59 protein-coding genes and 1 tRNA gene are annotated in these 56,194 nt (G+C 55.0%); 45 read left to right on the forward strand and 15 right to left on the reverse strand.

The window, feature by feature from the left end:
* Positions 1-15: 15 nt before the first annotated feature.
* Positions 16-91 (forward strand) — tRNA-Gly (locus tag CHU32_RS23880).
* Between the two features lie 270 nt (positions 92-361).
* On the opposite strand, the gene queG is transcribed toward CHU32_RS23880, so the two are convergent.
* Complete coding sequence (gene queG / locus CHU32_RS23885) at positions 362-1,501, reverse strand: tRNA epoxyqueuosine(34) reductase QueG (RefSeq protein ID WP_103678503.1); 1,140 nt, start codon at positions 1,499-1,501, stop codon at positions 362-364.
* Between queG and nnr the strand changes: the two genes are divergently transcribed.
* The 25 genes from nnr to rlmB all read left to right on the forward strand — a co-directional run bounded on the left by nnr (position 1,500) and on the right by rlmB (position 28,309).
* Positions 1,500-3,026: a bifunctional ADP-dependent NAD(P)H-hydrate dehydratase/NAD(P)H-hydrate epimerase gene (nnr, locus tag CHU32_RS23890; protein ID WP_103678504.1), complete on the forward strand. Its 1,527-nt coding sequence runs from the start codon at positions 1,500-1,502 to the stop codon at positions 3,024-3,026. The two genes, queG and nnr, sit on opposite strands and share 2 nt — an antisense overlap.
* The gene (tsaE, locus tag CHU32_RS23895; protein WP_103678505.1) at positions 3,019-3,480 is read left to right on the forward strand and encodes a tRNA (adenosine(37)-N6)-threonylcarbamoyltransferase complex ATPase subunit type 1 TsaE; all 462 of its coding nucleotides are present in this window, start codon (positions 3,019-3,021) and stop codon (positions 3,478-3,480) included. The genes nnr and tsaE overlap by 8 nt, the downstream gene beginning before the upstream one ends.
* 16 nt (positions 3,481-3,496) lie before the next feature.
* Positions 3,497-4,834, forward strand: a complete 1,338-nt coding sequence (amiB, locus tag CHU32_RS23900) for an N-acetylmuramoyl-L-alanine amidase AmiB (RefSeq protein ID WP_103678506.1) — start codon at positions 3,497-3,499, stop codon at positions 4,832-4,834.
* 9 nt (positions 4,835-4,843) lie between these two features.
* Entirely contained in the window at positions 4,844-6,679 is a 1,836-nt protein-coding gene (gene mutL / locus CHU32_RS23905) for a DNA mismatch repair endonuclease MutL (protein ID WP_103678507.1), read from the forward strand.
* A gap of 37 nt (positions 6,680-6,716) precedes the next feature.
* Positions 6,717-7,622 (forward strand): tRNA (adenosine(37)-N6)-dimethylallyltransferase MiaA, encoded by a 906-nt coding sequence (miaA, locus tag CHU32_RS23910; RefSeq protein ID WP_425444910.1) that lies wholly within the window; start codon positions 6,717-6,719, stop codon positions 7,620-7,622.
* Positions 7,623-7,710: 88 nt separating this feature from the next.
* A complete protein-coding gene (gene hfq, locus CHU32_RS23915) occupies positions 7,711-8,022 on the forward strand; it encodes an RNA chaperone Hfq (protein WP_103678509.1) in 312 nt (103 codons plus the stop codon).
* A 73-nt stretch (positions 8,023-8,095) separates the two neighbouring features.
* On the forward strand, positions 8,096-9,376 hold the full coding sequence (hflX, locus tag CHU32_RS23920; protein ID WP_103678510.1) for a ribosome rescue GTPase HflX: 1,281 nt from the start codon (positions 8,096-8,098) through the stop codon (positions 9,374-9,376).
* Positions 9,377-9,473: 97 nt separating this feature from the next.
* Positions 9,474-10,727, forward strand: a complete 1,254-nt coding sequence (hflK, locus tag CHU32_RS23925) for an FtsH protease activity modulator HflK (protein WP_103678511.1) — start codon at positions 9,474-9,476, stop codon at positions 10,725-10,727.
* A 2-nt stretch (positions 10,728-10,729) separates the two neighbouring features.
* Complete coding sequence (gene hflC, locus CHU32_RS23930) at positions 10,730-11,734, forward strand: protease modulator HflC (protein ID WP_103678512.1); 1,005 nt, start codon at positions 10,730-10,732, stop codon at positions 11,732-11,734.
* A gap of 78 nt (positions 11,735-11,812) precedes the next feature.
* Positions 11,813-12,010 carry a DUF2065 domain-containing protein gene (locus CHU32_RS23935; protein ID WP_103678513.1) on the forward strand — a complete coding sequence of 66 codons (198 nt, stop codon included), beginning with the start codon at positions 11,813-11,815 and terminating at the stop codon, positions 12,008-12,010.
* Positions 12,011-12,110: 100 nt separating this feature from the next.
* Positions 12,111-13,409, forward strand: coding sequence for an adenylosuccinate synthase (locus tag CHU32_RS23940; protein ID WP_103678514.1), 1,299 nt, complete (start codon positions 12,111-12,113; stop codon positions 13,407-13,409).
* Positions 13,410-13,576: 167 nt separating this feature from the next.
* Positions 13,577-14,002, forward strand: coding sequence for a nitric oxide-sensing transcriptional repressor NsrR (gene nsrR, locus CHU32_RS23950; RefSeq protein ID WP_103678516.1), 426 nt, complete (start codon positions 13,577-13,579; stop codon positions 14,000-14,002).
* A 38-nt stretch (positions 14,003-14,040) separates the two neighbouring features.
* On the forward strand, positions 14,041-16,497 hold the full coding sequence (gene rnr / locus CHU32_RS23955; protein WP_103678517.1) for a ribonuclease R: 2,457 nt from the start codon (positions 14,041-14,043) through the stop codon (positions 16,495-16,497).
* A 240-nt stretch (positions 16,498-16,737) separates the two neighbouring features.
* The gene (cuyA, locus tag CHU32_RS23960) at positions 16,738-17,739 is read left to right on the forward strand and encodes a D-cysteate sulfo-lyase (protein WP_103678518.1); all 1,002 of its coding nucleotides are present in this window, start codon (positions 16,738-16,740) and stop codon (positions 17,737-17,739) included.
* Positions 17,736-18,461 carry a cysteate racemase gene (gene cuyB, locus CHU32_RS23965; protein WP_103678519.1) on the forward strand — a complete coding sequence of 242 codons (726 nt, stop codon included), beginning with the start codon at positions 17,736-17,738 and terminating at the stop codon, positions 18,459-18,461. Before cuyA ends, cuyB begins: the two co-directional genes overlap by 4 nt.
* Positions 18,462-18,486: 25 nt before the next feature.
* Positions 18,487-19,488 (forward strand): taurine ABC transporter substrate-binding protein, encoded by a 1,002-nt coding sequence (locus CHU32_RS23970; protein ID WP_103678520.1) that lies wholly within the window; start codon positions 18,487-18,489, stop codon positions 19,486-19,488.
* Positions 19,485-20,255, forward strand: a complete 771-nt coding sequence (locus CHU32_RS23975; protein WP_103678521.1) for an ABC transporter permease — start codon at positions 19,485-19,487, stop codon at positions 20,253-20,255. The genes CHU32_RS23970 and CHU32_RS23975 overlap by 4 nt, the downstream gene beginning before the upstream one ends.
* Entirely contained in the window at positions 20,255-21,034 is a 780-nt protein-coding gene (locus tag CHU32_RS23980) for an ABC transporter ATP-binding protein (RefSeq protein ID WP_103678522.1), read from the forward strand. Before CHU32_RS23975 ends, CHU32_RS23980 begins: the two co-directional genes overlap by 1 nt.
* A gap of 35 nt (positions 21,035-21,069) precedes the next feature.
* Positions 21,070-22,287, forward strand: coding sequence for a M20 family metallopeptidase (locus tag CHU32_RS23985; protein WP_103678523.1), 1,218 nt, complete (start codon positions 21,070-21,072; stop codon positions 22,285-22,287).
* 23 nt (positions 22,288-22,310) lie between these two features.
* Positions 22,311-23,873, forward strand: a complete 1,563-nt coding sequence (locus CHU32_RS23990; protein WP_103678524.1) for an ABC transporter substrate-binding protein — start codon at positions 22,311-22,313, stop codon at positions 23,871-23,873.
* Positions 23,874-23,885: 12 nt separating this feature from the next.
* Positions 23,886-24,842 carry an ABC transporter permease gene (locus CHU32_RS23995; RefSeq protein WP_103678525.1) on the forward strand — a complete coding sequence of 319 codons (957 nt, stop codon included), beginning with the start codon at positions 23,886-23,888 and terminating at the stop codon, positions 24,840-24,842.
* Positions 24,842-25,699, forward strand: coding sequence for an ABC transporter permease (locus CHU32_RS24000; RefSeq protein ID WP_103678526.1), 858 nt, complete (start codon positions 24,842-24,844; stop codon positions 25,697-25,699). The genes CHU32_RS23995 and CHU32_RS24000 overlap by 1 nt, the downstream gene beginning before the upstream one ends.
* The gene (locus CHU32_RS24005; protein WP_103678527.1) at positions 25,692-26,681 is read left to right on the forward strand and encodes an ABC transporter ATP-binding protein; all 990 of its coding nucleotides are present in this window, start codon (positions 25,692-25,694) and stop codon (positions 26,679-26,681) included. Before CHU32_RS24000 ends, CHU32_RS24005 begins: the two co-directional genes overlap by 8 nt.
* Positions 26,681-27,481, forward strand: a complete 801-nt coding sequence (locus CHU32_RS24010) for an ABC transporter ATP-binding protein (protein ID WP_103678528.1) — start codon at positions 26,681-26,683, stop codon at positions 27,479-27,481. Before CHU32_RS24005 ends, CHU32_RS24010 begins: the two co-directional genes overlap by 1 nt.
* A gap of 96 nt (positions 27,482-27,577) precedes the next feature.
* On the forward strand, positions 27,578-28,309 hold the full coding sequence (rlmB, locus tag CHU32_RS24015) for a 23S rRNA (guanosine(2251)-2'-O)-methyltransferase RlmB (protein ID WP_103678529.1): 732 nt from the start codon (positions 27,578-27,580) through the stop codon (positions 28,307-28,309).
* A 454-nt stretch (positions 28,310-28,763) separates the two neighbouring features.
* Here the strand turns inward: rlmB and CHU32_RS24020 are convergent, their stop codons facing one another.
* Complete coding sequence (locus tag CHU32_RS24020; protein ID WP_103678530.1) at positions 28,764-28,952, reverse strand: hypothetical protein; 189 nt, start codon at positions 28,950-28,952, stop codon at positions 28,764-28,766.
* Positions 28,953-28,987: 35 nt separating this feature from the next.
* On the opposite strand from CHU32_RS24020, the gene CHU32_RS24025 reads away from it, so the two are divergent.
* Entirely contained in the window at positions 28,988-30,610 is a 1,623-nt protein-coding gene (locus tag CHU32_RS24025) for an isovaleryl-CoA dehydrogenase (protein ID WP_103678531.1), read from the forward strand.
* On the opposite strand, the gene CHU32_RS24030 is transcribed toward CHU32_RS24025, so the two are convergent.
* The 3 genes from CHU32_RS24030 to bsmA all read right to left on the reverse strand — a co-directional run bounded on the left by CHU32_RS24030 (position 30,607) and on the right by bsmA (position 32,092).
* Positions 30,607-31,329: a glycoside hydrolase family 25 protein gene (locus CHU32_RS24030; RefSeq protein WP_218113799.1), complete on the reverse strand. Its 723-nt coding sequence runs from the start codon at positions 31,327-31,329 to the stop codon at positions 30,607-30,609. The genes CHU32_RS24025 and CHU32_RS24030 overlap by 4 nt on opposite strands.
* Before the next feature lie 49 nt (positions 31,330-31,378).
* Complete coding sequence (gene yjfN / locus CHU32_RS24035) at positions 31,379-31,642, reverse strand: DUF1471 family protease activator YjfN (protein ID WP_103678532.1); 264 nt, start codon at positions 31,640-31,642, stop codon at positions 31,379-31,381.
* A gap of 138 nt (positions 31,643-31,780) precedes the next feature.
* Positions 31,781-32,092: a biofilm peroxide resistance protein BsmA gene (bsmA, locus tag CHU32_RS24040; RefSeq protein WP_103678533.1), complete on the reverse strand. Its 312-nt coding sequence runs from the start codon at positions 32,090-32,092 to the stop codon at positions 31,781-31,783.
* Between the two features lie 207 nt (positions 32,093-32,299).
* Between bsmA and yjfP the strand changes: the two genes are divergently transcribed.
* Complete coding sequence (gene yjfP, locus CHU32_RS24045; protein WP_103678534.1) at positions 32,300-33,013, forward strand: esterase; 714 nt, start codon at positions 32,300-32,302, stop codon at positions 33,011-33,013.
* On the opposite strand, the gene ulaR is transcribed toward yjfP, so the two are convergent.
* Entirely contained in the window at positions 33,010-33,765 is a 756-nt protein-coding gene (ulaR, locus tag CHU32_RS24050; RefSeq protein WP_103678535.1) for an HTH-type transcriptional regulator UlaR, read from the reverse strand. The genes yjfP and ulaR overlap by 4 nt on opposite strands.
* A gap of 122 nt (positions 33,766-33,887) precedes the next feature.
* Positions 33,888-34,952 carry an L-ascorbate 6-phosphate lactonase gene (gene ulaG, locus CHU32_RS24055; RefSeq protein ID WP_103750942.1) on the reverse strand — a complete coding sequence of 355 codons (1,065 nt, stop codon included), beginning with the start codon at positions 34,950-34,952 and terminating at the stop codon, positions 33,888-33,890.
* Positions 34,953-35,309: 357 nt separating this feature from the next.
* On the opposite strand from ulaG, the gene ulaA reads away from it, so the two are divergent.
* The 12 genes from ulaA to CHU32_RS24115 all read left to right on the forward strand — a co-directional run bounded on the left by ulaA (position 35,310) and on the right by CHU32_RS24115 (position 42,514).
* Complete coding sequence (gene ulaA, locus CHU32_RS24060; protein ID WP_103678537.1) at positions 35,310-36,710, forward strand: PTS ascorbate-specific subunit IIBC; 1,401 nt, start codon at positions 35,310-35,312, stop codon at positions 36,708-36,710.
* Positions 36,711-36,721: 11 nt separating this feature from the next.
* Complete coding sequence (ulaB, locus tag CHU32_RS24065) at positions 36,722-37,027, forward strand: PTS ascorbate transporter subunit IIB (RefSeq protein ID WP_103678538.1); 306 nt, start codon at positions 36,722-36,724, stop codon at positions 37,025-37,027.
* Positions 37,028-37,036: 9 nt separating this feature from the next.
* A complete protein-coding gene (gene ulaC / locus CHU32_RS24070; protein ID WP_103678539.1) occupies positions 37,037-37,504 on the forward strand; it encodes a PTS ascorbate transporter subunit IIA in 468 nt (155 codons plus the stop codon).
* 12 nt (positions 37,505-37,516) lie between these two features.
* Positions 37,517-38,167 carry a 3-keto-L-gulonate-6-phosphate decarboxylase UlaD gene (ulaD, locus tag CHU32_RS24075; RefSeq protein ID WP_103678540.1) on the forward strand — a complete coding sequence of 217 codons (651 nt, stop codon included), beginning with the start codon at positions 37,517-37,519 and terminating at the stop codon, positions 38,165-38,167.
* A gap of 9 nt (positions 38,168-38,176) precedes the next feature.
* The gene (locus tag CHU32_RS24080; protein ID WP_103678541.1) at positions 38,177-39,031 is read left to right on the forward strand and encodes an L-ribulose-5-phosphate 3-epimerase; all 855 of its coding nucleotides are present in this window, start codon (positions 38,177-38,179) and stop codon (positions 39,029-39,031) included.
* The gene (locus CHU32_RS24085) at positions 39,031-39,717 is read left to right on the forward strand and encodes an L-ribulose-5-phosphate 4-epimerase (protein ID WP_103678542.1); all 687 of its coding nucleotides are present in this window, start codon (positions 39,031-39,033) and stop codon (positions 39,715-39,717) included. Before CHU32_RS24080 ends, CHU32_RS24085 begins: the two co-directional genes overlap by 1 nt.
* Before the next feature lie 130 nt (positions 39,718-39,847).
* The gene (locus CHU32_RS24090) at positions 39,848-40,210 is read left to right on the forward strand and encodes a hypothetical protein (protein WP_103678543.1); all 363 of its coding nucleotides are present in this window, start codon (positions 39,848-39,850) and stop codon (positions 40,208-40,210) included.
* A 266-nt stretch (positions 40,211-40,476) separates the two neighbouring features.
* Complete coding sequence (gene rpsF / locus CHU32_RS24095; RefSeq protein WP_049838973.1) at positions 40,477-40,872, forward strand: 30S ribosomal protein S6; 396 nt, start codon at positions 40,477-40,479, stop codon at positions 40,870-40,872.
* A 6-nt stretch (positions 40,873-40,878) separates the two neighbouring features.
* On the forward strand, positions 40,879-41,193 hold the full coding sequence (gene priB, locus CHU32_RS24100; protein ID WP_103678544.1) for a primosomal replication protein N: 315 nt from the start codon (positions 40,879-40,881) through the stop codon (positions 41,191-41,193).
* 4 nt (positions 41,194-41,197) lie between these two features.
* Complete coding sequence (rpsR, locus tag CHU32_RS24105) at positions 41,198-41,425, forward strand: 30S ribosomal protein S18 (RefSeq protein ID WP_000135199.1); 228 nt, start codon at positions 41,198-41,200, stop codon at positions 41,423-41,425.
* A gap of 41 nt (positions 41,426-41,466) precedes the next feature.
* Positions 41,467-41,916, forward strand: a complete 450-nt coding sequence (rplI, locus tag CHU32_RS24110; RefSeq protein WP_103678545.1) for a 50S ribosomal protein L9 — start codon at positions 41,467-41,469, stop codon at positions 41,914-41,916.
* Between the two features lie 79 nt (positions 41,917-41,995).
* Entirely contained in the window at positions 41,996-42,514 is a 519-nt protein-coding gene (locus CHU32_RS24115) for a hypothetical protein (RefSeq protein WP_103678546.1), read from the forward strand.
* 6 nt (positions 42,515-42,520) lie between these two features.
* Here the strand turns inward: CHU32_RS24115 and CHU32_RS24120 are convergent, their stop codons facing one another.
* The gene (locus CHU32_RS24120) at positions 42,521-43,153 is read right to left on the reverse strand and encodes an OapA family protein (protein ID WP_103678547.1); all 633 of its coding nucleotides are present in this window, start codon (positions 43,151-43,153) and stop codon (positions 42,521-42,523) included.
* Positions 43,154-43,381: 228 nt separating this feature from the next.
* Between CHU32_RS24120 and bamJ the strand changes: the two genes are divergently transcribed.
* Positions 43,382-44,002 (forward strand): BamJ family beta-barrel-assembly machinery protein, encoded by a 621-nt coding sequence (gene bamJ / locus CHU32_RS24125; protein WP_103678548.1) that lies wholly within the window; start codon positions 43,382-43,384, stop codon positions 44,000-44,002.
* A gap of 306 nt (positions 44,003-44,308) precedes the next feature.
* Entirely contained in the window at positions 44,309-45,721 is a 1,413-nt protein-coding gene (gene cycA, locus CHU32_RS24130; RefSeq protein WP_103678549.1) for a D-serine/D-alanine/glycine transporter, read from the forward strand.
* A gap of 264 nt (positions 45,722-45,985) precedes the next feature.
* On the opposite strand, the gene ytfE is transcribed toward cycA, so the two are convergent.
* The 4 genes from ytfE to CHU32_RS24150 form a co-directional block, all read right to left on the reverse strand.
* Entirely contained in the window at positions 45,986-46,648 is a 663-nt protein-coding gene (gene ytfE / locus CHU32_RS24135) for an iron-sulfur cluster repair protein YtfE (RefSeq protein WP_103678550.1), read from the reverse strand.
* A gap of 82 nt (positions 46,649-46,730) precedes the next feature.
* On the reverse strand, positions 46,731-47,702 hold the full coding sequence (locus CHU32_RS24140; protein ID WP_103678551.1) for a DMT family transporter: 972 nt from the start codon (positions 47,700-47,702) through the stop codon (positions 46,731-46,733).
* Between the two features lie 73 nt (positions 47,703-47,775).
* A complete protein-coding gene (locus CHU32_RS24145) occupies positions 47,776-48,600 on the reverse strand; it encodes an AraC family transcriptional regulator (RefSeq protein WP_103678552.1) in 825 nt (274 codons plus the stop codon).
* Between the two features lie 81 nt (positions 48,601-48,681).
* Positions 48,682-49,530, reverse strand: a complete 849-nt coding sequence (locus CHU32_RS24150; protein WP_103678553.1) for an SDR family oxidoreductase — start codon at positions 49,528-49,530, stop codon at positions 48,682-48,684.
* Positions 49,531-49,619: 89 nt separating this feature from the next.
* Here CHU32_RS24150 and CHU32_RS24155 point away from each other — a divergent pair, with 89 nt between their 5' ends.
* Positions 49,620-50,000 carry a winged helix-turn-helix transcriptional regulator gene (locus CHU32_RS24155; RefSeq protein ID WP_103678554.1) on the forward strand — a complete coding sequence of 127 codons (381 nt, stop codon included), beginning with the start codon at positions 49,620-49,622 and terminating at the stop codon, positions 49,998-50,000.
* Positions 50,001-50,710: 710 nt separating this feature from the next.
* On the opposite strand, the gene CHU32_RS24165 is transcribed toward CHU32_RS24155, so the two are convergent.
* Positions 50,711-52,654 carry a bifunctional 2',3'-cyclic-nucleotide 2'-phosphodiesterase/3'-nucleotidase gene (locus CHU32_RS24165; protein WP_103678556.1) on the reverse strand — a complete coding sequence of 648 codons (1,944 nt, stop codon included), beginning with the start codon at positions 52,652-52,654 and terminating at the stop codon, positions 50,711-50,713.
* 189 nt (positions 52,655-52,843) lie between these two features.
* On the opposite strand from CHU32_RS24165, the gene cysQ reads away from it, so the two are divergent.
* Complete coding sequence (gene cysQ, locus CHU32_RS24170) at positions 52,844-53,587, forward strand: 3'(2'),5'-bisphosphate nucleotidase CysQ (protein ID WP_103678557.1); 744 nt, start codon at positions 52,844-52,846, stop codon at positions 53,585-53,587.
* Here cysQ and CHU32_RS24175 read toward each other — a convergent pair.
* The gene (locus CHU32_RS24175) at positions 53,577-54,134 is read right to left on the reverse strand and encodes a YtfJ family protein (protein ID WP_103678558.1); all 558 of its coding nucleotides are present in this window, start codon (positions 54,132-54,134) and stop codon (positions 53,577-53,579) included. The genes cysQ and CHU32_RS24175 overlap by 11 nt on opposite strands.
* Positions 54,135-54,455: 321 nt before the next feature.
* Between CHU32_RS24175 and CHU32_RS24180 the strand changes: the two genes are divergently transcribed.
* Positions 54,456-54,662, forward strand: a complete 207-nt coding sequence (locus tag CHU32_RS24180; RefSeq protein ID WP_049838959.1) for a DUF1107 domain-containing protein — start codon at positions 54,456-54,458, stop codon at positions 54,660-54,662.
* 83 nt (positions 54,663-54,745) lie between these two features.
* Here CHU32_RS24180 and paeA read toward each other — a convergent pair whose 3' ends face one another.
* Positions 54,746-56,083 carry a polyamine export protein PaeA gene (gene paeA / locus CHU32_RS24185; RefSeq protein ID WP_103678559.1) on the reverse strand — a complete coding sequence of 446 codons (1,338 nt, stop codon included), beginning with the start codon at positions 56,081-56,083 and terminating at the stop codon, positions 54,746-54,748.
* Positions 56,084-56,194: the final 111 nt, after the last annotated feature.

Raw genomic sequence — 56,194 nt, forward strand, 5'->3', positions numbered from 1 at the left:
AAGTACACCACCCAAGCGGGAATAGCTCAGTTGGTAGAGCACGACCTTGCCAAGGTCGGGGTCGCGAGTTCGAGTCTCGTTTCCCGCTCCAAAATTTCACTCAAGAATAAATTATCCACAGCGGCAACGCCCGTTGAATGGGATATTTTTCACTTCTGACAAACTTCTGTAAACAGAGTTATCCACAGGTTAATTTGTGTTCTCCATTCTGTGAAAAAGTTCAAAATGTAAATTATTTCCCGCTAACTTAATGAAAAATATAACTAAAATAATATTTCAAAATGTTAATTAGATCGCTTGACGAATTTTTGCGTGTTGAATACCAATGAGTTTTTAATTTTATACACACGCTGTGAATGAATCAGGCGTCGCGCGGCAACCCTTTCTCAATCACCCGTACCAGCCGCTGTTTTTTCGGTAGTTGCACTTCCACGACGCAGGCATTGCGCTTCTCAATTTGCTGCGCAATCGCCCATGCTATGTGTTCGTCGAGAAGTGGGTGCTCACCCCGACGCGTTTCCAGCGCCGCAATATTGGCTTCATCCCACGGCGCATTGCCCAGCGCGACGGCAATATTTCGCAGCCAGCGCAGATGACCAATACGGCGAATTGCCGAACCCTCAGTCACTTTCAGAAACCAGGCTTCACTCCAGGCGAACAGTTCAATCAGTTCCGGGGCGTGTAACGATTTGCGCGGGCTAAAATCGTCTTCTTCAGTGAGCTGTGAATAGCGGTTCCACGGGCAGATAAGCTGACAGTCATCGCAGCCGTAAATGCGGTTGCCCATTAGCGGACGGAATTCTTCCGGGATCGCGCCTTCCAGTTCAATGGTGAGATAGGAGATACAGCGGCGGGCGTCGACGGTATACGGCTCGACGATTGCGCCAGTCGGGCAGATGGTCATACAGGCGACGCAGCGCCCGCAGCCTTCTTCAACGGGGCTATCGACGGGCAGGGGCAAATCAATTAACAGTTCGCCAAGAAAGAAAAATGACCCGGCATCGCGGCTGAGGATAAGTGAATGCTTACCCGTCCATCCCAGCCCGGCTTTTTCTGCCAGCGGACGCTCAAGCAGAGGCGCAGAATCGACAAAAGGTCTAAAATTCAGCGACGCGCACTGTTGCTGAATTTTCTCCCCCAGCTTTTTTAAGCGATTGCGCAGTAGCTTATGATAGTCGCGCCCCAGCGCGTAGCGGCTGACGTAGCCAAGAGAGGGGTTTTTCAGCGTGCGGGCGAAAGCAGCGTTGGCGGGCAGGTAGTTCATCCGCACGCTAATGACGCGAAGCGTACCGGGCAAAAGCTCATGCGGACGGGCGCGCATCATACCGTGACGCGCCATCCACTCCATTTCACCGTGGTATTGCTTATCCAGCCACGCCTGAAGTTTTGGCTCGCTGGCGCTCAGGTCGGTATCGGCAATACCGACCTGCTGGAACCCGAGTTCAGTGCCCCATTGTTTAATATTTTGCGCTAACTGATTGAGATCGAGGGGCTGAGACATGACGGACCATAAGATGAATACAAACCGCGCAAGTATACCACACACTGTCTGGCCTGCGGAGAGTCTGCCGCGCCTTGAGCGGGAGGCCGCGGATGCATTAGGCATCACGCTGTATGAATTAATGCAGCGTGCGGGGCTGGCGGCGTTTACGCTGGCGCGGGAAACATATCCGGCATCGCGCCGCTGGCTCATTCTCTGCGGCACCGGCAATAACGGCGGCGATGGTTATGTCGTTGCAAGGCTGGCGCAGGCCGCAGGTATTGAGGTTAGTCTGATGGCGCTGGAGAGTGAAAAGCCGCTGCCGGAAGAGGCGCAGGCGGCACGTGACGCCTGGCTTGATGCTGGCGGTACTATCCATGCGCCAGACGCGGCGTGGCCCGAGGGCATCGAGGTGATTATTGATGGCCTGCTGGGTACGGGCCTGCGCAGCGCAGCGCGCGAGGGCATCGCCGCGCTGATAGAGCATGCCAATCGTCATCCGGCTCCCGTCGTGGCGCTGGATATTCCCTCCGGGCTACTCGCGCAGACCGGTGCGACGCCGGGTGCGGTGATTAACGCCGCGCTGACCATCACCTTTATCGCGCTTAAGCCCGGTCTGTTGACCGGCAAGGCGCGTGACGTGGTCGGCGCTCTACACCATCACGCGCTGGGTCTGGAAGGATGGCTGGCGGGACAGGAGGCACCCTACAATCGCTTTGACGACGCTCAACTGGCGGACTGGTTAAAACCACGCCGGCCCACTTCCAATAAGGGCGATCACGGTAAGCTGCTGATTATCGGCGGTGACCACGGTACGGCGGGCGCGATCCGTATGACTGGCGAAGCGGCGCTACGGGCGGGAGCTGGTCTGGTACGCATTCTGACCCGCAGCGATAACATCGTTCCCATCCTCGCCGCGCGGCCAGAGCTAATGGTTCAGGAGCTAACCCCGCAGGTGCTGGACGATAATCTGGAATGGGCGGATGTGGTAGTGGTCGGCCCAGGTCTTGGACAGCAAAAATGGGGCAAGCAGGCGCTACATAAAGTTGAGAATTTTCGCAAACCGATGCTCTGGGACGCCGATGCGCTGAACCTGCTGGCAATCAATCCCGATAAACGTCACAATCGCCTGCTGACCCCGCATCCTGGTGAGGCTGCCCGCCTGTTGAATACCAGCGTGGCAGAAATTGAGAGTGATCGCTTACTTTCTGCTCAGCGTCTGGTAAAACAGTATGGTGGCACGGTGGTGCTGAAAGGCGCAGGGACAGTCATTGCCAGTCACGAAGGCTCGCTGGGCATTGTGGATGCCGGTAATGCCGGAATGGCAAGCGGTGGCATGGGTGATGTTCTGTCCGGTATTATTGGTGCATTGCTGGCCCAACAATTACCGCTCTATGAAGCCGCCAGCGCAGGATGTGTGGCACATGGCGTCGCGGCTGATAAAATCGCGGCACGACAGGGTACGCGTGGCATGTTAGCTACCGATCTTTTTTCCACGCTTGTGCGTGTTGTTAACCCGGATGTGATTGACCCAGACCATGATTAATCGAGTGATTCCTTTACCCGACGAACAAGCAACGCTGGACCTTGGCGACCGTATTGCGAAAGCCTGCCATGGCGCAACGGTGATTTATCTGTACGGCGACCTTGGCGCAGGCAAAACGACCTTCAGCCGGGGGTTTTTACAGGCGCTGGGACACCATGGCAATGTGAAAAGCCCAACTTACACGCTGGTGGAGCCGTATACGCTCGACGCGTTAATGGTATATCACTTTGATTTATATCGCCTTGCTGATCCGGAAGAGCTGGAGTTTATGGGTATTCGCGACTATTTTACCGATGATGCGATTTGTCTGGTGGAATGGCCGCAGCAGGGCACGGGCGTGCTGCCCGAACCGGATATTGAAATACACCTCGATTATCAAGCGCAGGGTCGTGAGGCGCGCCTTGTGGCAGTCTCCGCATCAGGTAATTCGCTGCTGGCGCGTGTAGCCGGTTAACCTTAAGGGTGACGGGATGATGTATCGTATGCATAAGTGGTTAATATCGCTGTTGGTTCTGCTGTGCACGCAGGCCGGAGCGGCAAGCCTGTCTGATATCCAGGTGTCTAATGGCGATCGTCAGGCCCGCATTACCTTTAGCTTTGTCGGCGATCCCGAGTATGCGTTTTCGCAGGACGGCAGCCGAACGGTGGCGCTGGATATTAAACAAACTGGCGTGATTCAGGGGTTGCCACTTCAGTTCAGTGGTAACAATCTGGTAAAAGCTATCCGTTCCGGTACGCCGAAAGATAACCAGTCGTTAAGGCTGGTGGTCGATCTCACGCAGAACGGTAAAACACGGGCGGTGAAGCAGCAAAACGGGGGAAATTACACCGTCGTCTTTACCATTAATGCCGATATTCCGCCGCCGCCGCCTGTCGTTGCACAACCGCGCGTTGCGGCACCGGTCGTCGCGCAAACGCCGCCCACTCAACCTGCGCAGCCAGCAAAAAACCCGTTTAAAGCGAATAATGATCGTATGACCACCGTCACCAATAGTAATCCCGTGACGCGGCCTGCTATGCGTACGCGTACGGCCTCGGGTGACAAAGTGATTATTGCGATAGATGCCGGTCATGGCGGGCAAGATCCGGGGGCCATCGGTCCCGGCGGTACGCGTGAGAAAAACGTGACCATTGCCATCGCACGCAAGCTGCGCACACTACTGAACAACGATCCGATGTTCAAAGCGGTGCTCACCCGCGACGGTGATTACTTTATCTCAGTCATGGGGCGCTCAGATGTTGCTCGTCAGCAGAATGCTAACTTCCTGGTGTCGATTCACGCTGACGCCGCGCCAAATCGCGATGCGACCGGTGCATCGGTATGGGTACTGTCAAACCGTCGTGCCAATAGCGAAATGGCAAGCTGGCTGGAACAGCACGAGAAACAGTCTGAGTTACTTGGTGGCGCAGGTGACGTGCTGGCGAATAGTCAGTCCGATCCGTATCTGAGCCAGGCGGTGCTGGATTTACAGTTCGGTCATTCGCAGCGGGTCGGGTATGATGTCGCTACTAATATGCTGACGCAACTCCAGCGCATCGGTTCACTGCATAAGCGGCGACCTGAACACGCCAGCCTTGGCGTACTGCGCTCGCCGGATATCCCTTCCGTACTGGTGGAGACCGGGTTTATCAGCAACAACGGCGAGGAAAGACTGCTCGCCAGCGACGATTATCAGCAGCAGCTTGCGAATGCGATCTATGCGGGGCTGCGGAACTACTTCCAGGCGCATCCGCTCCAGCCTGGCCCGCAGAACGGCGCGGGCCAGGTAGCCAGCGCGTCATCGCCGGGTGGGATGCTGCTCAACTAAGGAGATATCATGCCGATTCAGGTTCTGCCGCCGCAGCTTGCAAACCAGATTGCCGCCGGTGAGGTGGTTGAGCGTCCTGCGTCGGTGGTGAAAGAGCTGGTCGAGAACAGCATTGATGCAGGTGCCACGCGCATTGATATTGATATTGAGCGCGGTGGCGCAAAGTTGATCCGTATCCGCGATAACGGCTGCGGGATTAAGAAAGACGAGCTGGCGCTGGCGCTGGCGCGTCACGCCACCAGTAAGATCGCCACGCTTGACGATCTGGAAGCGATTATCAGCCTCGGTTTTCGCGGCGAGGCGCTGGCGAGTATCAGTTCTGTCTCGCGTCTGACCCTGACTTCACGCACGGCGGAACAGCAGGAAGCCTGGCAGGCCTACGCGGAAGGGCGGGATATGGACGTGACGGTCAAACCTGCCGCTCATCCGGTGGGGACGACGCTGGAAGTGCTGGATCTGTTCTATAACACGCCCGCCCGGCGCAAATTCATGCGTACCGAGAAAACCGAATTCAGCCATATCGATGAGATTATCCGTCGCATCGCGCTGGCGCGTTTTGACGTCACGATTAACCTCAATCATAACGGTAAAATGGTGCGCCAGTACCGGGCGGTGCAGCTCAACGCGCCAAAAGAACGGCGGATGGGGGCCATTTGTGGCACCGCGTTTCTGGAACAGGCGCTGGCGATTGAATGGCAGCACGGCGATCTGACCCTGCGCGGCTGGGTGGCGAATCCGCAGGGTACTACAGCGGCGCTGGCGGAAACGCAGTACAGCTATGTTAACGGGCGCATGATGCGCGATCGTCTGATTAATCATGCGATTCGCCAGGCTTGTGAAGATAAGCTGGGTATCGATCAGCAACCGGCTTTTGTACTCTATCTGGAGATCGATCCGCATCAGGTAGACGTTAATGTTCACCCTGCCAAGCATGAAGTGCGTTTCCATCAGTCGCGGCTGGTGCACGACTTTATCTACCAGGGCGTATTGAGCGTTCTGCAACAAGGTAACGATGTGCCGTTGCCACTGGCCGATGAAAACGCGCCCGCACCGCGCCACATGCCGGAAAACCGCGTCGCAGCGGGCCGTAATCAGTTTGCTGAACCTGCACCGGCGCGGGAAGCGCCTGTTGCGCGCGCTGCATCACCGTCAGGCGGCGCAGGCTGGCCTAACGCGCAGCCAGGCTACCAGAAAAAGCAGGGTACGCTCTACCGGGAACTGCTGCAAACTCCGGGTACGCAACGTGAGGCGCGTGAACCGCAACCTGCAGCGACGGTGCTGGAAGCCCATAGTCAAAGCTTTGGTCGCGTGTTAACGATCCTGCATACTGAATATGCGCTAATGGAGCGGGAAGGTAAGCTCCATCTGCTCTCGCTATCAGTGGCGGAGCGCTGGCTACGGCAGGCGCAGTTAACGCCCGGTAAAAATGAGATTTGCGCCCAACCGCTGCTGATCCCGCTACGCCTGAAAGCTTCCGCAACGGAGATGGCGGCGCTGAATAAGGCTCAGCCCCTGCTGGCGACATTGGGTATTGAATTTCAATCAGATGCGCAATATGTGACAATTCGCGCTGTGCCTTTACCCTTACGGCAACAAAATTTACAAAACTTGATTCCTGAACTGATAGGCTACCTGGCGCAGCAGACAACACAGCATGGGGATGACATCGCCTTGTGGCTTGCGCGTAATCTGGCAAGTGAACACAGCCAGTGGAATATGGCGCAGGCTATTTCGGTACTGGCAGAAGTAGAACGCCTTTGCCCCCATTTAGTGACGTCGCCGCCGGGCGGATTATTACAACCTGTAGAGATAGATGTGGCGCTGAGCGCCCTGAAAGATGAGTAACGTGAAACAAACAGAATTACCGCAGGCAATTTTTTTAATGGGGCCAACGGCTTCCGGTAAGACGGCACTCGCCATTGAGTTACGTAAAGTTTTGCCAGTAGAGTTGATAAGCGTCGACTCAGCCCTTATTTATCAGGGAATGGATATCGGTACGGCAAAGCCGAGCGCGGAAGAACGCCGCGCCGCACCGCACCGGTTATTAGATATTCTCGATCCTGCCGAGGCGTACTCTGCGGCCGATTTTCGTCGTGATGCGCTAAAAGAGATGGCAGAGATCACCGCAGCGGGCCGTATTCCGCTGCTGGTTGGCGGTACGATGTTGTATTTTAAGGCTTTACTGGAAGGGCTATCGCCGCTGCCATCAGCGGACCCACAGGTCAGAGCAAAGATTGAACAACAGGCCGCAGAGCAGGGATGGGACGCGTTACATCGGCAGCTCCAGACAATAGATCCGGTTTCGGCCACGCGTATTCATCCAAATGATCCGCAAAGACTTTCCCGGGCACTGGAAGTTTTTTTCATTTCGGGTAAAACTTTAACGGAACTGACGCAAACCTCAGGAGAGGCTCTGCCTTACAAGGTGCACCAGTTTGCCATCGCTCCGGCGAGCCGCGAACTGCTCCATCAACGCATTGAGCAGCGTTTTCATCAGATGTTGGCTTCAGATTTTGAAGCAGAAGTGCGAGCGCTTTTTGCTCGTGGAGATTTGCATACGGATATGCCTTCCATTCGTTGCGTGGGATATCGCCAGATGTGGTCATATCTTGAAGGTGAAATTTCGTACGATGAAATGGTTTATCGAGGTGTTTGCGCCACGAGACAGTTAGCGAAACGCCAGGTCACCTGGCTGCGCGGTTGGGAAGGGGTTCACTGGCTTGATAGTGAAAAACCGGAACAGGCGCGTGACAAGGTGTTGCAGGTTGTTGGTGCTAACGCTCATTGAATGTGTACAATTGAGTCGAATCGTGCGCAATTTGCAGAATCGTAAGGTTCTACGTACAAAACAAGCATACATATAAGGAAAAGAGAGAATGGCTAAAGGGCAATCTTTACAAGACCCGTTCCTGAACGCACTACGTCGTGAACGCGTTCCGGTTTCTATTTATTTGGTGAATGGTATTAAGCTGCAAGGTCAAATTGAATCTTTCGATCAGTTCGTGATTCTGTTGAAAAATACGGTCAGCCAGATGGTGTATAAGCACGCTATCTCTACCGTTGTCCCGTCTCGTCCGGTATCTCATCACAGCAACAACGCGACCGGCGGTACTGGCAGCAACTATCATCACGGTAGTAACGCGCAGGGTTCTTCTGCGTCCCAGCAAGACGGCGACGATAACGAGTAAGTTATTCGCTGTTTTTCCCGGTAGGGGAGCTTGTTGTTCAGGTTCCCCGCTGGTTATTAATGAGGGTTTACGCTTGTTTGACCGTTATGACGCCGGTGAGCAGGCGGTACTGGTACACATCTATTTTTCGCAAGACAAAGATATGGAAGACCTGCAGGAGTTTGAATCTCTGGTCTCTTCCGCCGGTGTCGAAGCAACTCAGGTGATTACCGGTAGCCGTAAAGCACCGCATCCCAAGTATTATGTTGGTGAAGGTAAAGCAGTTGAAATTGCGGAAGCCGTAAAAGCGACTGGTGCGTCAGTCGTGCTGTTTGATCACGCCTTAAGTCCGGCCCAGGAGCGTAATCTGGAACGCTTATGCGAATGCCGGGTTATCGACCGTACTGGTCTTATCTTAGATATTTTTGCTCAGCGCGCCCGCACCCATGAGGGTAAATTACAGGTCGAGCTGGCCCAGTTGCGTCATATGGCAACACGCCTGGTACGTGGCTGGACGCACCTTGAAAGACAAAAAGGCGGCATCGGTTTGCGCGGCCCGGGTGAAACCCAGCTCGAAACTGACCGTCGTTTATTGCGCAACCGGATTATGCAAATTCTGTCACGGCTGGAAAAAGTGGAAAAGCAGCGTGAACAGGGGCGTCAGTCGCGCATTAAAGCCGATATTCCGACCGTATCCTTAGTCGGTTATACCAACGCCGGAAAATCGACGTTGTTTAATCAGATCACCGAGTCACAGGTTTACGCGGCCGATCAGCTCTTCGCCACCCTGGACCCGACGCTGCGCCGCATTGATGTCGCGGATGTCGGCGAAACCGTACTGGCAGACACCGTGGGCTTTATCCGCCATCTGCCGCACGATCTGGTAGCGGCATTTAAGGCCACGCTGCTGGAGACGCGTCAGGCAACGTTGTTGCTGCATGTTATTGATGCGGCTGACGTTCGGGTGCAGGAAAACGTTGATGCGGTGAATACCGTGCTTGAAGAGATTGACGCGCACGAGATCCCCACGCTGCTGGTGATGAATAAAATCGATATGCTGGACGATTTTGAGCCGCGTATCGATCGTGATGAAGAAAACAAACCGATCCGGGTGTGGCTATCTGCACAGACCGGCGCGGGCGTACCGTTGCTTTTTGAGGCTTTGACCGAGCGGCTCTCCGGTGAAATTGCGCAGCATACGTTGCGTCTACCTCCGCAGGAAGGTCGTTTGAGAAGCCGGTTTTATCAGCTTCAGGCAATAGAAAAAGAGTGGCTAGAGGACGACGGCAGTATCAGTCTGCAAATTCGCCTGCCCATTGTTGACTGGCGTCGACTCTGTAAACAAGAACCTGCTCTGGTTGATTATATTATTTGACCCGACTGAAGCTATTTTCCCTCTTTTAGAGGATGCCCGAAACGCGCAGCACAGGTGTGACGGGTATATCACCGCATAACAAATATGGAGTACAGACATGGCGTGGAACCAGCCCGGTAATAACGGACAAGACCGCGACCCCTGGGGGAGTAATAAACCTGGCGGCAACCCCGGCGGAAATGGAAACAAAGGCGGTCGTGAACAGGGACCGCCCGATCTGGACGATATCTTTCGCAAGCTGAGTAAGAAACTCGGCGGCTTCGGCGGCGGAAAAGGCACGGGTGGCAGTGCACCGCAAGGTCCGCGTAGCCAGATGGGCGGCCGCATTGTCGGGATCGTTGTGGCAGCAGTGGTCATTATCTGGGCGGCCAGTGGTTTCTATACCATTAAAGAAGCGGAACGCGGCGTAGTCACACGCTTTGGTAAATTCAGTCACCTGGTAGAGCCGGGCCTGAACTGGAAGCCAACCTTTATTGACGACGTCACCGCTGTCAACGTAGAAGCTGTGCGTGAACTGGCGGCGTCCGGCGTGATGCTGACGTCCGATGAGAACGTGGTGCGCGTTGAGATGAACGTACAGTACCGCATCACCGATCCGCGTCGTTATCTGTTCAGCGTTACCAGCGCTGATGACAGCCTGCGTCAGGCGACCGACAGCGCGTTGCGCGGTGTGATCGGCAAATACACCATGGACCGTATTCTGACCGAAGGGCGTACCGTTATTCGTAGCGATACCCAGCGTGAGCTGGAAGAAACCATTCGTCCTTACAATATGGGGATTACCCTGCTGGACGTTAACTTCCAGGCCGCCCGTCCGCCGGAAGCCGTACAGGCCGCGTTTGACGATGCGATCTCCGCGCGTGAAAACGAACAGCAGTCTATTCGTGAAGCAGAAGCGTACAGCAACGAAGTTCAGCCGCGTGCGAACGGTTCAGCGCAGCGTATTCTGGAAGAAGCCCGCGCTTACAAAACGCGAACGGTGTTAGAAGCGCAGGGTGAAGTTGCACGCTTTGCCAAAATGCTGCCGGAATATAAAGCCGCCCCGGAAATTACCCGCGAGCGTCTGTATATCGAAACGATGGAAAAAGTCCTCAGCCATACCCGCAAGGTACTGGTTAACGACAAGGGCGGGAACCTGATGGTTCTGCCGCTGGATCAAATGCTTAAAGGCAATAGCGCGCCTTCAGCAAAGAGTGAGCGCAGTGGTGCGGATAATCTCCTGCGCCTGCCACCTGCGAGTTCGGGCAGCAACAGCGGTGCTAACAAAACATCGTCTACCGATCAGGGCGACATTATGGACCAACGCCGCGCCAACGCGCAGCGTAACGACTACCAGCGTCAGGGGGAATAACGATGCGTAAGTCTGTTATTGCGATTATCATCATCGTGCTGGTAGTGCTTTACACCTCATTGTTTGTGGTGAAAGAAGGTGAGCGTGGGATCACCATGCGCTTCGGTAAAGTACTGCGTGACGACGATAACAAACCGCTGATCTTCGAGCCGGGTCTGCACTTTAAAGTGCCGTTTATCGAATCGGTGAAAATGCTCGATGCCCGTATCCAGACCATGGATAACCAGGCCGATCGTTTTGTCACCAAAGAGAAGAAAGACCTGATCGTTGACTCCTATATCAAATGGCGTATCAGCGACTTCAGCCGTTACTACCTGGCGACCGGCGGTGGCGACGTTTCTCAGGCCGAAGTGCTGCTGAAACGTAAGTTCTCTGACCGTCTGCGCTCCGAAATTGGTCGCCTGGATGTGAAAGACATCGTCACCGACTCTCGTGGTCGTCTGACCATCGAAGTCCGTGAAGCCCTGAACTCCGGCTCAGCGGGTACAGAAGACGAAGTGGCCACGCCGGGCGCGGATAACGAAATCGCCAAGGCCGCAGAGCGCGTTGCCGCGGAAACCAACGGCAAAGTACCTGTTGTGAATCCGAACAGTATGGCGGCGCTCGGTATTGAAGTGGTGGACGTGCGGATCAAGCAGATCAACCTGCCGACCGAAGTCTCGGAAGCGATTTACAACCGTATGCGCGCCGAGCGTGAAGCGGTTGCGCGTCGTCACCGTTCACAGGGTGAAGAAGAGAAAGAGAAAATCCAGGCCGCTGCGGATTACGAAGTCACCAAAACGCTGGCAGAAGCCGAGCGTCAGGGCCGTATCCTGCGTGGTGAAGGTGATGCAGAGGCCGCGAAGCTGTTCGCCGACGCGTTCAGCCAGGACCCGGATTTCTATGCCTTTATTCGCAGCCTGCGTGCTTACGAGAAGAGTTTCGAAAGCAATCAGGACGTGATGGTGATGAGTCCTGACAGTGATTTCTTCCGTTATATGAAGACGCCGACTAACGCGACGCGTTAATATTGTGTCAGTGACGGTTTGATAAAAACCACCGTCTCTCTTAGTGAGGGCGGTGGTTTTCTTTTTACTGGGATAAAAATGAACTCAACAATTTTACTCGCTCTCGCGCTGGTTTTAGTCCTTGAAGGCCTCGGGCCAATGCTTTACCCACGTGCCTGGCGCAAAATGCTCGCTGCCATGACCCAGTTACCGGATACTATTTTACGTCGTTTTGGCGGTGGACTTGTGGTTGCTGGCTTTGTGATCTACTACATGTTGACGAAAACGATTGGCTGATCAAAAAGTGGTCGGATTTGCGGTTTTTGGGTTGCAAAAAGTGCTGATTAACCTAAAAAGCGGTGGTAGAATCCATTTTTAAGCAATCGGTGATTTTAAAATGGGTAACAACGTCGTCGTACTGGGCACCCAATGGGGTGACGAAGGTAAAGGGAAGATCGTCGATCTTCTGACTGAACGGGCTAAATATGTGGTGCGCTATCAGGGCGGTCACAACGCAGGCCATACTCTCGTAATCAACGGTGAAAAAACCGTTCTCCATCTTATTCCATCAGGTATTCTCCGCGATAACGTCACCAGCATCATCGGTAACGGCGTTGTGCTGTCGCCTGCTGCGCTGATGAAAGAGATGAAAGAACTGGAAGACCGTGGTATCCCGGTTCGCGAGCGTCTGTTGCTCTCCGAAGCCTGCCCGCTGATCCTCGATTATCACGTCGCACTGGACGTGGCACGCGAAAAAGCACGCGGCGCGAAAGCGATTGGCACCACCGGTCGCGGTATCGGTCCGGCTTATGAAGATAAAGTCGCCCGTCGCGGTCTGCGCGTGGGCGATCTGTTCGACAAAGCGACCTTCGCCGACAAACTGAAAGAAGTGATGGAATATCACAACTTCCAGCTGGTGAACTTCTACAAAGTAGACGCGGTTGACTACCAGAAAGTGCTGGACGATGTGATGGCGATTGCCGACATCCTCACTGCGATGGTCGTCGATGTGTCCGATCTGCTGGATCAGGCGCGTCAGCGTGGCGATTTCGTGATGTTTGAAGGTGCGCAGGGTACGCTGCTGGATATCGACCACGGTACTTACCCGTACGTGACCTCGTCTAACACCACCGCTGGTGGCGTGGCGACTGGCTCCGGCCTCGGTCCGCGTTATGTGGACTACGTGCTTGGCATCATCAAAGCCTACTCCACACGCGTGGGTGCGGGCCCGTTCCCGACTGAGCTATTTGATGACACCGGCGAGTTCCTGTGCAAGCAGGGTAACGAATACGGGGCCACCACTGGTCGTCGTCGTCGTACCGGCTGGCTGGACGCGGTAGCGGTAAAACGTGCGGTGCAGATCAACTCCCTGTCCGGCTTCTGCCTGACCAAGCTGGACGTGCTGGACGGCCTGAAAGAAGTGAAAATCTGCGTTGGTTACCGTATGCCGGATGGCCGCGAAGTTACCGTTACGCCGCTGGCTGCCGACAACTGGGAAGGCATTGAGCCGATTTACGAAACGCTGCCGGGCTGGTCTGAATCTACCTTCGGGGTGAAAACCCGCGACGGTCTGCCGCAGACGGCGCTGGACTACATCAAGCGTATTGAAGAGCTGACCGGCGTACCGGTAGATATTATTTCCACCGGTCCGGATCGTACTGAGACGATGATCCTGCGCGATCCGTTCGACGCATAATCATTATTGATGACTGGCCTGCGACGAAACGCGCAGGCCAGATAAGCAAAGCCCGCCCTGAACTCCTGCTTTTCGTCCCTGCGATCAAATAAATTAGCGACCTGACGGTTGGCTGGTTTATCATCACTATTATAAATATCCGCGTTTCCCCCTGTTTTGAGGTTGATGTGCAGTTAACGAGTTTTACCGATTACGGATTGCGTGCGCTAATCTATATGGCATCGCTTCCGGCCGGGCGAATGACCAGTATTTCTGAGGTGACCGCTGTTTATGGCGTATCCCGTAATCATATGGTCAAAATAATCAATCAGCTTAGTCGTGCAGGCTATGTTGCTGCCGTACGCGGAAAAAACGGCGGCATTCGACTGGGAAAACCGGCTGATACGATTCGTATTGGCGATGTGGTCCGTGAACTGGAGCCGCTGACGCTGGTGAACTGTCACAGTGCTTTTTGCCACATTACGCCAGCCTGCCGCCTTAAACAGGCGCTTTCACAAGCCGTGCAGAGTTTCCTTAAGGAACTGGATAACCTCACGTTGGCCGATTTGGTTGAAGAAAATCAACCGCTTTATAAATTATTACTGGTGGAGTAACGACGATTACCACCAGCGTTGACAACGGAGGAACCGCTATGTCACAAGATCCTTTCCAGGACCGCGAAGCAGAAAAATACGCGAACCCTATCCCGAGCCGGGAATTCATCCTCGAACATTTAACCAAACGTGAAAAACCGGCCAACCGCGAAGAACTGGCGGTTGAACTCAATATAGAAGGCGAAGAGCAGACTGAAGCGCTGCGTCGCCGCCTGCGCGCAATGGAGCGTGACGGGCAACTGGTCTTCACTCGCCGTCAGTGCTATGCGTTGCCGGAACGTCTCGACCTGCTGAAAGGCGTGGTAATTGGTCACCGCGACGGCTTCGGCTTTCTGCGCGTCGAAGGACGTAAAGACGACCTGTATCTCTCCAGCGAGCAGATGAAAACCTGCATCCATGGCGATCAGGTTCTGGCGCAGCCGCTGGGCGCGGACCGCAAAGGCCGCCGCGAAGCGCGGATTGTGCGCGTGCTGGTGCCGAAAACCAGCCAGATTGTCGGCCGCTACTTTACCGATGCCGGGGTGGGCTTTGTCGTCCCGGACGACAGCCGTCTCAGCTTCGATATTCTGATCCCGCCGGAAGAGGTGATGGGGGCACGGATGGGCTTTGTGGTGGTGGTCGAACTGACCCAGCGCCCGACCCGCCGTACCAAAGCCGTCGGCAAAATCGTCGAGGTGCTCGGTGATAACATGGGTACTGGCATGGCAGTCGATATGGCGCTGCGCACCCATGAAATTCCTTACGTCTGGCCACAGGCGGTGGAAGAGCAAATTGCCCACCTGCAAGAGCAGGTACCAGAAGAAGCCAAAGTGGGCCGCGTGGATCTGCGTAGCCTGCCGCTGGTCACTATTGACGGTGAAGATGCCCGTGACTTTGATGATGCGGTGTATTGCGAGAAAAAACGCGGCGGCGGCTGGCGTTTGTGGGTGGCGATTGCTGACGTAAGCTATTACGTGCGTCCGCCAACCCCGCTCGATCAGGAAGCGCGCAACCGCGGTACTTCGGTCTACTTCCCGTCCCAGGTTGTGCCGATGCTGCCGGAAGTCCTGTCTAACGGTTTATGTTCGCTCAACCCGCAGGTTGACCGCCTGTGTATGGTCTGTGAGATGACCATTTCCTCGAAAGGACGTCTGACCGGTTTTAAATTCTATGAAGCGGTGATGAGCTCTCACGCGCGCCTGACCTATACCAAAGTCTGGCATATGTTGCAGGGCGACCAGGATCTGCGCGAACAGTACGCGCCGCTGGTCAAACATATCGAAGAGCTGCATAACCTTTATAAAGTGCTGGAACAGGCGCGCGAAGAGCGCGGCGGGATCTCGTTTGAGAGCGAAGAAGCGAAGTTTATCTTTAACGCCGAACGCCGCATTGAACGTATCGAGCAGACGCAGCGCAACGACGCGCATAAACTGATCGAAGAATGCATGATCCTCGCTAATATCTCGGCGGCGCGTTTTGTCGAGAAAGCCAAAGAACCTGCGCTGTTCCGTATTCACGACAAGCCTACCAACGAGGCAATCACCTCCTTCCGTTCCGTACTGGCAGAACTGGGGCTGGAGTTGCCGGGCGGCAATAAGCCGGAGCCGCGCGATTACGCGGAGCTGTTGACCTCGATTGCCGACCGTCCCGATGCGGAAATGCTGCAAACCATGCTGCTGCGCTCCATGAAGCAGGCGATTTACGATCCGGAAAACCGGGGGCACTTCGGCCTGGCGCTGACCTCCTATGCGCACTTTACCTCGCCGATCCGGCGCTATCCGGACCTGTCCTTACACCGCGCCATTAAGTATTTGCTGGCGAAAGAGCAGGGGCATGAGGGCAACAGTACCGACACCGGCGGCTACCATTACTCAATGGAAGAAATGCTGCAACTGGGTCAGCACTGTTCCATGACCGAGCGTCGCGCGGATGAAGCGACTCGCGACGTTGCCGACTGGCTGAAATGCGACTTTATGCTGGATCAAGTGGGTAACGTCTTTAAAGGCGTTATTGCCAGCGTCACCGGTTTCGGCTTCTTTGTGCGCCTGAATGAGTTGTTTATTGACGGCCTGGTGCACGTCTCTTCACTGGACAACGACTATTACCGTTTTGACCAGGTCGGGCAGCGTCTGATCGGCGAGTCCGGCGGCCAGACGTATCGCCTCGGCGACCGCGTTGAAGTGCGGGTCGAAGCAGTCAACATGGACGAGCGTAAGATCGACTTCTCGCTGATCTCCAGTGAACGCGCGCCGCGCAATGAAGGTAAAACCGCACGCGAAAAAGCCCGAAAAGGCGCACCGGCTAAAAGCGCCGGTAAACGCCGTCAGGCGGGTAAGAAAGTGAATTTCGAGCCGGACAGCGCATTCCGTGGCGCGAAGGGTAAAACTAAACCGAAAACAGAAAAAGCGAGTGAAAGTAAAGGCGTGAAGAAAGCCAAAAAACCGTCGGCGAAAACGCAAAAAATCGCGGCGGCAACTAAGGCTAAACGCGCCGCAAAAAAGAAAGCCGCTGAGTAATCCTCGTCATAACCCTCTTCATCGTAAGAGGGTTATTCTTTTTTTATTCAAGCTATTCTATTTCGCCATATATCACCGCGCTTTTCCCGCCATTTTCCTGCTTATCTCAATTCCGGCAATCGATATTTTTAATTGTTGATTAGCCGCTGAAAGCAGATGTGTATAGTGAATTCCACGTTATTCGTTGACCCGATGAAACAGTGCGGGCGTTAAATAGAGTGTGATTTACAAGGAGCTATTATGCATCTGGCCCGATTCCCGCGACTTTCCCTCGGCCATTTCCCCACCCCTTTAGAGCCGCTTGAAAATTTAAGCAAATTATTGGGCGGCCCGAAAATATGGATCAAGCGCGACGACGCCACTGGACTGGCAACCGGCGGAAATAAAACCCGCAAACTGGAGTTTTTATTGGCCGATGGGCTGCAAAAAAAAGCCGACATTATTATTACCCAGGGCGCGACACAATCTAACCATGTGCGGCAGACCATTGCCGGTGCAGCAAAACTGGGCCTGAAAGCCAAAGTGCTGCTGGAAAAACGCGTCACCGACTTTGGCGAGGATTATCAGCGCTCCGGCAATGTGCAGTTAGATTTGCTGCTGGGCGGCGAAATTGTTGCTCATCTGCCGGGCGGTACCGATATGCAACAGGCGATGGAAGAATATGCCGCCGAACTGCGTGAGCAGGGGCATAACCCCTATGTCATTCCTGGCGGCGGTTCGAACGCTATCGGCGCACTCGGTTATGCAGCCTGTGCAGAAGAACTGCTGTATCAGTCATCACAACAGCGTTTGCGCATCGATCATGTGGTTCATGCTACCGGAAGCACTGGCACACAGGCCGGGCTGGTCGCCGGGTTTACCGCCACCAACAGTCATATTCCGGTGCTGGGCATCAGCGTGCGCGCGCCCAAAGCGAAGCAGGAAGAGAACGTCTGGAACCTGGCGTCACGCACCCGCGAACTGCTGGGCGTGCCGGGTGATTTGCCGCGCGAAACCGTGGTTGCGAATAGTGATTACGTGGGCGATGGCTATGGCCTGCCGACGGAAAGCATGCTGGAAGCCCTGCATCTGCTGGCGCAGCACGAAGGCATTCTGCTGGACCCGGTTTACTCCGGTAAAGGCATGGCGGGGCTGATTGATCTGATCCGTAAAGGTCATTTCCGCAAGGATGACAACGTAGTGTTTATCCATACCGGCGGCTCAGCAGGTCTGTTCGGCTATCGTCAGGTATTTGAAAAATGACCCAGCCGTTTCTGCTCGGCGTGCTGGGCGGCATGGGGCCGCTGGCCACCGTCGATTTTCTGTCCACGCTACTGGCGGTAACGCCCGCCGCCAGCGATCAGCAGCAGATCCCGACGGTGGTCTGGAACGTGCCGCAAATCGCCGACCGGCAAAAGGCGCTGGCGGGCACCGGCCCGTCGCCGCTGCCGCAGTTATTAACCGGGATTGCCAGGCTGAATCAGGCAGGAGCCAGCCATATTGTGATCCCCTGCAATACGGCGCACCACTGGTTTTCGGCATTGAGCGATGTTAGCCGCGCGCCGTTGATACATATCGTGGAGGCAACGATTTCTGCTGTGGTGGAGGCCAGCCCGACGCCGCAGCGTATCGGCATTATTGCCACCAAAGGCACGCTGGATGCCGGGTGGTTTCAGCACGGCCTGCAACAGCACGGCATCACGCCGGTGGTGCCGGACGAGGTTGAGCTTGAGACGTGGTTTGTTCCCGGCTGCTATGCGGTAAAACGCGGGGCGCTCGCCGAGGGCGGCGCGGCTTTTGTACACCAGGCAAAGGCATTATTTGAGCGCGGCGCGGAAAAGCTAATCCTCGCCTGTACCGAAGTCCCCGTGGCGCTACGGGCCGTGAACGCGCCATTCTTACCGCTCACCTTCGATCCCGCTCAGGCTCTGGCTGAGCGATGTTCGAAAATATGGCAGGACCACCGCACTTCTTATTTAACGTAACTGAATCGATCGCAAAGGATAAAAAATGAAAAAAAGTCTCTGCTTATTACTTGCAGCGGGTGGTTTATGGGCCAACGCCAGCATGGCACAAACACCGGCAGAAGTGCGCGTAGCGTATAGCGGCGGTTCGCAAGTATTAATGCTGGCGAAAGCTGACGGCTCGCTGGATAAAGCGCTCAACAGTAAAGTGAAATGGGTGCAATTTGCCTCCGGCGCGGACGCGTTAAGTTATTTCGCCAGTGACGCCATTGATATTGCCAATTTCGGCTCCAGCCCGGCGACGGCCGGTATCGTGCGTAATTTACCGGTGGAAATTATTGGTGTTTCCGGCGTGATTGCCAGTTACGAACGATTAATTGGTAAAGACGGCATCAATAATATTAAAGATATTGAAGGCAAGCGCGTGGCGTATCCGCCAAATTCCACCGCGCAATATGCGCTGGAAGCGGCGATCAGCGTCAATAAACTTGACCGCAGTAAAATCACCTTGCTGCCACTGCGTCCGGCGGAAATGGTTGCGGCCTGGAAGCGTGGCGATATTGACGCGGGCTATGTCTGGGCACCGTTTGCCCAGGAGCTGGAATCGTCCGGCGGTCATCAGGTATTCGCTACCAAAGATCTGCAAAAAGACGGTTACCTGATTTACAACAACTACGTAGTACGTAAAGCCTTCGCCGAGCAGTATCCGCAAACGGTCAGTGCCTTCCTGCGCGTGCATCAGCAGAAAGTGGATGAGTTCAAAAAAGATCCTGAGCGGGCGGCGGCAATTGTCGCAAAAGAAGTGGGCGCGCCGGTGACCACGGCGGCAAATACGCTGGGTGGGCTGGAGTATCCAACCCTGAGCGAGCAGGGAACCGCTGCATGGTTGGGTAACGGTACGCAAACGACGGATAGCGGCATCGGCAAAGCGCTGACTAAAACCTCAAACTTCCTCGCCGGCATCGGTGAAATTCGCAAGCGTGATATTCCGGCTAATTGGGACGCCGCTATCAACTCACGTTACATCCGGGAAGCGGCAGAAAAATGAGATTAGGTCAGCATGTCGCGATCAGCGTGGTGTCGGTCGCGATCTTTTTTAGCCTCTGGCAGATAGCTGCAACCCGGCAATGGGTGGACCCGCTGCTGCTGCCGTCGCTGACGGATATTGGTTTAACCGCTGAAGAACTACTGGCGGACGGTTATCGTCAGGTGCCGCTATGGGAGCATATAGCGGTCAGCCTGGCGCGCGCGCTCAGTGCTTTTGCGGTGGCGATTGTCATCGGTATCCCATTGGGGCTGCTGATGGGTATGTCGGACGGCCTGTCCGCCGTCCTCAACCCGTTCGTGCAGTTCTTGCGTCCGCTGCCGAAAATCGCGCTGATCCCGCTGGCGGTCGTCTGGCTGGGAATTGGTGAAGCGTCAAAGTTCTTCCTGATTTTCATCGCCACCTTTTTAAGCGTGGTGGTGGGTGCCAGCGCGGCGGTGGAGCGTATTGGCCGTTCGCGTATTCGGGTGGCGCAAACATTAGGCGCGACCCGGCGACAGATCTTTTTGCGCGTGGTCCTGCCGGATGCGCTACCGGAACTGTTCACCACTGTCCGGCTGTCGATTGGTATCGGCTGGACGTCATTGATTGCCGCTGAAATGGTTGCCGCCAGCTCCGGTCTGGGCTGGATGGTAATCAACGCCAGCTCTTATCTGCGTACCGATATTGTCATGCTCGGCATTCTGCTGCTCGGCGGCATTGGTTATCTGCTGGATTTATTACTTCTGGGGCTGCAACGGCTGTTTGTGCCCTGGGCGGGGAAAGAATAATGACCGGTCAAATTGCGCTGGAAAAGGTGTCGTTGACGTTTGCGGCAAAACCGCAGCCGCTGAACGTGCTGGAGGATATTTCGCTGACGCTGGCGAAGGGCGAGTTTGTGGTGCTACTGGGACCGTCCGGCTGCGGCAAGTCCACCATTCTTAACTTGGTCGCCGGGTTTACGCGCCCGGACAGTGGGCAGGTGCTGGCGGATGGAAAACCGGTACAGCGGCCCGGACCAAACCGGGGAATGATCTTTCAACAGCCAAACCTGTTTCCGTGGCTGTCGGTGCTGGATAACGTCACCTTTGGTCCACGGCTGGGGCGTTACAACAAAGAAGAGGTCAATGCGCAGGCGCGGGACTGGCTGGCGCGAGTGGGGCTGAAAGGCTTTGAAAACCATGCGCCGTGGCAGCTTTCCGGCGGCATGAAGCAACGCGTGGCGCTGGCACGCGCCTGGCTTCCGGGTCCGGAAGTGCTGCTGCTGGATGAACCCTTCGGCGCGCTGGATGCGCAGACGCGCCTGATGATGCAGGAGCTGCTGTACAACGCGTGGCTTGCCACCGACACAACGCTGCTGTTCGTGACGCACGACGTGGACGAAGCGCTCTTTCTCGCCGACCGCATTCTCATTATGTCGGCGCGGCCCGGCAAAATCGTCGAAGAGATCGTCCTGCCGTTTGGCCGCGAACGCGACATCGAAACCTTTGCGGAGCATCCGCAGTACGGCGAGATCAAACATCACGTTTTGCATCGCGTCCGCCAGGAAGCAAAGCGTCATCTGAGTTAATCCTTCAATCAACTGTCACACGTGAGGTGGAAGCCATGAGCACGAGCGAATTACGGGATCGTCTGGACCACAGTATTCAGCAGCACCGCGACGACTACATCGCAATTTCGAAAGACATCCATGCCCATCCGGAAACCGGGAATAACGAATATTACGCCAATGAGGTCTTAACGGCGCTGTTAAGAAAGCATGGATTTACCGTCACGTCTAATGTTGCCGGGCATGAAACCGCCTTTTATGCGGTGAAAGAGAGCGCGAAGCCGGGGCCGACCATTGCTTTTCTGGCGGAATACGACGCGCTGATTGATATCGGCCACGCCTGCGGTCATAACATTATCGGCGTGACCAGCATCGCGGCGGCGGTTGCGCTGAGCGAAACGCTGGATCAGACCGGCGGTAAAGTGGTGGTGCTCGGCACACCAGCCGAAGAGGGCGGGCTGCGCGGGAAAGGTGGTATTAACGGTAACGTCAAAGCACGCTTTGTGGAGCACGGTTTTCTGGACGATGTCGACGCGGCGCTGATGGTTCATCCCTCCGGAAAAACGCGGCTTACCGGCCCGACGCTAGCCAATAATCATCTCTACTTTCATTTCTACGGTAAACCGTCGCATGCGGGCAGTTCGCCGCATAAAGGCGTTAACGCGCTGGATGCGCTGGTGCTGCTGTACAACGGCATCAGCGTGCTGCGCCAGCAGCTTCCTGACGGCGTGCGGGTTCACGGCATTATCACCAACGGCGGCCAGGCACCAAACGTGATCCCGGAATATGCCTCAGGACATTTCTACATCCGTGCCGCCACCCGCGAGCAGGTGATTGAACTGGAGCCGCGCATTCGCGCTATTGCAGAAGGGGCCGCGCTGGCGACCGGCACGACGGTGAAAATTGAGCACCAGGTCGGCCCGCGTGATTTTCGCATCAATCACGCGCTTAACGCGGTGCTGCTGGACGAGTTTACTGTTGCCGGGGAAAACGTCGATCTGAAAGAGAAAGAAGGGCTGGGATCAACCGACGCGGGGGATATCAGCCATGCGGTGCCGACCGCTCATCCTTACATCAAAATCGGCCCCGACGAGCTGATCGGTCATACCGTGGCATTTCGCGAAGCGGCTAATTCCGCCAAAGGCTATGACGCGCTTATTACCGGTGCGCAGGTACTGGCGCGTACCGGATTGCGACTGCTCACCGATGCCGCGTTGTTGCAGGATATCAAAGATGAATTTGCCGGGCGCAAAACGTCTGGCCAGGCTGCCTAACCCCTGACCGGAGCACCACAATAATGAAAATGCTGTTTTCTGCCGCCGCGCTGATGCTGGCGGCAGCGTTACCCTGGGACACCGCGCAGGCGGCAAATGTGGATCGCAATGCGACGCTGAATATTGCCTACGGCAACCGTCCCGGTACGCTCGATCCCTATCTCACTACCAACAATGCCACGTCGGATGTGGATCGGCATATTTTCGAAACGCTATTTACGATCAACGCCAAATTCGAACCGGTACCGGAACTGGTACAGAGCTATACCCTGAGCGACGATCGCAAAACCTATACGTTTGTATTGCGCGACGGTATTCACTTCCACGACGGACAGTTGCTGACCGCCGATGACGTGGTGGCCTCCATGAACCGCTGGCTGGCGACTTCCACGCAGGGAAAAGCCAACTTACCCGGCGTACAATTCGTGAAAGTCGATGACAAAACGGTTAGCCTGACGCTGCCCGCGCCGTCGTTAATCACGCTCAATGTGCTGGCCGATGTGAAAAACATCGCTGCGATTATGCCAAAACGCATTATCGACGCGGCTAATAGCAGCAAAAAACCGGTAACGGAGCTGGTCGGCACCGGCCCTTATAAGCTGGCAGAATTTAAACAGGGTGACTATCTGCACCTGACCCGTTTTGATCACTATGTCTCGCGCACGGAGCCAGCGAGCGGCCTTGCCGGGCAGAAAAAAGCGGACGTGAAGGATATCTGGTTTCGCTACATCACTGACGAATCCACTCGTCTGGCAGGCGCAATGACCGGTGAATATGATCTGGTTTTCCAGTTGCCGAAAGACAACATTGAAACCCTGCAAAGCGCGCCGGATATTTCGCTCTTCCAGCCGCACAGTGGCGGCTCGCTGATCACTTATCTGTTCAACAAACATCAGGGACCATTTGCCAACGTCAAACTACGCCAGGCATTTAATCTGGCGCTGGATGTTCATCAAACGCTGCTGGCAGGCTATAGCGATCCGCGCTTCTTTAAAGAAGATCCGTCGCTGGGGTTTCCGGATCAGGTCGACTGGTACAGCGAGGCGGGCAAGCCATACTGGAATCAGCACAAGCTGGATGAGGCGCGCAAGCTGGTGCAGGAATCCGGGTATAAAGGCGAAGAAGTGGTGATCATTGCCACTAAAGAGTATGCCGAGCTGTATAACCTGGCGATCGTTGCCCAGCAGGTGCTCAAACAGATTGGCGTCAAGTCTCGTCTCGACGTCTATGACTGGCCGACCGTGCTGCAACGCCGCCAGGACCCGAAAAACTTTGATCTCTGCGCGCTGGAATTCTCCATGCGTCAGGTACTGCATCAATATCCGTTCCTCGACTCGCGCGCTAAATTCCCGGGACTGAGCAATAGCCCAGAGATCGACGCGACGCTGGATGCGATCAAACAAGCGCCGTCGCTGAAAGAAGCGAAAGGGCTGGTGGACCAGCTTAACCTCCAGCTCTGGCAGTATCTGCCGGTGATTGTGCTGGGACGTACCGCGCCAGACGCGGTGGCCATTAAAAATAACGTGAAGGGATATCAGGACCTGATTGGTCCTGTATTGTGGAATGTTAGCGTCAGCCAGCCCTGATCGGAGCGCACCATGAGAGGGTTCCTTTTTCACCGCCTGCTGGCGCTGTTGCCGGTGCTGTTTGTGGTGTCGATAGTGGTGTTTTGTCTGGTGCATCTGGCACCGGGCGATCCGGTACTGGTGATCCTCGGCAACGACGCCAGTCCCGGCGATATCGCCGCGCTGCGTCAGCAGATGGGGCTGGATCAACCCATTATGGTGCAATTTCTTCACTGGTTCGGCGCGGTGCTGCGGGGCGATCTCGGTCACTCGCTGTTTCTGGATACCAGCGTGATGGGGCTATTTTTGCAGCATCTGACGCCGACCCTGGCGTTGGCGTTGTATGCGCAGCTTATCGCCCTGACGCTGGGGCTGGCAGGCGGCGTGGTTAGCGCCTGGCAGCATGGGCGGTTTACCGACCGGGCAATCCGCGCGCTGGCAACACTCGGGATGTCGGTACCGGGCTTCCTGCTGGGGTTGTTTTTGATTTTTGTGTTTGCGGTACAACTGCGCTGGTTTCCGGTCGTCGGCTACCGCTCCACCAATAACGATCTACTGCTGAATCTCTGGTATCTGACATTGCCTGCCGTTGCGCTGGGCTTTCGTATTGCCGCGCTGATCGCCCGGATGACGCGGGCGGTGATGCTGGATGTACTACAGGAAAACTTTATCAATACCGCCCGTGCGAAAGGGGTTCCGGAGCGTCTGGTGCTGTTGCGACACACCCTGAAAAATGCGCTGATCCCCATTTTGACTATCTGCGGCGAGTCGTTCGCCGGGCTGGTCACCGGCACCATCGTGATCGAAAGCGTATTTGGCATTCCCGGCGTTGGATCGCTGATTGTGGATTCGATCGAGCGGCGCGACGTGACGGTGATCCAGGGGGTTGTGCTGATGATCACCGTTTGTTATGTCCTGATCAATCTGGCGGTGGATCTGCTGAGCTATTTCGCCGATCCGCGTCTCTCCGTTGAGGGGGCGGAAAGCTGATGAACTCACGAAATCCTGCGCTGTGGATCTGGCCTGTTTTGCTGGTGGCGATTGTGATCCTGTCGTTTTTTGCCAGTGCGATCAGCGCCTGGGACCCTTATGCCATCGATCCGCTAAGCCGCCTGAAGCCGCCGAATGCGACGCACTGGTTCGGTACCGATAACTTTGGCCGCGATCTGTTTGTCCGCGTGGCGCTGGCGGTGCGCGTATCGCTGTCCGTTGGCGCGGCGGTGGCGGTGATTTCCGGCGTGGTGGGCATGGTTATCGGCCTGCTGTGCGCCTGGTATCGCCCGGTTGACCGCATCTTAATGCGGGTCTGCGACGGCTTGTTCGCCTTTCCTTCGTTGCTGCTGGCGATTGCCATCGTCGGCGTGCTGGGGCCGAAAATTGCTAACGTCGTGCTGGCGCTGTCGTTGGTGTATGTACCCTGTATCGCCAGGGTGATCCGTGGCGCGGCGATGGTCATTAAAGAGAAAAACTTTATCGAGGCGCTGCGGGCGCAGGGCGCATCATCTTCGCGGATTATCTGGTTGCATCTACTGCCGAATGTGATTTCACCGTTTATCGTGCAGGTAAGCTGGGTGTTTTCGGTGGCTATTCTCACCGAGGCGGCGCTCAGCTTTCTCGGCTCCGGCGTACCAGCACCGATGCCAAGCCTGGGCAATTTGCTGCTGGAAGGCAAGGCAGTCATTTTTACCGCGTGGTGGATGACGTTCTTCCCCGGTATCGCTATCGTTTTGCTGATTCTGGCACTGAATATTATCGGCGACGATCTGCGCGATAGCGCCGATCCGGGACTGAAACCTTTGCCACGCCGCATACTGCGCCGTTTAAAACGAGGAGGCCAGCATGGCTGAAGCGTTGCTCCAGGTTAAGGATTTACGCGTTAATTTTGCCACCCGTCTTGGCGTGGTCGCCCCGGTGCGCGGTGTCTCTTTTAGGGTTGGCGCGCACGAAACGCTGGGGATTATCGGCGAATCCGGCTGCGGCAAAAGTGTTACCGCCCAGGCGCTGATGGGACTGCTTTCACCGCGTACCAGCCGGGTAGAGGGAGAGATTGTCCTGGCGGGACGTGCGCTCCAATCTCTGTCATTAAAATCGCGCAGACGCCTGAGCGGACAGGAGATGGCGATGATCTTCCAGGACCCGCTCTCCAGTCTGAACCCGGTGCTGACCATTGGCTTTCAGATCGATGAAAGCCTGCGGTTGCATACGACGCTTAATCGCCGCCAGCGGGCAGAAAAAATCGTCGCCCTATTGCAGCAGGTCGGCATTCACGATCCGCAGCGTTGCGCCAGCGCCTGGCCGCATGAACTCTCCGGCGGAATGCGCCAGCGGGTGATGATCGCGATGGCGATCGCCAGTTCACCCGCGTTGCTGATCGCCGATGAACCTACCACTGCGCTGGATGCGACGATCCAGGCGCAAATCCTCGATCTGCTGGACGAGATCAAGCGGCAAACCGGCATGGGGATTGTCATCATTACTCATGATCTCAGCGTCGTCGCCCGGCTCTGTCAGCGTGTAGTGGTACTGTATGCCGGAGAAGTGGTTGAAGAAACCGATGTGCAGACGCTATTTGCTAATCCACGACATCCTTACACCCGTGCGCTGCTCGCTGCGCGTCCGTCCGCGGACAGCCAGCCGAAAAGCGCGCTGCGGGAAATGCCGGGGCAGGTACCTTCGCTACATATGTTACCGTCCGGCTGCGCTTTTGCCGATCGCTGCCCGCTGGCCCAGCCGCGCTGTCGGGCGCAGGGACCGGCGCTGCGCCCCTTTGACACCTCTTCTCATCAGGTCCGCTGCTGGCGGGCCGAAGAAACCGGAGTGTTATTGTGATGAATACGCCGCTATTAACCGTGCGCAACTTGTCAAAAACGTTCCAGCGTCGCGGGCAGAAGGTGCTGGCGGTCGATGACGTTAGCTTCAGCCTCCAGCCAGGTGAAACCTGGGCGTTGGTGGGCGAGTCCGGCAGCGGGAAAAGCACTACTGGCCGGCTGCTGCTTGGTTTGACGCCTGCCTCCGGAGGCGAAATCATATTCAACGGCATCTCGCTACTGTCGGCGCGTCCCCAGCAATGGCGTAGCGTGCGCAGAGAGTTACAGATGATTTTCCAGGACCCGCTTTCATCGCTCGATCCCAAACGCACCATCGGCTATAGCCTGGAAGAGCCGCTGATTATTCACGGCCTCAAAAACCGCCAGCAGGCAGTCGCGGAAATGCTGACCCAGGTAGGGCTGAAAGCGGAGGATGCCAGACGCTATCCGCATGAGTTTTCCGGCGGCCAGCGGCAGCGCATAGGTATTGCGCGGGCGCTGATCCTTAAGCCAAAGCTTATCGTCTGTGATGAACCCGTCTCTGCTCTCGACGTGTCGATACAATCGCAGATCCTCAATTTATTGATGGCCCTCCAGCGGGAGTACGGGTTGGCTTATCTGTTTATCTCTCACGATCTCAATGTGGTACGCCATATTGCCGATCGGGTGGGGGTGATGCATCGCGGTAAACTTGTCGAGCAGGGCGACAGCGAGCAGATTTTTGCCCGGCCTGAGCATCCCTATACCCGCTATTTGCTGGATGCGATTCTGCCCGCGCATCCGCCGGGAATGGATATTTCCCGCCTCGCCGTCAACGGATAACTTACGTCGGGGAGTCGACCTGGGGGCGGTGTCGGTTATAATAGGCGCGTAATCACCCGATAACCCGGCGCAACCCGCCTAAAATGAGTACCTTTGATGAGTGAAATGATCTACGGCATCCACGCGGTGCAGGCACTGCTGGAGCGCGCACCGGAGCGTTTTCAGGAGGTTTTTATCCTGAAAGGACGTGAAGATAAACGTCTGCTGCCGCTTATTCACGCGCTGGAAGCCCAGGGCGTGGTGATCCAGCTGGCGAACCGTCAGTATCTGGATGAGAAAAGCGAAGGGGCGGTGCATCAGGGGATCATCGCGCGCGTCAAGCCGGGTCGCCAGTATCAGGAAAACGATCTACCGGATCTGATCGCCTCGCTCGATCAGCCTTTCTTTTTGATCCTCGACGGCGTTACCGATCCGCATAATCTCGGTGCCTGCCTGCGCAGCGCCGATGCGGCAGGCGTTCATGCTGTGATTGTTCCGCGCGATCGCTCGGCCCAGCTTAACGCGACGGCGAAAAAAGTGGCCTGCGGGGCGGCGGAAAACGTGCCGCTGATCCGCGTGACCAACCTGGCGCGTACCATGCGTCTGCTTCAGGAAGAGAATATCTGGATAGTCGGTACCGCGGGCGAAGCGGATCATACGCTATACCAGAGCAAAATGACCGGGCCGCTGGCGCTGGTGATGGGCGCAGAAGGCGAAGGTATGCGTCGCCTGACCCGTGAGCATTGCGATGAGTTGATTAGCATTCCCATGGCGGGAAGCGTGTCGTCGCTTAACGTGTCGGTGGCAACCGGGATTTGCCTGTTCGAAGCGGTGCGCCAGCGCAGCTGACCGCAGGGAATAGCCTGCCCGGTGGCGCTGCGCTTACCAGGCCTACAGTACGATGTAACCCGCTGATATTATGCCCTTTGTAGGCCGCGCAACGTGAAGTCGCCGCCCGGCATTATCCGGTACGTAACCTGCCCGGTGGCGCTGCGCTTACCGGGCCTACAGCACGATGTAACCCGCTGATATTATGGCCTTCGTAGGCCGGGCAAGGCGAAGCCGCCGCCCGGCATTATCCGGTACGTAACCTGCCCGGTGGCGCTGCGCTTACCGGGCCTACAGCACGATGTAACCTGCTGATATTGTGGCTTTCACAGGCCGGGCAAGGCGAAGCCGCCGCCCGGCATTATCCGGCACGTAACCTGCCCGGTGGCGCTGCGCTTACCAGGCCTACAGTACGATGTAACCCGCTGATATTATGCCCTTTGTAGGCCGGGCAAGGCGAAGCCGCCGCCCGGCATTATCCGGCACGTAACCTGCCCGGCGGCGCTGCGCTTACCGGGCCTACAGTACGATGTAACCCGCTGATATTATGCCTTTCGTAGGCCGGGCAAGGCGAAGCCGCCGCCCGGTATCGTGACGCAGCGGTCAGCGTGTTGACCTCGTTTTTGTGACCTTTCTCCCATGCACGTCCTCCTTCGCTGTCCATACTTATCTCCATCATGCCTGAAGGAGGAGGACGTCATGCCCTGGCAAACGCATACCGTTTTTAATCAACCGCTTCCCCTTAATAACAGCAACCTGTTCCTCTCCGATACGGCGCTCCGCGAAGCGATAGTACGGGAAGGCGCAGGATGGGACAGCGATCTGCTTGCCAGTCTCGGTCAACAATTAGGTACGGCGGAATCACTGGAGCTGGGACGGCTGGCGAATCACAACCCGCCGGAGCTGTTGCGCTACGATCAGACCGGCGCGCGGCTGGACGATGTGCGTTTTCATCCGGCGTGGCACATCCTGATGCAAGGGCTGTGCGCCAATCGGACGCATAATCTGCCGTGGCAGGCAGAGGCGCGTAGCGGATCGTTTGTTGCCCGTTCGGCACGGTTTATGCTCCATGCACAGGTCGAAGCGGGAACACTATGCCCTGTTACCATGACGTTCGCCGCCACGCCGCTACTCCAGCAATCGTTGCCAGCATTGTTTACGCAGTGGCTGTCACCGCTGCTTAGCGACCGCTACGACCCACATGTGCTGCCGGGCAGCGAGAAACGTGGGCTGCTTATCGGCATGGGAATGACCGAAAAACAGGGCGGCTCCGATGTGCTGAGTAACACCACGCGGGCCGAGCCGCTCAATGACGGCTCCTGGCGGCTGGTCGGGCACAAATGGTTTTTCTCAGTGCCACAAAGTGATGCGCATCTGGTGCTGGCGCAGGCGAAAGGGGGGCTATCATGCTTTTTTGTCCCACGTTTTCTGCCTGATGGGCAGCGTAACGCGATCCGTCTTGAGCGCCTGAAAGACAAACTTGGCAACCGTTCTAACGCCAGTAGCGAAGCGGAATTTTTTGATGCCGCAGGCTGGCTGATTGGTGAGGAAGGCGAGGGCGTGCGGCAGATCCTCAAAATGGGTGGCCTGACACGCTTTGACTGCGCGCTGGCAAGCCATGCAATGATGCGTCGGGCATTGTCGGTGGCGCTGTATCACGCTTATCAGCGGCAGGTCTTTGGTAAACGGCTGGTGGACCAGCCGATCATGCGCCAGGTGCTGAGCCGGATGGCGCTTCAACTGGAAGGCCAGACTGCATTCATGTTTCGTCTGGCGCGTGCCTGGGATCATCGTCACAGCGCAGAAGAAGCGTTGTGGGCGCGGCTGTTTACCCCGGCGGCCAAGTTTACGCTGTGTAAAGCAGGCATCCCTTTTGTGGCAGAAGCGATGGAAGTGCTGGGCGGCACTGGTTACTGCGAAGAGAGTGAATTACCGCGCCTGTACCGTGAGATGCCGGTCAACAGCATCTGGGAAGGGTCCGGTAATATCATGTGCCTCGACGTTTTGCGCGTGCTGGCAAAACAGGCGGGCGTGCAGGCGATTCTGGAACAGGAATATGCAGCAGTAAAAGGGCAGGACCGGCATTTTGATCGCGCCTGGCGGCAGCTTCAGCAGCGTTTACGCCGCCCTCAGGAAGCGCAGGGACGAGATATTACTCAGCAACTCTGCCTGTTGGCTACAGGGGCACAGCTTCTGCAACATGCCTCGCCGCCGATAGCGCAGGCATGGTATCAGATGATGCTGGATACCCGCGGCGGCGTGCTGCTAAGTGAAGCGTTACAGAACGATCTACTGCTGCGGGCCACGGGCGGCACGATTTAAGGATGCAGCAGGGCGTCAAACTGTGATGAATTACCCTGAAATACGTTCAGATCGACCGCGGTATCAATGCCTGGAATATGTCCGCGGTTTGCGTACTGCCAGAACGTCCACTGCCGGTGGTAGGGCAGTGATGGCTGTCGCCAGATATCGCGTATCCACAGAGGATGCGTCAGGAAATCCTGCTGCAAATAGTCATCATAAAAGTCACGTGTGGCGTAGAGAATAACCTTTTGCTGGTAAACCTGCTCCAGCATAGTCGTCATTTCCCGCAATGCGGCAATGACCTGCTCCCGGCTCTGCGGCGCGCAGTTTGCGCCATATTCGAGGTCGATCGTCGGCGGCAGCGCATTTGCGGCCACGGGAACCGTCGCAATAAAGTTTTGTGCCTGTTCTTTACCCGATTTGCAAAGCGAGAAAAAATGATATGCGCCGGTTACCAGCCCCCTGGCGCGGGCGTTTTGCCAGTTCTGTTGAAAAGCGGGATCGCGAAAGGTACTGCCCTGAGTGGCTTTAATAAATACAAACCGGACTGCTTTGGGATCGACAAGCGCCCAGTTAATGATTTTCTGATGATGGGAAATATCAATACCCTGAACGGGCCACTGTGTACGGGAAGGATAATTAAGACGCAGCCAGCCTTCATAAAAGGCCGTTTTAATCAGTAAGCCGCAGACTATAAAAAGCAATAACAGAGCCAGCCCGCGTCCATAGCGGTTCATAACGCATCATATCCGTATCAATATTTTTGCTTTTATACTCTATCCTCGCTCAGGCGTAAAGGATCGCCTGCACGCGCCAGTTATCCGGGTTTTGCTCTTCATACATCTGGATGATGCGATACCATGATGCGCCCTGCTCGTCCGCTTTACGCGCCACCACACGTTCTACATCCTGCGGGTTGCCGGCAATATTATTCACCGAAATCAAACCAATTTCGTTGAGCCCGGTAACGCAATCCGCGCTGGCAAATTCAGCCGATTGAGCCGATGCGCCAGCAAATTTTAATGAGGGCAAAGCAAAAGTTCGGTTCATTCTTCGCTCCTTTTCACAAAAACCCAACGTTTAGCGAGGCGCTCCGTCACGGGTACTTATCCTCAAATTCACATGTACTGACATTGTGCACAGGAAAACGTGAATGGACGCAAAGCAATGTAAAGGTTAATAAAATCCTTACTTACGATAAAGGATCGCCTGCGAGTACCACTGTCCTGGAAAGACGGTGTCATCAATCATCACAATCACGTAGTAATCTGCTTTGGCGGCGGCCGCTTTCGCTTTTATTGCCGCCTCAACATCCATTGGCGAGCCATAGATCATGGCGCTGACTGTTCCGGTGCGCTGCAATCCCAGCGTTTGATTTCGCTGGATCTCCTGAGGAGGCGTGGTGAGTGGCGGTGGCGCTTTCGGTGTCCCCTCCAGCACACTACATCCGCTCAACAGCATTGTCAGTATCAACGGAGCAATACGGCGTAAAAGTTTCATAACTCGTCTCCTGATAGAGCTAGTGTAGTGGGAAAACGGCCTTGATTTAGGGGAATGTTCCCAATTTGTTACCTCTGCCGTTATTTTCGAATGAAAATAGTTGAAAAACGTAAGCCACTTCTCATCATTTCTGGCAGCGCCCTGCGTTTTTATACCTTGCTTACCCGCAGGCAACGTGGCATATCAGAATAAAAGAGGAGTGAATAAATGATAGAACTGGATGTGCGCACGCTGGCAAATATCGAAATATTGCATGCTTTTCCTTCAGGAAAAGGCAACCAGCCTTTGCCTTGTATTGTGTTTTATCATGGGTTCACTTCGTCAAAGCTGGTGTATAGCTATTTTGCCGTCGCGCTGGCGCAAGCCGGGTTTCGGGTCGTGATGCCGGATGCCCGCGAGCACGGGGCGCGTTATCAAGGCGATGAACAGGGCCGTATGCAGCATTTCTGGCAGATTCTTCAGGAAAATTTCCATGAATTCAGTGCACTACGCGATGCTATTGTCGCTCAAGGCTGGGTGGACGGGCAGCGACTGGCGGTCGCAGGTGCCTCCATGGGCGGAATGACCGCGCTGGGGCTGATGACGCAACATCCTGAAATTACGTGCGTTGCCTGCCTGATGGGGTCCGGTTACTTCATGCAACTCTCACGCACGCTTTTTCCTGCGCAGGAAGAGCAGCCCGCGCTGGCCCGCTGGGATGTGACGCAGCAACTGCCTGCGCTTGCCAACCGGCCTTTATTACTCTGGCACGGCGAGGAGGATGACGTTGTCCCGGCCGTGGAAACGCTGCGTTTACAGCAAGCACTGAGCAGTGCCGGGCTGGATCAACATCTGACCTGTCAGTGGCAGGCTGGCGTGCGTCACCGTATTACGCCTGAAGCGCTTTCCGCGACGGTGGCGTTCTTTAATCAGCATCTTTAAACGCGGGTTACCTTAACGCCCTGAGCTTCAAGTTTTTTCAGGATTTCGGCGTCGGCATTTTTGCCGGTGATCACCTGGTCAATTTGCGCGGCCTGGCTAAACAGCATGCCCGCGCGTTCGCCGACTTTACTACTGTCCACCACCACCACCAGCTTACCCACCACGTTGAGCATTTTTTGTTCTGCCATGGCGGTTAGCATATCTGTTTTATACAGACCGTCGGCAGTGAGGCCCTTGCCGCTGGTAAACATCCAGTGGCCGGCATACAGGCTGTTTTCGTTGTCCTGCGGGCTGAGCGTAATCGAGTGGCTTTTATTGTATTGCCCGCCCATGATAATCACGCTCTCATGCTCCTGGTCGATCAGATAGTTCGCCAGCGGCAAATAGTTAGTGATGATCTGTACGGGTTTGCCACACATTTCGTGGCCGAGCAGAAACGCCGTTGAACCACAGTTAATTACCACGCTCTCGCCAGGGTTCACCAGCTGTGCTGCCGCTCTGGCAATACGCACTTTTTCATCATGATTTTGTGCCTGATGAATATTGCGGGGCGACCAGCGTGGACGTTGCTGGCTGATAGCTTCCGCGCCGTTACGAACTTTTTTTAACTTGCCACTCTCGTCGAGCTTGTTGATATCTCGTCGCGCGGTAGCTGGAGAAATCCCCAGCCGGGCCATTACCTGTTCTACGGTCACGAAGCCTGATTGCGCTAACAGATCCAGTAAAATTTGATGCCTTTGCGCTTCCGTCATGAACTATTCCGATTAAAAATGATGGTTAAAGATGATATTTGAAATAGCCTGAAATTGCTAAGCATAAGTTGAGACGCAGGCTTGCAAAGACGCTGCGCCCGACAGCGTCTTTACGGGAACCTTTACAGGAAAGATGTAAACGGTAGATCGGGTTCAATAGTGAAGCAGTCATCGAAGCCGCGCGGATAGTGATACTCAAAATTGTCTTTATCCAGTGGCCAGGTAAATTTGCCGCCCACCTGCCAGATAAACGGTTTGAAGCCGTATTTCAGACGATCTTTTTTCATTTCCCACAGCACGCGTAGCTCCTGCGGATCGGCCTGGAAGTTTGACCAGATATCGTGATGGAACGGGATGACTACTTTCGCATTCAGCGCTTCCGCCATGCGCAGCATATCCACGCTGGTCATTTTGTCGGTGATGCCGCGCGGGTTCTCGCCGTAAGAGCCGAGCGCAACGTCGAGTTGGTGTTCGTTGCCGTGCTTTGCGTAATAGTTGGAATAGTGAGAATCGCCGCTGTGGTATAGCGAGCCGCCCGGCGTTTTGAACAGGTAGTTCACCGCGCGCTGATCCATGCCGTCTGGCAGTACGCCAGCGGCGCTTTGATCGGCAGGCAGGGTGATTAACGCCGTGCGGTCGAAGGCATCCAGCGCATGAATTTCAATATCTTTGATTTTCACTACATCGCCGGGCTTGACGACGATACAACGCTCTTTCGGCACGCCCCAGCCGATCCACAGATCCACGCAGGTTTGCGGCCCGATGAACGGCACGTCGTCGGCACAGTTTTGCATCACGGCAGCCGCCACGTTAACGTCAATGTGATCGTTATGATCGTGGGTAGAAAGTACGGCGTCGATCTGACGAATAGCGAAAGGATCGAGCACAAACGGCGTGGTGCGCAGATTCGGCTGGAGCTTCTGTACCCCTGCCATCCGCTGCATCTGATGGCCTTTTTTCATCAACGGATTACCGTGACTCTGCTTGCCGGTGCCGCACCAGAAGTCCACGCAGATATTGGCACTGCCTTCCGATTTAAGCCAGATACCCGTACAACCCAGCCACCACATGGCAAATGTCCCCGGTGCGACCTGCTCTTGTTCGATTTCTTCATTCAGCCAGCTGCCCCATTCCGGGAAAGTACTGAGGACCCATGATTCACGGGTAATGGTGGTTACTTTACTCATTTTGCCGCTCCTGTTTTCATAATGAATCATTAGATGATTTATTTTGATTAATACTGACATTGTGGAATCACCATTGCAATGCAAAAATTTCACTTTTTAGTCTGTTTTAGCGACGCCCTCTTCTTGTTAAGAGATTGTTTCATCTCTATTTTACTTTTTTATTTTCTTTTAATTATTTGAATTAAATGGGAATAAATAAAATCATGCAGAGTCATTACAAACAGAAAGGAAATAAAGTGCGGGATGTGTCACAAATAATCAAACACAATCTTTTTGTGATTACTTTTGATTGTTAGAGTGGCGGCACACTATGCATTACGTTGGCGACGCGTTGCGCCCGCACTTCTGGAGAGCGTTATGGAGATCCTCTACAACATCTTTACCGTCTTCTTTAATCAGGTGATGACCAATGCGCCTTTGCTATTGGGGATTGTCACTTGCCTGGGTTACATCCTGCTGCGTAAAAGCGTCAGCGTGATTATCAAAGGCACCATCAAGACCATTATCGGTTTTATGCTGTTGCAGGCAGGGTCTGGCATTCTGACCAGCACCTTTAAGCCGGTAGTGGCAAAAATGTCTGAGGTTTACGGCATTAACGGTGCAATTTCAGATACCTACGCATCAATGATGGCGACCATTGAGCGCATGGGCGATGCTTATAGCTGGGTGGGATACGCGGTGCTGCTGGCGCTGGCGCTGAACATTTGTTACGTGTTACTGCGCCGGATTACCGGCATTCGTACCATCATGCTGACCGGACACATCATGTTTCAGCAGGCCGGGCTGATTGCGGTGTTCTTCTATATTGCCGGTTATTCGATGTGGACCACCATTATCTGTACCGCCGTGCTGGTGTCGCTGTACTGGGGCATTACGTCGAACATGATGTATAAGCCGACGCAGGATGTCACCGACGGCTGCGGTTTCTCTATCGGACACCAGCAACAGTTTGCGTCGTGGATTGCCTATAAAGTCGCTCCTTTCCTCGGTAAAAAAGAAGAAAGCGTTGAAGACCTCGAACTGCCAGGCTGGCTGAATATTTTCCACGACAACATCGTTTCTACCGCGATTGTTATGACCGTCTTTTTCGGGGCAATCCTGCTCTCCTTCGGGCTGGATGTGTTACAGGCAATGGCGGGTAAAACCCACTGGTCTATCTATATCCTGCAAACCGGCTTTTCGTTCGCGGTGGCGATTTTCATCATCACCCAGGGCGTGCGTATGTTTGTCGCTGAACTTTCTGAAGCGTTCAACGGCATCTCCCAGCGCCTGATCCCCGGCGCGGTACTGGCCATTGACTGTGCGGCTATCTATAGCTTCGCGCCCAACGCGGTGGTGTGGGGCTTTATGTGGGGCACTATCGGCCAGTTGATCGCCGTAGGCATCCTGGTGGGTTGTGGCTCCTCCATCCTGATTATTCCTGGCTTTATCCCGATGTTCTTCTCGAACGCCACGATCGGCGTCTTCGCTAATCACTTCGGTGGCTGGCGCGCTGCGCTCAAGATTTGTCTGGTGATGGGGATGATTGAAATCTTCGGCTGCGTGTGGGCAGTAAAACTCACCAGCATGAGCGCCTGGATGGGCATGGCAGACTGGTCGATTCTGGCACCACCGATGATGCAGGGCTTCGCCTCCATTGGCATCGTGTTTATGGCCGTCATTATCGTTATTGCCCTCGCTTATATGGTCTTCGCCGGACGCGCGCTGCGTACGGAAGAAGATGCAGAAAAACAACTGGCAGAAACCTCTGCTCAATAAGGAGTTTGATTATGACCGTACGTATTCTGGCCGTATGTGGTAACGGACAAGGTAGTTCCATGATCATGAAAATGAAGGTGGATCAATTCCTGACCCAATCGAACATTGACCATACCGTTAATAGCTGTGCCGTTGGCGAATATAAAAGCGAGTTAAATAGCGCGGATATCATTATTGCTTCCACGCATATCGCCGGTGAAATCAGCGTCACGGGAAATAAATATGTGGTCGGCGTGCGCAATATGCTCTCGCCTGCGGATTTCGGCCCGAAACTGCTGGAAGTGATCAAAGAACATTTCCCGCAGGACGTGAAGTAAGGACGCTTTATGAAACTACGAGATTCGCTGGCTGAAAATAACTCCATTCTTCTTCAGGCCGAGGCCAGCAACTGGCAGGAAGCGGTAAAGCTGGGCGTGGATTTGCTGGTCAAAGCAGACGTGGTTGAGCCGCGTTATTACCAGGCCATTCTTGACGGCGTGGCGCAGCACGGCCCGTACTTCGTCATTGCGCCGGGGCTGGCGATGCCGCACGGCAGGCCGGAAGAAGGTGTCAAAAAAACCGGTTTTGCGCTGGTAACGCTGAAAACGCCGCTGGAGTTTAACCATGAAGACAACGACCCGGTCGATATCCTGATCACCATGGCGGCGGTGGATGCCAACACCCACCAGGAAGTGGGCATTATGCAAATCGTTAACCTGTTTGACGACGAAGCCAACTTTGACCGTTTACGTGCCTGCCGCACCGCGCAGGAGGTTCTTGATTTAATTGACCGCACTAATGCGGCATCCGCTTAAGAGGGAATTGAAATGTCACTACCGATGTTGCAGGTCGCACTGGATAACCAGAGCATGTCTTCCGCCTACGAAACCACCCGCCTGATTGCGGAAGAGGTGGATATTATTGAAGTCGGCACCATTCTTTGCGTTGCGGAAGGCGTGCGTGCCGTTCGCGACCTGAAGGCGCTGTATCCGCATAAAATTGTGCTGGCGGATGCCAAAATTGCCGACGCCGGCAAAATCCTCTCCCGGATGTGTTTTGAAGCCAATGCCGACTGGATCACCGTGATTTGCTGCGCAGATATCAACACCGCCAAAGGTGCACTCGACGTGGCGAAAGAATTTAACGGCGACGTCCAAATCGAACTGACCGGCTACTGGACCTGGGAGCAGGCGCAGGAATGGCGCGACGCAGGCATTGGGCAGGTGGTGTATCACCGCAGCCGTGACGCGCAGGCCGCAGGTGTAGCGTGGGGTGACGCGGATATTTCCGCCATTAAACGTCTCTCTGAGATGGGCTTCAAAGTCACCGTTACCGGCGGGCTGGCGCTGGAAGATTTGCCGCTGTTCAAGGGGATTCCCATCCACGTCTTTATTGCCGGCCGCAGCATTCGCGATGCTGCCGACCCGGTAGACGCGGCGCGCCAGTTCAAACGTTCCATCGCCCAGTTGTGGGGATAAGGAGCGGCTATGCTGTCGAAACAGATCCCGCTTGGCATCTATGAAAAAGCGCTCCCCGCCGGGGAGTGCTGGCTGGAACGCCTGAATCTTGCGAAAGCGCTGGAATTTGATTTTGTTGAGATGTCCATTGATGAAACCGACGAGCGCCTTGCCCGCCTTGACTGGACGCGTGAGCAGCGGCTGGCGCTGGTTAACGCCATTGCGGAAACCGGCGTGCGCGTGCCGTCGATGTGCCTGAGCGCCCACCGTCGTTTCCCGCTTGGCAGCGAAGATGACGCGGTGCGCACGCAGGGGCTGGAGATTATGCGTAAAGCTATCCGCTTTGCCCAGGATGTCGGCATTCGCGTGATCCAGCTTGCGGGTTACGACGTCTACTATCAGCAGGCCAGTCACGAAACACGGCGTCGCTTCCGCGACGGGCTGAAAGAGAGCGTTGAGATGGCGAGCCGCGCGCAGGTGACGCTGGCGATGGAAATCATGGATTACCCGCTGATGAATTCCATCAGCAAGGCGCTGGGTTACGCGCACTATCTTAACAACCCATGGTTCCAGCTCTACCCGGATATCGGCAACCTGTCGGCGTGGGACAACGACGTGCAGATGGAGTTGCAGGCCGGAAAGGGGCATATCGTGGCGGTGCATGTTAAAGACACGAAGCCTGGCGTATTCAAAAACGTGCCGTTTGGCGAAGGTGTTGTCAATTTTGAACGCTGCTTTAAGACGCTCAAAGAAACGGGCTATTGCGGACCCTGGCTGATTGAAATGTGGAGCGAAACCGCTGACGATCCGCTACGCGAAGTGGCAAAAGCGCGCGACTGGGTAAAAGCGCGGATGGCAAGCGCAGGACTGGTGGAGGCGGCATAATGCAAAGGCTAAAACAGCAGGTATTTGAAGCTAATATGGACTTGCCGCGTTACGGGCTGGTCACCTTTACCTGGGGCAACGTCAGTGCTATCGACCGTGAACGCGGGCTGGTGGTAATTAAACCCAGCGGCGTGGCTTACGAGACCATGACAGCGGACGATATGGTGACGGTGGATCTCACCGGAAACGTCGTTGAGGGGCGCTATCGACCTTCCTCTGATACCGCCACCCATCTGGAACTTTACCGCCGCTACCCGTCACTCGGTGGCATTGTGCATACTCACTCCACCCACGCAACGGCATGGGCGCAGGCCGGGCTTGCTGTCCCGGCACTGGGTACCACCCACGCGGACTACTTCTTTGGTGACATTCCCTGCACGCGGGCGTTAAGCGAGCAAGAAGTGCAGGGTGAATATGAGCTGAATACCGGGAAGGTGATCATCGAAACGTTAGGCGACGTTGAGCCCTTGCATACGCCAGGCATTGTGGTCTATCAGCACGGACCGTTTGCCTGGGGTAAAGATGCGCACGACGCGGTACACAATGCGGTGGTGCTGGAAGAGGTGGCGAAGATGGCGTGGATTGCGCGGGGGATTAATCCGCAGCTCAACCCCATCGACAGCTATCTGATGAATAAGCATTTTATGCGTAAGCACGGTCCGAATGCCTATTACGGGCAGAAGTGAATACCCTGCTCCGGAATGTATATTCCCTTCGGGATGTTACTGGTCCGATTCCGGAGCATTCTTCAATTATTGCGTAATGAGCTCTGGAGTATAATTCCCTGACGATCTCATCAAGGAAGAATACAGCAGAATGATTATTATTTTTGGCTGGTTAAAAGAGCGTTATATCCATTGTGTTCTTCTTTCGGCCTGGTGTTTCCAGTGCTCACGGATTAAATCCTGGGCACTGGCCTATGAAAAAGAGTGGGTAACCTTTTTTGGCATCAAAACCATCCCTTTTATCTGTAAACGATTTCTGGTCTGTGAAGGCTGTGGAGATGTGATCCCCTTGACGTGGCGCGAGTGGCGAACCTGGTTTGCCTCTGGTGATGTCGCGGCCGGGCAGCACTTTATCGAACAGTATCAACTGGCACGTAAGACGGAAGTACAACGTCGGTTTTTGCTGGTAAGGCGTGAAGAATTTTATCGTAATGATGAACCGCCAGAAAAATGATGCGCTGTATAAATCAGGCCCCGCGCAGGGTTTTACTGCTGCTGGCCATTACTTTTTCTCCGTGCCTGAAGTTTAAAACGTTACTGCTCGGTTGCCGAATGGCTGTTAAGGAGCGGGCGCGAACTTTTATGCAATTCGCTTGTATTTCCTGGGTGACATCAGTATTATGACGCGTCATTTTTCAGCCGACCTTTAACACGTTCCTTGCCTCCATGGGCCTCGGCTGACCCAGACAGGAGGCTGAATAATCCGTAAGGAGCAATTCGATGCGTCATTACGAAATCGTTTTTATGGTCCATCCTGACCAGAGCGAACAGGTTCCGGGCATGATCGAGCGCTACACTGGTGCAATCACTGCAGCAGAAGGCACGATCCACCGTCTGGAAGACTGGGGCCGCCGTCAGCTGGCTTACCCGATCAACAAACTGCACAAAGCACACTACGTTCTGCTGAACGTTGAAGCGCCGCAGGAAGTGATCGATGAGCTGGAAACAAACTTCCGCTTCAACGATGCCGTTATCCGTAGCATGGTAATGCGTACTAAAAACGCGGTTACCGAAGCATCTCCGATGGTTAAAGCGAAAGACGAGCGCCGCGAGCGTCGCGATGACTTCGCAAACGAAACCGCAGATGATGCAGATGCTGGGGATTCTGAAGAGTAATTTCTGATGACCAACCGTCTGGCGCTCTCCGGCACCGTGTGCAGGACGCCCCTTCGCAAGGTCAGCCCATCAGGAATTCCTCATTGCCAGTTCGTGCTTGAGCATCGTTCTGTGCAGGAGGAAGCCGGCTTTCACCGGCAGGCATGGTGCCAGATGCCCGTTATTGTTAGCGGACACGACAACCAGGCCATTACTCACAGTATAACGGTCGGCAGCCGCATAACCGTTCAGGGGTTCATCTCTTGCCACAAGGCAAAGAACGGCCTGAGCAAAATGGTTTTGCATGCCGAGCAGATTGAATTGATAGATTCTGGAGACTAGCCATATGGCACGTTATTTCCGTCGTCGCAAGTTCTGCCGTTTCACCGCGGAAGGCGTTCAAGAGATCGACTATAAAGATATCGCTACGCTGAAAAACTACATCACCGAAAGCGGTAAGATTGTCCCGAGCCGTATCACCGGTACCCGTGCAAAATATCAGCGTCAGCTGGCACGCGCTATCAAACGCGCTCGCTACCTGTCCCTGCTGCCGTACACTGATCGTCATCAGTAATCGGTCACGGTCCATTAATACGACTTTGAGAGGATAAGGTAATGCAAGTTATTCTGCTTGATAAAGTAGCAAACCTGGGTAGCCTGGGTGATCAGGTTAACGTTAAAGCGGGCTATGCTCGTAACTTCCTGGTACCACAGGGTAAAGCTGTTCCTGCTACCAAGAAAAACGTTGAGTTTTTCGAAGGCCGTCGCGCTGAACTGGAAGCCAAACTGGCTGACGTTCTGGCTGCTGCCAATGCACGCGCTGAGAAAATCAACGCCCTGGAAACCGTTACCATCGCGTCCAAATCTGGCGACGAAGGTAAACTGTTCGGTTCCATCGGTACTCGCGACATCGCTGACGCTGTAACTGCAGCTGGCGTTGACGTGGCTAAGAGCGAAGTTCGTCTGCCGAACGGCGTTCTGCGTACCACTGGCGAGCACGAAGTGAACTTCCAGGTTCACAGCGAAGTGTTTGCTAAGCTGATCGTAAACGTGGTTGCAGAATAAGTTTTTATTCTGACACACGTGTAAAAACGCCGACCCTGGGTCGGCGTTTTGCTTTTTAATGGGATAAGGAATATCAAAGATGAAAAAATGGATTGCTATCGCACTTGTTAGTCTTACGTTCGCGGCAACGGCGCAGGACATGGCAGCTTCAGACGCTCAACTCGCTGAGTGGGGAGATGCTCTGATGCAAAATGAACAACTGGGGCCTTTCCGCCTGGATATGAGCGCAGAACAAGTCAAAAAAGCGTCCACCTGCGCGTTTCAGTACGGCGAGCAGGTTGAGGAAACCGCAACCGGACTCTTTATGGTGGACTGGACCTCGCCAGGCTGCGGCATTACGCTGGCGATGGGATCAAAAACGGCGCAAGGAAGACAAACGATTCAACGGATGTCGATGGGAGAAAAGAGTCAATTCCACACGCAGCGACATATCGGTATCGGTAGCCAGATGGCCGATGTTATGGCCGCGTACGGTCGTGAACGTAGCCCCATGTCCTCTGACGAGACCTTTATCGCAGGCAGCATTTATGGCGGCATGATTTTCAGCTTCACCAACGGTAAGGTTAGCAATATTTTCCTCGGTGCAGCGGCCGAGTAATAGCGTCTATTGCGCGCGAATAAAATTGCCGTCCGGCTGACGCGTGAACAGCGCCTGCTGCCCGTTCCCCATATCAATCGTCAGACCTGTCACCACGCCGCTGGCGTTCTGGCGGATCTTCACCATCTGGCCCGATTGCAGCGTGCTTAACGGCTTGCCTGCACCCTCTACCTTCGCCATCGCGTAAACGTCTGTCGCCGGGAGATTATGGTCGCGGAATACCTGCGCCAGCGTTTTACCGGATTCCACGCGGTAAGAACGCCATTGCTGGTCAATGCCCGGCGTCGGTTGCTGTTCTGGCGGTGGTGACTGCACCTGAGCCTGATCGTCCGGCTGCTCCTGCACCGGTTCAGGCTCAACGGGGGCCACCGCGCCTGGATCGTTTGAGGGCGTCACAAGCTGAGTTTGCATCGGTGGCTGCTGCTGGGGCGGCGGCTGGATATCCAGCTGCGCGTCCCGCACCACAGGCTGGTCTGGCGTGTCATCGCCGGACGGAAGCAGGAAGCCGATGACGACCAGCACGGCGGCAATAATAATCCCGCGACGATGCATCGGCGGGAGCGGGTCCATGAGGCGAAAGTGATCCGGGGCATGCCAGACCTTCGCCAGGGTAGATTTTACGTCAACGCGCCCGGGCATGGCTTTCCTCCTGCTCCGCATATTTTTGTCCTGTTACATCAGTATAGTTGGCTAACTGCCTGATGTACGCAGCAAAGAAGGTTTATGCGACATCAGAATGGGAAAACTCTTACTCGCATATTGTTTCTGTTTCGCGGCGATTTGTCATCATTCCTGCGACAAAGTTTTACCCGATGCGACGTGACTGTTATGCTGCCCGCTACTTAAATTGTATGAAAAGGAAAGACGATGACGACCCCGACTTTTGACACCATCGAAGCGCAGGCAAGCTACGGTATTGGTTTGCAGGTAGGCCAGCAGCTCAGCGAGTCTGGTCTGCAAGGGTTGCTGCCGGAAGCGCTGGTGGCGGGTATCGCTGATGCGCTGGAAGGCAAACATCCTGCTGTGCCGGTAGATGTTGTACACCGTGCGCTGCGTGAAATTCATGAACGTGCGGACGCGGTGCGTCGCGAGCGTTTCCAGGCCATGGCCGCAGACGGCGTGAAGTACCTGGAAGAAAACGGCGCGCGTGATGGCGTGAACAGCACCGAATCTGGTCTCCAGTTCCGCGTTATCACTCAGGGTGAAGGGGCGATCCCGGCGCGCACTGACCGCGTGCGCGTACACTACACCGGTAAACTTATCGACGGCACCGTATTTGACAGCTCGGTGGCGCGCGGCGAACCGGCTGAGTTCCCGGTTAACGGCGTGATCCCAGGCTGGATCGAAGCGCTGACCCTGATGCCAGTCGGCTCCAAATGGGAACTGACCATTCCGCAGAACCTGGCCTACGGTGAGCGTGGCGCGGGCGCGTCCATTCCGCCGTTCAGCACCCTGGTATTTGACGTCGAACTGCTGGAAATCCTGTAAGGTCGACTCGCCTCCTCATCCTTTGATGAGGAGGTCTAACAGCGCAAGATGCTTAAATCAGAAAGATACTGGTGTTTTATCTTGCAAATACATTCAGCGAGTGTATTTTTGTGAGCTGTTTATCACTATCTCAGTGATATAACACTCACTTTAAACATAAATTTAACATTAACGCCATTTGCAGGTATTCATCCCTCCGATTCTTCCCTACTATCGATGAATCCCGTAACGGGAACGTCGAATTAAGACGCACTAAAGGCCATCAGAGCCTGAACAACACAGACAGGTACACAGGAAGATAATCACATGGTAGATCAGATAAAAGCCGTGGCCGATGAACAGGCCTCCGGCGAGCAGTCTCTGCGGCGTAATCTCACAAACCGACATATCCAACTTATCGCCATTGGCGGCGCGATTGGTACCGGCCTGTTTATGGGCTCGGGGAAAACCATTAGCCTTGCCGGGCCGTCGATCATTTTTGTGTATATGATTATCGGCTTTATGCTTTTCTTCGTCATGCGGGCAATGGGCGAATTGCTGCTGTCGAATCTCGAATACAAATCCTTTAGCGATTTTGCGGCGGACCTGCTCGGCCCATGGGCCGGGTATTTTACCGGCTGGACCTACTGGTTCTGCTGGGTGGTGACCGGCATGGCGGACGTCGTGGCGATCACCGCCTATGCGCAGTTCTGGTTCCCCGGCCTGTCGGAATGGGTGGCCTCACTGGCCGTGGTTCTCTTGCTGCTGGGGCTGAACCTCGCCACCGTTAAAATGTTCGGCGAGATGGAGTTCTGGTTCGCGATGATTAAAATCGTCGCCATCGTGGCACTGATTATCGTCGGGCTGGTGATGGTGCTGATGCACTTCCAGTCGCCAACCGGCGTTGAAGCGTCTTTCACTCATTTGTGGGATAACGGTGGCTGGTTCCCGAAAGGGATCAGCGGGTTCTTTGCCGGCTTCCAGATTGCGGTCTTTGCCTTTGTAGGGATTGAACTGGTGGGGACTACGGCGGCGGAAACTAAAGATCCGGAAAAATCCCTGCCGCGCGCGATCAACTCCATCCCGCTACGTATCATCATGTTTTACGTGCTGGCGTTGATTGTGATTATGTCCGTCACACCGTGGAACTCGGTGGTGCCGAATAAAAGCCCGTTTGTGGAACTGTTCGTGCTGGTGGGACTGCCTGCGGCGGCGAGCATCATCAACTTTGTGGTGCTGACGTCGGCAGCTTCGTCGGCAAACAGCGGCGTGTTTTCGACCAGCCGGATGTTATTTGGCCTCGCACAGGACGGCGTAGCACCGAAAAGCTTCGGCAAGCTGTCAAAACGCGCGGTACCGGCTACTGGCCTGACTTTCTCCTGCATCTGCCTGCTGGGTGGCGTGGTGCTGATTTACGTTAAACCAGATGTGATTACGGCCTTTACGCTGGTGACGACGGTATCGGCGATCCTCTTTATGTTCGTCTGGACCATCATCATGTGCTCGTATCTGGTCTATCGCAAAAAGCGTCCGCATCTGCATGAACAATCGAAGTTTAAAATGCCGCTTGGCAAGCTGATGTGCTGGGTATGTATGGCGTTCTTTGTCTTTGTACTGGTACTGCTGACGCTGGAGGCCGATACCCGCGAGGCACTGCTGGTGACGCCGCTGTGGTTTGTGGTACTGGGCGTGTGTTGGCTGCTGATGGGGAAAAAGCGGCTGGCCAATTTACGTAAATAATGCCGAAAAAAGGCCGCGTATCAGGCGGCCATCTTACAGTCATCATAAGGTGCCATCCGGGTACCTTATGATGATGACAAACCTGTTTTGCTACTGTGTTAGCCGTTTTGCCGGGTGGCGGCTTCGCCTTACCCGGCCTACGGAAAACCAGCTATATCAATACGTTATTCTTAACCCGTAGGCCTGTGCAAGCGAAGCGCCGCCAGGCATCATTCCACGGTATAACGTTTTTCAACAGTCTGAGGTGCTCTCAGGCACCTTTTTTTACTCACCCGCCAGCGCACGCGGGAACAGCACGTTGTTTTCGAGGCTGATGTGCTCCATCAGATCGTCGATCATTTCGTTAATGCCGTTATACATCGCCTTCCAGGTGGTGCAGGCTTCCGGCGGCGGCGTGACGTTCTGCGTTACGTGCTTGATCACTTCCACCAGTTCTCCCGCGTCATCATGCTCGCTTTCCATCACGTTAATGGGACCTGCGGCCTGGCGGCCCATACCCTGCTTGATCATCGGAAACAGGATCTGCTCTTCTTTCATCATATGGCTGGACAGCTCATCATGCAGGGCGGTCAGATATTTGGTCAGGCCACGCGGCACGTTCGGTTTGTCGGCATGAACGCGTTCGACTTTGGTGGCCTGGAGAATTAATTCAGGAAGTTGCTCGCGGTGCCTGTCATGGTAGCGGACGATAATGTGGTCGATGATGTCCGCCAGCGGGACGACGCGCCAGTCTTTCTCAATCGGATGCTCGGCCAGTTTTGCCAGTTCAGCTTCGATAACCGCGACGTCCAGCTCCTTGCGCAGGGCGGCGCGCGCCAGCGTTTGTTTTCCGCCGCAGCAGTAATCCATATCGTATTTACGAAACAGCGCGGAAGCGCGGGGGATGGAGAGCGCCAGCTCACCTAAAGCCTGATCACGGTAGGTCATCGCAGTTACCTCATCATCAAAAATATAAGATGCATTTTAAATGCATCTTTAATGATAAGGAATACCCCTTTGGGGTAGCCCGCTAGTTTATTTTATCGCTTATACGCCGGAGGATGGGTTTTTCCGGCTTCGCCCGGACAGCCAGCACCACCCCGAGCGCGAGCAGGATGATCCCGCTGAAGGTGAGCAACGGCGGCAGGCTCTGGCGCAGCAGGAAGGTATACAGCAACCCCGCCAGCGTTTCAAAGACGATCAGCGGGCCGACAATAACCGTCGGTAATCGCTGGCTGGCCACGTTCCAGCATAGCGCACCCACCCAGGAGCAAAGGATGGCGATAACCACCATCAGGGTGATAAAGACTGCCGGGCGCGGGCCGAAGGGCAGGGCAAAAGCTGTATTATCGCCGCTCAGCCACAGGCAGGCGGCAATGTAGCCCGCCAGCGAGACCGGCAGTGTCACCAGCGCCTGTGCAGTCGCCCACATCATCGGGTTTTTATCCGGATTTTCCCGCAGCCAGCGGGCATTTCGCAGCGCGTACCATGCCCAGCACACTACCGCGACCAGCGCGAGACCGATGCCTGAAGCATAACGGCTCCAGCTGAAATCAGGCAGACCGTGCCGCAGTTCGGCAATGTTGACGCAGATAAGCCCCGCGGCAATAAACAGCAGCGCCGGAGCCAGACGCCGCCATGCCAGTTTTCCGTCGCGCTGGCTATAAAGGAGATTAGCAAAGACCGGGATCACCACCGGCAGCGTGCCGATAATCATCGTTGAAACCGGCGCACCGGTACGCTGGATGGCGCTGGCGAGGCAGGCGTAATAAATAAGATTGCCCATCATCGTCAGCGCCAGGGCGGTCAGCCAGTCGCGGCGGGTAAGCTGCATTAACCGGCCTCGTCCCAGCCAGGCCAGCGGAAGTGCAATCAGGCCCAGCGCCAGATAACGCCCCATCGATTGCAGTACCGCCGGGTACTCGGGTACGATCAGCGGCCCGACAAAAATCAATCCCCACATCAGTCCTGCCAGTAAGGCATACAGCACGCCGCTAATCATTATTGCTCCCGTTTCTCCATTAATGGGCGAGTGTAGACGACAGAGTACGCGGAATATTGTATGAGATTGCGCATCAGCGCCGGGCAACCTGCTTTTGATAGCGTACCGGCGTGATCCCGTAGCGGTGGGTAAAGGCGCGGGTAAGATGCGACTGATCGGTAAGACCGGTCGCCGCCGCCACCTGCGCGGCGGGCATGCCGTGAGTGAGAAAGTTTTTTGCCCGCCATAAGCGGATCGCCATCAGCATCTGGTGCGGCGTGACGTGAAAATGCGCTTTAAACTGGCGCTGAAAATGATACGGACTGAGCGCCACCACCTGCGCCAGTTCATCAAGGGTGATCGCGCGCGCATAGTTATCATGCAGATATTCGCGGGCGCGCTCAAAACGGTGGGCGGCCTCACGAGTAGTGGGGGAATGACGGGCAAAAGGACGGAAGGTGTCGATCAGATCCAGGAGCTGTCCCTTTTGCGCCAGCGGATCGTCGGTTTGCCACAGGTTCTGGATCAACGTACAAATCTGGCGGGAGCGTAGCGGGTCGAAGCGCGTCACGTCATCAAACCACCAGTGGCGGATGCCGGTCACTTCTTCAAGCAGGTCAGGGTCGAGATACACCATCCGGTAGCGCCAGCCGTCGGCGGTTTCCGCTTCGCCGGTATGCAGCTCATCCGGATTCATGGTGACAACCGAATTAACCGGCGCAACGTGCTGAGCACCGCGATAGCGAAAGCGTTCCGCTCCGGCTTCAATCGCACCGATGCCAAAAGCTTCGTGGGTATGCGGCTCAAAGGCATAGCGTGAAATATGGGCGTGATAAAGCTCTACGCCAGGCACCTGCGCCAGATGGCGAAAGCGGGCGCGGTCTCTCTCATCGCTGAACTGTTCGGGGACGCCTTGCACAGGGTTTCTCCACGCGGACCATCCCTTTATTATCGAAGATGGACCGCGCGGTGGCTACAAAAATTAACCAGATTATAACAATCAGAGAATGGCTTTTACGCTTTCCGCAAGCGTGGTCGTCGGACGGCCAATCAGCCTGCTCAGCGTATGGCTGTCATCAAACAAACCGCCTTTCGACGCCCCGGTGTCTGAATCTGCCAGCATATCTGCCAGTGCGGCGGGCAGGCCGACGCCTTTCAGCGCGGCGGCAAAATCGGCTTCGCTGAGGTTCTGATAAACCACGTTTTTACCGCTCTGCTTGCTCAGCTCTGCCGACAGCTGGCTCAGGGTCCAGGCGTTATCGCCTGCCAGCTCATACACCTTACCGGCATGACCCTCTTCACGGATGACTTTTGCGGCGGCGGCGGCGTAGTCAGCGCGGGTAGCGGCAGCGATTTTGCCTTCACCCGCCGCGCCGATAAACACGCCGTGCTCCAGTGCAGCCGGGGCGCTGGCCAGGTAGTTTTCGCTGTACCAGCCGTTGCGCAGCAGGGCATAAGGAATGCCGGAGGCCGCCAGCGCCTTTTCGGTGACAACATGTTCAACATGCAGCCCCAGTGGGGATTTATCGGCATGCAGCAGGCTGGTGTAGGCAATGAATTTGACGCCAGCCGCGACGGCGGCGTTAATCACATTCTGATGCTGCGTGGCGCGCTGGCCGACCTCGCTTGACGAGATCAACAGCAGTTTTTCGACGCCTTCCAGCGCGGCGGTGAATGCCGCCTGATCGCGGTAGTCCGCCTGGCGAACAATAATACCCTGCTGTTGTAGCGCTTGCGCTTTCGCCGGATTGCGCACAATTGCCACAAGCCGATTGGCCGCAACGGTTTTCAACAGGTCGTTAATCACGAGCTGGCCAAGATGGCCAGTAGCACCGGTAATTGCAATCATGGGATCTTCCTTCAGGTTTGCCTTGAGTTCAATCACGCTACCATTTAAACTTACTTTTAGTAAGTACGCACAAAAAGGTAAGTGTGAAAATGGCAAATTTAACCCTCAGTGAGCAATTGCGTAACGGCAACTTGTTTGCCGAGCAGTGCCCGTCCCGCGACGTGCTAAAACACGTCACCAGCCGCTGGGGCGTGCTGATCCTGGTGGCGCTGCGCGACGGTACCCACCGGTTCAGCGATCTGCGCCGTAAAATGGGTGGTGTCAGCGAAAAGATGCTGGCGCAGTCGCTTCAGGCGCTGGAGATGGACGGCTTTGTGAATCGGGTATCTTACCCGGTCGTACCGCCGCACGTGGAATACAGCCTGACGCCGTTAGGGGAGCAGGTGAGTGAAAAAGTGGCGGCGCTGGCCGACTGGATCGAGCTGAACCTGCCGGAGGTGCTGGCAACGCGCGATACGCGGGCGGCATGATCGGCGTGAGGTTTTTGAGCGCCTCTGCCCGGTGGCGCTGCGCTTACCGGGCCTACAGGGAGAATGGCGTGGTGTTTTAACGTATGGCGTTTTCCTGTAGGCCGGATAAGGCGCAGCCGCCATCCGGCATTGCACATGACGCGGCCTGCGCTGTACTGCCTTCCCGGTGGCGCTGCGCTTACCGGGCCTACAGGAGAATGGCGTGGTGTTTTAGCGTATGGCGTTTTCCTGTAGACCGGATAAGGCGCAGCCGCCCTCCGACATTGCACATGACGCGGCCCGCGCTGTACTGCCTTCCCGGTGGCGCTGCGCTTACCGGGCCTACGGGGAGAATGGCGTGACGTTTTAACGTATGGCGTTTTCCCTGTAGGCCGGATAAGGCGCAGCCGCCATCAGGCATTGCACATGACGCGGCCCGCGCTGTGCTGCCTTCCCGGTGGCGCTGCGCTTACCGGGCCTACGGGGAGAATGGCGTGGTGTTTTAACGTATGGCGTTTTCCTGTAGGCCGGATAAGGCGCAGCCGCCATCCGGCATTTCACATGACGCGGCCTGCGCTGTACTGCCTTCCCGGTGGCGCTGCGCTTACCGGGCTTACGGGGAGAATGGCGTGTTGTTATAGCGTATGGCGTTTTAATGTAGGCCGGATAAGGCGCAGCCGCCATCCGGCATTATCGGCTCAGGAGCAGCGATGTACGCCTGAGCCACACACCTATTTACGCAAATCCAGCTGGTAAATCGCAAAACCGATATCATCGGTGGTAACCTGATGCATCGGATACTGCGCTTTCTCCTTAATAAACGCCGCCGCTTTCTCCGATGGCGAGGTTTCAAAACGGATATCCAGCGGCGTGTCGCTGTGGATCGGTGCCAGACGCCAGTTATTGTCTGCCGCCGGATGGATTTCTCCATGCCGTTTTGATTCCGCACCAATCCACGCCGCCAGCACTGCACGGTTTTCATCCGGTGACGCAAACGCGATATGTTCATCGCCCGTCCCGGCAAACTTGCCGCCGTAAGCGCGATAGTTATTGGTGGCAACCAGGAACGTGGCGTTGGGATCGACAGGCTTGCCGTTAAACGTCAGATTTTTGATCCGTTCCGCCTGCGGGTTGATGCTCTGACATTCGCCGTCATAGCGTGCGGGCTGGGTGACATCAATCTGATAGTTCACGCCATCAATCACATCAAAATTGTAGGTGCGGAAATCATCCCAGTTAATCAGCGACTGCGGTTTGCTGCTGTGCGGATCGATTTGATTAAACTGCCCGGCGGAGCACTCCAGCCATTCCTTCACTTCCTTGCCGCTGGCTTTAACCACCACCAGCGTATTGGGATAGAGATACAAATCCGCCGCGTTACGGAAGGTCAACTGACCCTTTTCCACCTCAACATAGCTTGCCGGATCGTTTTTACGTCCGCCCGCTTTAAACGGTGCGGCGGCGGAGAGCACCGGCAGCTTCGCCAGATCCGGATCGCCCTGAATAAAATGCTCAACGTAGGCTTTCTGCGCGTTATTCACCACCTGCACTGTTGGGTCGTCCTGCACCAGCGACAGATAGCTGTACATGTTATCGGCAGATTTACCGATTGGCTTACTGACAAACTCGCGGGTGGCATCATGGTCAGCTTTTAACACGTCCACCAGTTTTTCATCTTCTGCGGCCAGCGATTTTTTCGCCGCCGCGTCATAAATTGGGCGCGCCTCTGCTTTTGCCTGAGTGACCTGCCACTTTCCGCCATCATTATTTACAACCAGATCCACTACGCCCAGATGATCGCCCCACATGCCCGGCATCACTGCGGGGATGCCGTTAAGCGTACCTTTGTTGATATCTGCGCCTTTAATACTGGCAAAATCTTTTGACGGGAACACCGCGTGGGCATGGCCGAACATAATAGCGTCTACGCCCGGCACTTCGCTGAGGTAGTAAACGGAGTTCTCTGCCATCGTTTTATACGGGTCCGCTGACAAACCGGAGTGAGCAATCACTACCACAATATCCGCGCCTTTCTCGCGCATCTCCGGAACATATTTGCGCACGGTCTCGGTGATGTCGTTGACCGTTACTTTGCCAGAAAGATTAGCCTTGTCCCAGGTCATGATCTGCGGCGGCACCACACCGATGTAGCCGATGCGCAACGTGTGACTTTCTCCCTGCTGATCTTTCACCTGCGTCTCTTTGATCAGGTACGGCGTAAACAGCGGCTTTTGCGTTTTCACATCCATTACGTTGGCGTTAACGTAGGGAAACTTCGCCCCTGCCAGCGCGTTTTGCAGGTAGTCGAGACCATAGTTAAACTCGTGATTGCCGAGGTTGCCCACCGCGTAATCCAGCGTATTGAGTGCTTTATAGACCGGGTGAATCTCGCCTTTTTTCAACCCCTTCGCCGCGGCATAATCGCCCAGCGGGCTGCCCTGAATGATGTCGCCGTTATCCACCAGCACGCTATTAGTCGCTTCGCTGCGGGCAGCATTAATCAAAGTAGCCGTGCGGACCAGTCCGAATTTTTCCGTCGGGGCGTCCTTGTAATAATCAAAATCCATCATATTGCTATGAAGATCAGTGGTTTCCATAATACGGAGATCGACCGTTGCCGCATTCACACTTGCCACGATCAACGTGGCCAGCAGCGTTACACTAAACTTAATCATCAGAGACATCCTTTTTGATCTGACACACAAAAGAAAATGTATATACGTTCTGTTGCTTACAGAAGTGTGAATCTTGCCATGTATTTTGATAACAAAAATGTAACGGTTATCACAGATGGCGAATTATTTTCGGATAGGGTATAAATAAAACAATGAGTTAATACCACTATCGTCTGAGAGAGGTGGAAAATGCTACAACAAATATGTGAGCTTGCCCGACGCGCGGGCGACGCCATTATGCAGGTCTATGACGACGTTAAACCGATTGAAGTGACCAGCAAGCAGGATGATTCTCCGGTAACCGCAGCAGACATTGCCGCCCATAACGTGATCATCGAAGGGCTACAGGCGCTCACGCCGGATATCCCGGTGCTGTCGGAAGAAGATCCGCCTGCATGGGAAGTCCGTCAGCACTGGCAACGTTTCTGGCTGGTCGATCCGCTGGATGGCACCAAAGAATTTATCAAACGTAACGGCGAGTTTACCGTCAATATCGCGCTGATTGAGCAGGGTAAACCGGTGCTGGGCGTGGTATATGCGCCGGTGCCGAAAGTGATGTACAGCGCAGCTGAAGGTAAAGCCTGGAAAGAAGAGTGCGGGGTGCGTAATCAAATTCAGGTGCGTGATGCCCGTCCGCCGCTGGTGGTGATCAGCCGCTCGCATTCTACCGATGCAGAATTGCAGGAATATCTCCAGCAGTTAGGCGAACATCAGACAACCTCTATCGGCTCCTCGTTAAAATTCTGCCTTGTTGCGGAAGGGCAGGCGCAGCTGTATCCGCGCTTCGGACCCACCAACGCCTGGGATACCGCCGCAGGCCATGCGGTCGCCGTTGCTGCCGGGGCGCACGTTCACGACTGGCAGGGGCGTACCCTTGATTACACGCCGCGTGAATCTTTCCTCAACCCCGGCTTCCGGGTGTCTATTTACTGAGTAGCTGACGCAGCAGGTTCACCACCTGCTGCACTTCCTGCTGAGTCAATGCGCCGTCTTTTGCCCAGCGCACGCGGCCTTCTTTATCCAGCACGACCACTGCCGATCCCTTTTCTTCCAGTTGCCATGCCTGGCGAGCGGCACCGTCACTATCAACAATAAACTGCGACCACGGATAGAGCTTTTTGTTGCTCTCGATGCTGCTGCGCACAAACATCGCTGAACCGGGGATGGCATCGTCGGTATTGATGATGGTAGTGGTCTGATAGTTATCGTGAGGAAAATTTGCCGCTTTAATGGCTTCGACCAGATTCGCATTCATCTCTTTCGCTGAGGTACGTCCGGCGATGTGTTGCAGCAGTCGCACTTTTCCGCTGAGCTGCGAGCTATTCCAGTTTTTATAGCTAAACTTGTCGTTACTCAGGATGAGCTCGCCACGGTCAGCAATGCCAACGGGCGGTACGCGCTGGTTATCTTTAAAGTTATGGGCAGATGCCATTATCGGCAGTATCAGGCACACAGAGGCCATCAGCGTTCGTAAAGTCATGGTGCTTCCTTTTTATGCAGGTGATCCGACCACTTACGGCGGAATGTTAATAATATGTGCTATTTTTAACCTTTTCCCGCAAACAGGGTGCCAATTTGCGGTCGAGCGCACATATTCGGGAAAAAATGAAGGCTTATACTGCCTTTGTTCAATGTCTGAAAAGAAAATTCTGATTAATTGTAATCAAACGGTAAATAAACTTATGCATGCTGTGTCTTACGGACGTTCTGGTCTATAGTCATAGGGCATTAAATTTGCGTCTTAACCAGTTGGGCCAAATGTGGCACCACAAGGGCGTAATCTTCAGCAGGAGTTAAAAGAATGAAAATTTTCCAACGCTACAACCCGCGTCAGGTGGCGAAGTACGTGAAGATCCTGTTCCGTGGACGGTTGTACATCAAGGACGTAGGTGCTTTTGAGTTTGATAAGGGTAAGATCCTTATCCCTAAGGTGAAGGACAAGCAGCATTTGTCTGTGATGTCCGAAGTCAATCGTCAGGTTTTGCATCTGCAAACTGAGATGGCGTAATCAACGTGCTATGCAGTAAAAAATATAAGCAGTAAATAAAAACGGCCCCAGAAGGGGCCGTTGATGTTTCTGGAGGTGGAGAATTACGCTGCGCCTTTCTCTTCGGCGTCCGGCAGTTTTGGCGTGAGCACCGCCGGTTTACTGTCGATGCGTGTCACCAGTAGCTGATCGATACGATAGTTGTCGATATCCACCACCTCGAATTTGTAGCCAGAGAATTTCACTGAGTCAGTGCGTTTGGGGATCTTGCGCAGCATATACATCATAAAGCCGCCAATGGTCTCGTAGTTGCCGGACTGCGGAAAATCGTCGATATCCAGCACCCGCATCACATCATCAATTGGCGTGCCGCCGTCAATCAGCCACGAGTTTTCATCACGGGCCACAATCTGTTCTTCCATCCCCTGGCCAACCAGATCGCCCATCAACGTGGTCATTACATCATTCAGAGTGATGATACCGACGACCAGCGCGTATTCGTTCATGATGACCGCAAAGTCTTCACCCGCCGTTTTAAAACTTTCCAGCGCTTCGGAGAGCGTCAGGGTATCCGGCACAATCAGCGTATTGCGAATTTGCAGGCCGCTGCTTAGCGCCAGGCTTTGATTGGCGAGCACCCGGTTAAGCAGATCTTTGGAATCAACATAGCCGATGATATGGTCGATATCTTCCTTACAGACCAGGAACTTAGAGTGCGGATGTTCCGAGACTTTTTTCTTCAGGCTCTCTTCGTCTTCGTGCAAATCAAACCACACCACGTTTTCACGCGAGGTCATGGAAGAGGGAACGGTACGGGATTCGAGTTCAAACACGTTCTCAATCAGCTCATGTTCCTGCTTACGCAGCACTCCCGCCAGCGCGCCAGCCTCGACCACCGCATAAATATCATCAGAGGTGATGTCATCTTTACGTACCATGGGTAGCTTGAACAGACGGAAGATGTTGTTTGCCATGCCGTTAAAAAACCACACCAGCGGCGTGAAGATAAACAGGCAGAAGCGCATCGGGTTGATGATGCGCAAAGCCACAGCTTCAGGCGAAATCATACCGATGCGTTTCGGGGTCAGGTCGGCAAAAAGAATAAACATGCCGGTGACGAGAGAGAAGGAGATGATAAAGCTCAGTTGCTCTGCCATTTCAGGTGAAACAAAACGGATCAGGACATTGTAAAACGCGGGTGAAAACGCAGCATCGCCAACGATACCACCGAGAATGGCGACGGCGTTAAGGCCAATCTGTACAACGGTGAAGAAGGTGCCAGGGTTCTCCTGCATTTTCAAAATGCGTTGAGCGTTGATGTTGCCGTCATCGGCAAGGAGTTTGAGTTTAATCTTTCGTGAAGCGGCAAGTGAAATCTCAGATAACGAGAAAAACGCACTCACGGCTATCAGGCAAAGTATTACTAAAATACTGTTTAACATATCTTATCCAGCCATAGGCCAGATCCTCGGAAGGGAAGTTTGAACTACACGATAACCGATCCGAAGGCACTGGATCGGTAATTTCTCGGGTAGTATAGCGTAAGGCGGGGG

It is taken from the genome of Superficieibacter electus, from assembly GCF_002915575.1.
GTDB classification, from domain to species: Bacteria; Pseudomonadota; Gammaproteobacteria; order Enterobacterales; family Enterobacteriaceae; genus Superficieibacter; species Superficieibacter electus.

Bases quoted from the DNA above. Each gene is read 5' to 3' on its own strand.
- CHU32_RS24155 (WP_103678554.1), top strand. From the start codon at position 49,620: ATGGCAAATTTAACCCTCAGTGAGCAATTGCGTAACGGCAACTTGTTT.
- CHU32_RS24030 (WP_218113799.1), bottom strand. From the start codon at position 31,329: ATGAACCGCTATGGACGCGGGCTGGCTCTGTTATTGCTTTTTATAGTC.
- ulaG (WP_103750942.1), bottom strand. From the start codon at position 34,952: ATGAGTAAAGTAACCACCATTACCCGTGAATCATGGGTCCTCAGTACT.
- CHU32_RS24090 (WP_103678543.1), top strand. From the start codon at position 39,848: ATGATTATTATTTTTGGCTGGTTAAAAGAGCGTTATATCCATTGTGTT.
- CHU32_RS23970 (WP_103678520.1), top strand. From the start codon at position 18,487: ATGAAAAAAAGTCTCTGCTTATTACTTGCAGCGGGTGGTTTATGGGCC.
- ulaC (WP_103678539.1), top strand. From the start codon at position 37,037: ATGAAACTACGAGATTCGCTGGCTGAAAATAACTCCATTCTTCTTCAG.
- CHU32_RS24085 (WP_103678542.1), top strand. From the start codon at position 39,031: ATGCAAAGGCTAAAACAGCAGGTATTTGAAGCTAATATGGACTTGCCG.
- CHU32_RS24115 (WP_103678546.1), top strand. From the start codon at position 41,996: ATGAAAAAATGGATTGCTATCGCACTTGTTAGTCTTACGTTCGCGGCA.
- priB (WP_103678544.1), top strand. From the start codon at position 40,879: ATGACCAACCGTCTGGCGCTCTCCGGCACCGTGTGCAGGACGCCCCTT.
- cycA (WP_103678549.1), top strand. From the start codon at position 44,309: ATGGTAGATCAGATAAAAGCCGTGGCCGATGAACAGGCCTCCGGCGAG.
- CHU32_RS23935 (WP_103678513.1), top strand. From the start codon at position 11,813: ATGAACTCAACAATTTTACTCGCTCTCGCGCTGGTTTTAGTCCTTGAA.
- CHU32_RS24080 (WP_103678541.1), top strand. From the start codon at position 38,177: ATGCTGTCGAAACAGATCCCGCTTGGCATCTATGAAAAAGCGCTCCCC.
- paeA (WP_103678559.1), bottom strand. From the start codon at position 56,083: ATGTTAAACAGTATTTTAGTAATACTTTGCCTGATAGCCGTGAGTGCG.
- CHU32_RS23940 (WP_103678514.1), top strand. From the start codon at position 12,111: ATGGGTAACAACGTCGTCGTACTGGGCACCCAATGGGGTGACGAAGGT.
- bamJ (WP_103678548.1), top strand. From the start codon at position 43,382: ATGACGACCCCGACTTTTGACACCATCGAAGCGCAGGCAAGCTACGGT.
- cuyB (WP_103678519.1), top strand. From the start codon at position 17,736: ATGACCCAGCCGTTTCTGCTCGGCGTGCTGGGCGGCATGGGGCCGCTG.
- ulaR (WP_103678535.1), bottom strand. From the start codon at position 33,765: ATGACGGAAGCGCAAAGGCATCAAATTTTACTGGATCTGTTAGCGCAA.
- amiB (WP_103678506.1), top strand. From the start codon at position 3,497: ATGATGTATCGTATGCATAAGTGGTTAATATCGCTGTTGGTTCTGCTG.
- bsmA (WP_103678533.1), bottom strand. From the start codon at position 32,092: ATGAAACTTTTACGCCGTATTGCTCCGTTGATACTGACAATGCTGTTG.
- yjfN (WP_103678532.1), bottom strand. From the start codon at position 31,642: ATGAACCGAACTTTTGCTTTGCCCTCATTAAAATTTGCTGGCGCATCG.
- CHU32_RS24025 (WP_103678531.1), top strand. From the start codon at position 28,988: ATGCCCTGGCAAACGCATACCGTTTTTAATCAACCGCTTCCCCTTAAT.
- cuyA (WP_103678518.1), top strand. From the start codon at position 16,738: ATGCATCTGGCCCGATTCCCGCGACTTTCCCTCGGCCATTTCCCCACC.
- mutL (WP_103678507.1), top strand. From the start codon at position 4,844: ATGCCGATTCAGGTTCTGCCGCCGCAGCTTGCAAACCAGATTGCCGCC.
- CHU32_RS23995 (WP_103678525.1), top strand. From the start codon at position 23,886: ATGAGAGGGTTCCTTTTTCACCGCCTGCTGGCGCTGTTGCCGGTGCTG.
- CHU32_RS24005 (WP_103678527.1), top strand. From the start codon at position 25,692: ATGGCTGAAGCGTTGCTCCAGGTTAAGGATTTACGCGTTAATTTTGCC.
- yjfP (WP_103678534.1), top strand. From the start codon at position 32,300: ATGATAGAACTGGATGTGCGCACGCTGGCAAATATCGAAATATTGCAT.
- ytfE (WP_103678550.1), bottom strand. From the start codon at position 46,648: ATGACCTACCGTGATCAGGCTTTAGGTGAGCTGGCGCTCTCCATCCCC.
- ulaA (WP_103678537.1), top strand. From the start codon at position 35,310: ATGGAGATCCTCTACAACATCTTTACCGTCTTCTTTAATCAGGTGATG.
- hflK (WP_103678511.1), top strand. From the start codon at position 9,474: ATGGCGTGGAACCAGCCCGGTAATAACGGACAAGACCGCGACCCCTGG.
- rplI (WP_103678545.1), top strand. From the start codon at position 41,467: ATGCAAGTTATTCTGCTTGATAAAGTAGCAAACCTGGGTAGCCTGGGT.
- rpsF (WP_049838973.1), top strand. From the start codon at position 40,477: ATGCGTCATTACGAAATCGTTTTTATGGTCCATCCTGACCAGAGCGAA.
- ulaD (WP_103678540.1), top strand. From the start codon at position 37,517: ATGTCACTACCGATGTTGCAGGTCGCACTGGATAACCAGAGCATGTCT.
- rnr (WP_103678517.1), top strand. From the start codon at position 14,041: ATGTCACAAGATCCTTTCCAGGACCGCGAAGCAGAAAAATACGCGAAC.
- CHU32_RS24150 (WP_103678553.1), bottom strand. From the start codon at position 49,530: ATGATTGCAATTACCGGTGCTACTGGCCATCTTGGCCAGCTCGTGATT.
- queG (WP_103678503.1), bottom strand. From the start codon at position 1,501: ATGTCTCAGCCCCTCGATCTCAATCAGTTAGCGCAAAATATTAAACAA.
- CHU32_RS24140 (WP_103678551.1), bottom strand. From the start codon at position 47,702: ATGATTAGCGGCGTGCTGTATGCCTTACTGGCAGGACTGATGTGGGGA.
- hfq (WP_103678509.1), top strand. From the start codon at position 7,711: ATGGCTAAAGGGCAATCTTTACAAGACCCGTTCCTGAACGCACTACGT.
- CHU32_RS23975 (WP_103678521.1), top strand. From the start codon at position 19,485: ATGAGATTAGGTCAGCATGTCGCGATCAGCGTGGTGTCGGTCGCGATC.
- CHU32_RS24010 (WP_103678528.1), top strand. From the start codon at position 26,681: ATGAATACGCCGCTATTAACCGTGCGCAACTTGTCAAAAACGTTCCAG.
- CHU32_RS23990 (WP_103678524.1), top strand. From the start codon at position 22,311: ATGAAAATGCTGTTTTCTGCCGCCGCGCTGATGCTGGCGGCAGCGTTA.
- ulaB (WP_103678538.1), top strand. From the start codon at position 36,722: ATGACCGTACGTATTCTGGCCGTATGTGGTAACGGACAAGGTAGTTCC.
- CHU32_RS24165 (WP_103678556.1), bottom strand. From the start codon at position 52,654: ATGATTAAGTTTAGTGTAACGCTGCTGGCCACGTTGATCGTGGCAAGT.
- miaA (WP_425444910.1), top strand. From the start codon at position 6,717: ATGGGGCCAACGGCTTCCGGTAAGACGGCACTCGCCATTGAGTTACGT.
- hflC (WP_103678512.1), top strand. From the start codon at position 10,730: ATGCGTAAGTCTGTTATTGCGATTATCATCATCGTGCTGGTAGTGCTT.
- cysQ (WP_103678557.1), top strand. From the start codon at position 52,844: ATGCTACAACAAATATGTGAGCTTGCCCGACGCGCGGGCGACGCCATT.
- rlmB (WP_103678529.1), top strand. From the start codon at position 27,578: ATGAGTGAAATGATCTACGGCATCCACGCGGTGCAGGCACTGCTGGAG.
- CHU32_RS24180 (WP_049838959.1), top strand. From the start codon at position 54,456: ATGAAAATTTTCCAACGCTACAACCCGCGTCAGGTGGCGAAGTACGTG.
- CHU32_RS24000 (WP_103678526.1), top strand. From the start codon at position 24,842: ATGAACTCACGAAATCCTGCGCTGTGGATCTGGCCTGTTTTGCTGGTG.
- nnr (WP_103678504.1), top strand. From the start codon at position 1,500: ATGACGGACCATAAGATGAATACAAACCGCGCAAGTATACCACACACT.
- rpsR (WP_000135199.1), top strand. From the start codon at position 41,198: ATGGCACGTTATTTCCGTCGTCGCAAGTTCTGCCGTTTCACCGCGGAA.
- CHU32_RS24175 (WP_103678558.1), bottom strand. From the start codon at position 54,134: ATGACTTTACGAACGCTGATGGCCTCTGTGTGCCTGATACTGCCGATA.
- CHU32_RS24120 (WP_103678547.1), bottom strand. From the start codon at position 43,153: ATGCCCGGGCGCGTTGACGTAAAATCTACCCTGGCGAAGGTCTGGCAT.
- tsaE (WP_103678505.1), top strand. From the start codon at position 3,019: ATGATTAATCGAGTGATTCCTTTACCCGACGAACAAGCAACGCTGGAC.
- CHU32_RS23980 (WP_103678522.1), top strand. From the start codon at position 20,255: ATGACCGGTCAAATTGCGCTGGAAAAGGTGTCGTTGACGTTTGCGGCA.
- CHU32_RS23985 (WP_103678523.1), top strand. From the start codon at position 21,070: ATGAGCACGAGCGAATTACGGGATCGTCTGGACCACAGTATTCAGCAG.
- CHU32_RS24020 (WP_103678530.1), bottom strand. From the start codon at position 28,952: ATGGACAGCGAAGGAGGACGTGCATGGGAGAAAGGTCACAAAAACGAG.